Annotated in this window: 53 protein-coding genes (1 of these 53 running past the window's edge); 13 read left to right on the forward strand and 40 right to left on the reverse strand. The window is 50.5% G+C overall.

Annotated elements, in window-relative coordinates:
• Nucleotides 1-156 precede the first annotated feature (156 nt).
• Nucleotides 157-504, reverse strand: coding sequence for an IS66 family insertion sequence element accessory protein TnpB (gene tnpB, locus AABE20_RS11285; RefSeq protein WP_019092242.1), 348 nt, complete (start codon nt 502-504; stop codon nt 157-159).
• Nucleotides 501-989 carry an IS66-like element accessory protein TnpA gene (gene tnpA / locus AABE20_RS11290; protein ID WP_051672078.1) on the reverse strand — a complete coding sequence of 163 codons (489 nt, stop codon included), beginning with the start codon at nt 987-989 and terminating at the stop codon, nt 501-503. Before tnpA ends, tnpB begins: the two co-directional genes overlap by 4 nt.
• Nucleotides 990-1467: 478 nt before the next feature.
• On the opposite strand from tnpA, the gene AABE20_RS11295 reads away from it, so the two are divergent.
• Entirely contained in the window at nt 1468-1683 is a 216-nt protein-coding gene (locus AABE20_RS11295; RefSeq protein ID WP_338333155.1) for a hypothetical protein, read from the forward strand.
• A 608-nt stretch (nt 1684-2291) separates the two neighbouring features.
• On the opposite strand, the gene AABE20_RS11300 is transcribed toward AABE20_RS11295, so the two are convergent.
• From AABE20_RS11300 to AABE20_RS11310, 3 genes are all read right to left on the reverse strand, one after another.
• Nucleotides 2292-2828 carry a DUF3828 domain-containing protein gene (locus AABE20_RS11300; protein WP_338333156.1) on the reverse strand — a complete coding sequence of 179 codons (537 nt, stop codon included), beginning with the start codon at nt 2826-2828 and terminating at the stop codon, nt 2292-2294.
• A gap of 676 nt (nt 2829-3504) precedes the next feature.
• The gene (locus tag AABE20_RS11305; RefSeq protein ID WP_338333157.1) at nt 3505-3765 is read right to left on the reverse strand and encodes a hypothetical protein; all 261 of its coding nucleotides are present in this window, start codon (nt 3763-3765) and stop codon (nt 3505-3507) included.
• A gap of 326 nt (nt 3766-4091) precedes the next feature.
• The gene (locus AABE20_RS11310; protein WP_338333158.1) at nt 4092-4478 is read right to left on the reverse strand and encodes a hypothetical protein; all 387 of its coding nucleotides are present in this window, start codon (nt 4476-4478) and stop codon (nt 4092-4094) included.
• 129 nt (nt 4479-4607) lie between these two features.
• Here AABE20_RS11310 and AABE20_RS11315 point away from each other — a divergent pair, with 129 nt between their 5' ends.
• From AABE20_RS11315 to AABE20_RS11350, 8 genes are all read left to right on the forward strand, one after another.
• Nucleotides 4608-6155, forward strand: coding sequence for a recombinase family protein (locus AABE20_RS11315; protein ID WP_338333159.1), 1548 nt, complete (start codon nt 4608-4610; stop codon nt 6153-6155).
• Complete coding sequence (locus AABE20_RS11320; protein WP_338333160.1) at nt 6155-7030, forward strand: plasmid partitioning protein RepB C-terminal domain-containing protein; 876 nt, start codon at nt 6155-6157, stop codon at nt 7028-7030. The genes AABE20_RS11315 and AABE20_RS11320 overlap by 1 nt, the downstream gene beginning before the upstream one ends.
• On the forward strand, nt 7027-7911 hold the full coding sequence (locus tag AABE20_RS11325) for a plasmid partitioning protein RepB C-terminal domain-containing protein (protein WP_338333161.1): 885 nt from the start codon (nt 7027-7029) through the stop codon (nt 7909-7911). Before AABE20_RS11320 ends, AABE20_RS11325 begins: the two co-directional genes overlap by 4 nt.
• 216 nt (nt 7912-8127) lie before the next feature.
• Nucleotides 8128-9165 (forward strand): adenosine deaminase, encoded by a 1038-nt coding sequence (add, locus tag AABE20_RS11330; protein WP_338333162.1) that lies wholly within the window; start codon nt 8128-8130, stop codon nt 9163-9165.
• 695 nt (nt 9166-9860) lie between these two features.
• Complete coding sequence (locus AABE20_RS11335) at nt 9861-10358, forward strand: (2Fe-2S)-binding protein (protein ID WP_408740895.1); 498 nt, start codon at nt 9861-9863, stop codon at nt 10356-10358.
• A gap of 35 nt (nt 10359-10393) precedes the next feature.
• Nucleotides 10394-12616: a xanthine dehydrogenase family protein molybdopterin-binding subunit gene (locus AABE20_RS11340; protein WP_338333281.1), complete on the forward strand. Its 2223-nt coding sequence runs from the start codon at nt 10394-10396 to the stop codon at nt 12614-12616.
• Nucleotides 12617-12751: 135 nt separating this feature from the next.
• Complete coding sequence (locus tag AABE20_RS11345) at nt 12752-14035, forward strand: c-type cytochrome (protein WP_338333163.1); 1284 nt, start codon at nt 12752-12754, stop codon at nt 14033-14035.
• 224 nt (nt 14036-14259) lie between these two features.
• A complete protein-coding gene (locus AABE20_RS11350; protein ID WP_338333164.1) occupies nt 14260-15861 on the forward strand; it encodes a hypothetical protein in 1602 nt (533 codons plus the stop codon).
• Nucleotides 15862-16168: 307 nt separating this feature from the next.
• On the opposite strand, the gene AABE20_RS11355 is transcribed toward AABE20_RS11350, so the two are convergent.
• The 34 genes from AABE20_RS11355 to AABE20_RS11520 all read right to left on the reverse strand — a co-directional run bounded on the left by AABE20_RS11355 (nt 16169) and on the right by AABE20_RS11520 (nt 51834).
• Nucleotides 16169-17569, reverse strand: a complete 1401-nt coding sequence (locus AABE20_RS11355) for a nucleobase:cation symporter-2 family protein (RefSeq protein ID WP_338333165.1) — start codon at nt 17567-17569, stop codon at nt 16169-16171.
• Between the two features lie 193 nt (nt 17570-17762).
• Nucleotides 17763-19553 (reverse strand): 2-oxoglutarate and iron-dependent oxygenase domain-containing protein, encoded by a 1791-nt coding sequence (locus tag AABE20_RS11360; RefSeq protein WP_338333166.1) that lies wholly within the window; start codon nt 19551-19553, stop codon nt 17763-17765.
• Nucleotides 19554-19733: 180 nt separating this feature from the next.
• Entirely contained in the window at nt 19734-21155 is a 1422-nt protein-coding gene (locus AABE20_RS11365) for a carbohydrate porin (RefSeq protein WP_338333167.1), read from the reverse strand.
• Between the two features lie 612 nt (nt 21156-21767).
• Entirely contained in the window at nt 21768-23258 is a 1491-nt protein-coding gene (locus AABE20_RS11370) for a protoglobin domain-containing protein (protein ID WP_338333168.1), read from the reverse strand.
• A gap of 93 nt (nt 23259-23351) precedes the next feature.
• The gene (locus AABE20_RS11375; protein WP_338333169.1) at nt 23352-25562 is read right to left on the reverse strand and encodes an EAL domain-containing protein; all 2211 of its coding nucleotides are present in this window, start codon (nt 25560-25562) and stop codon (nt 23352-23354) included.
• 182 nt (nt 25563-25744) lie between these two features.
• Entirely contained in the window at nt 25745-26602 is an 858-nt protein-coding gene (gene modD / locus AABE20_RS11380; protein WP_338333170.1) for a ModD protein, read from the reverse strand.
• Between the two features lie 3 nt (nt 26603-26605).
• Nucleotides 26606-26890: a ferredoxin family protein gene (locus tag AABE20_RS11385; RefSeq protein ID WP_338333171.1), complete on the reverse strand. Its 285-nt coding sequence runs from the start codon at nt 26888-26890 to the stop codon at nt 26606-26608.
• A complete protein-coding gene (locus AABE20_RS11390; RefSeq protein ID WP_338333172.1) occupies nt 26887-28194 on the reverse strand; it encodes an FAD-dependent monooxygenase in 1308 nt (435 codons plus the stop codon). The genes AABE20_RS11385 and AABE20_RS11390 overlap by 4 nt, the downstream gene beginning before the upstream one ends.
• 16 nt (nt 28195-28210) lie before the next feature.
• A complete protein-coding gene (locus AABE20_RS11395; protein WP_338333173.1) occupies nt 28211-29311 on the reverse strand; it encodes an electron transfer flavoprotein subunit alpha/FixB family protein in 1101 nt (366 codons plus the stop codon).
• A gap of 34 nt (nt 29312-29345) precedes the next feature.
• Nucleotides 29346-30197: an electron transfer flavoprotein subunit beta/FixA family protein gene (locus tag AABE20_RS11400; protein WP_338333174.1), complete on the reverse strand. Its 852-nt coding sequence runs from the start codon at nt 30195-30197 to the stop codon at nt 29346-29348.
• A 173-nt stretch (nt 30198-30370) separates the two neighbouring features.
• The gene (gene nifW / locus AABE20_RS11405; protein ID WP_338333175.1) at nt 30371-30721 is read right to left on the reverse strand and encodes a nitrogenase stabilizing/protective protein NifW; all 351 of its coding nucleotides are present in this window, start codon (nt 30719-30721) and stop codon (nt 30371-30373) included.
• A 29-nt stretch (nt 30722-30750) separates the two neighbouring features.
• Nucleotides 30751-31905 carry a homocitrate synthase gene (gene nifV / locus AABE20_RS11410; protein ID WP_338333176.1) on the reverse strand — a complete coding sequence of 385 codons (1155 nt, stop codon included), beginning with the start codon at nt 31903-31905 and terminating at the stop codon, nt 30751-30753.
• A gap of 31 nt (nt 31906-31936) precedes the next feature.
• Nucleotides 31937-33139 (reverse strand): cysteine desulfurase NifS, encoded by a 1203-nt coding sequence (gene nifS, locus AABE20_RS11415; RefSeq protein ID WP_338333177.1) that lies wholly within the window; start codon nt 33137-33139, stop codon nt 31937-31939.
• 73 nt (nt 33140-33212) lie between these two features.
• A complete protein-coding gene (gene nifU, locus AABE20_RS11420; protein ID WP_338333178.1) occupies nt 33213-34148 on the reverse strand; it encodes a Fe-S cluster assembly protein NifU in 936 nt (311 codons plus the stop codon).
• A 37-nt stretch (nt 34149-34185) separates the two neighbouring features.
• Nucleotides 34186-34506, reverse strand: coding sequence for a HesB/IscA family protein (locus AABE20_RS11425; RefSeq protein WP_338333179.1), 321 nt, complete (start codon nt 34504-34506; stop codon nt 34186-34188).
• A gap of 284 nt (nt 34507-34790) precedes the next feature.
• Nucleotides 34791-35456: a nitrogen fixation protein NifQ gene (locus AABE20_RS11430; protein WP_338333180.1), complete on the reverse strand. Its 666-nt coding sequence runs from the start codon at nt 35454-35456 to the stop codon at nt 34791-34793.
• Complete coding sequence (gene fdxB / locus AABE20_RS11435; RefSeq protein ID WP_338333181.1) at nt 35420-35701, reverse strand: ferredoxin III, nif-specific; 282 nt, start codon at nt 35699-35701, stop codon at nt 35420-35422. Before fdxB ends, AABE20_RS11430 begins: the two co-directional genes overlap by 37 nt.
• Nucleotides 35698-35910 (reverse strand): CCE_0567 family metalloprotein, encoded by a 213-nt coding sequence (locus tag AABE20_RS11440; protein WP_338333182.1) that lies wholly within the window; start codon nt 35908-35910, stop codon nt 35698-35700. Before AABE20_RS11440 ends, fdxB begins: the two co-directional genes overlap by 4 nt.
• Nucleotides 35911-35924: 14 nt before the next feature.
• The gene (locus tag AABE20_RS11445; RefSeq protein ID WP_338333183.1) at nt 35925-36404 is read right to left on the reverse strand and encodes a NifX-associated nitrogen fixation protein; all 480 of its coding nucleotides are present in this window, start codon (nt 36402-36404) and stop codon (nt 35925-35927) included.
• A gap of 1 nt (nt 36405) precedes the next feature.
• Nucleotides 36406-36897 (reverse strand): nitrogen fixation protein NifX, encoded by a 492-nt coding sequence (nifX, locus tag AABE20_RS11450; protein ID WP_338333184.1) that lies wholly within the window; start codon nt 36895-36897, stop codon nt 36406-36408.
• Nucleotides 36869-38269 carry a nitrogenase iron-molybdenum cofactor biosynthesis protein NifN gene (gene nifN, locus AABE20_RS11455; RefSeq protein WP_338333185.1) on the reverse strand — a complete coding sequence of 467 codons (1401 nt, stop codon included), beginning with the start codon at nt 38267-38269 and terminating at the stop codon, nt 36869-36871. Before nifN ends, nifX begins: the two co-directional genes overlap by 29 nt.
• An 11-nt stretch (nt 38270-38280) precedes the next feature.
• Nucleotides 38281-39726, reverse strand: a complete 1446-nt coding sequence (gene nifE, locus AABE20_RS11460) for a nitrogenase iron-molybdenum cofactor biosynthesis protein NifE (RefSeq protein ID WP_338333186.1) — start codon at nt 39724-39726, stop codon at nt 38281-38283.
• A 62-nt stretch (nt 39727-39788) separates the two neighbouring features.
• Nucleotides 39789-41324, reverse strand: a complete 1536-nt coding sequence (nifK, locus tag AABE20_RS11465; RefSeq protein WP_338333187.1) for a nitrogenase molybdenum-iron protein subunit beta — start codon at nt 41322-41324, stop codon at nt 39789-39791.
• A 77-nt stretch (nt 41325-41401) separates the two neighbouring features.
• Nucleotides 41402-42892 (reverse strand): nitrogenase molybdenum-iron protein alpha chain, encoded by a 1491-nt coding sequence (gene nifD, locus AABE20_RS11470; RefSeq protein WP_338333188.1) that lies wholly within the window; start codon nt 42890-42892, stop codon nt 41402-41404.
• A 72-nt stretch (nt 42893-42964) separates the two neighbouring features.
• Nucleotides 42965-43864, reverse strand: coding sequence for a nitrogenase iron protein (gene nifH, locus AABE20_RS11475; protein WP_338333189.1), 900 nt, complete (start codon nt 43862-43864; stop codon nt 42965-42967).
• 226 nt (nt 43865-44090) lie between these two features.
• Nucleotides 44091-44966 carry an SIR2 family NAD-dependent protein deacylase gene (locus AABE20_RS11480; RefSeq protein ID WP_338333190.1) on the reverse strand — a complete coding sequence of 292 codons (876 nt, stop codon included), beginning with the start codon at nt 44964-44966 and terminating at the stop codon, nt 44091-44093.
• Entirely contained in the window at nt 44963-45181 is a 219-nt protein-coding gene (gene nifT, locus AABE20_RS11485; protein WP_338333191.1) for a putative nitrogen fixation protein NifT, read from the reverse strand. Before nifT ends, AABE20_RS11480 begins: the two co-directional genes overlap by 4 nt.
• Complete coding sequence (locus AABE20_RS11490; protein ID WP_338333192.1) at nt 45178-45462, reverse strand: nitrogen fixation protein NifZ; 285 nt, start codon at nt 45460-45462, stop codon at nt 45178-45180. Before AABE20_RS11490 ends, nifT begins: the two co-directional genes overlap by 4 nt.
• Nucleotides 45446-46279, reverse strand: a complete 834-nt coding sequence (locus tag AABE20_RS11495; RefSeq protein ID WP_338333193.1) for a 4Fe4S-binding leucine-rich repeat protein — start codon at nt 46277-46279, stop codon at nt 45446-45448. Before AABE20_RS11495 ends, AABE20_RS11490 begins: the two co-directional genes overlap by 17 nt.
• 14 nt (nt 46280-46293) lie before the next feature.
• Complete coding sequence (locus AABE20_RS11500) at nt 46294-46488, reverse strand: 4Fe-4S binding protein (protein ID WP_338333194.1); 195 nt, start codon at nt 46486-46488, stop codon at nt 46294-46296.
• A 32-nt stretch (nt 46489-46520) separates the two neighbouring features.
• The gene (nifB, locus tag AABE20_RS11505; protein ID WP_408740900.1) at nt 46521-47996 is read right to left on the reverse strand and encodes a nitrogenase cofactor biosynthesis protein NifB; all 1476 of its coding nucleotides are present in this window, start codon (nt 47994-47996) and stop codon (nt 46521-46523) included.
• A 164-nt stretch (nt 47997-48160) separates the two neighbouring features.
• A complete protein-coding gene (gene nifA / locus AABE20_RS11510) occupies nt 48161-49840 on the reverse strand; it encodes a nif-specific transcriptional activator NifA (RefSeq protein WP_338333195.1) in 1680 nt (559 codons plus the stop codon).
• 217 nt (nt 49841-50057) lie between these two features.
• On the reverse strand, nt 50058-51425 hold the full coding sequence (gene rpoN / locus AABE20_RS11515) for an RNA polymerase factor sigma-54 (RefSeq protein WP_338333196.1): 1368 nt from the start codon (nt 51423-51425) through the stop codon (nt 50058-50060).
• 199 nt (nt 51426-51624) lie between these two features.
• Nucleotides 51625-51834, reverse strand: a complete 210-nt coding sequence (locus AABE20_RS11520; protein WP_338333197.1) for a TOBE domain-containing protein — start codon at nt 51832-51834, stop codon at nt 51625-51627.
• 299 nt (nt 51835-52133) lie between these two features.
• Here AABE20_RS11520 and modA point away from each other — a divergent pair, with 299 nt between their 5' ends.
• From modA to AABE20_RS11540, 4 genes are all read left to right on the forward strand, one after another.
• Nucleotides 52134-52931, forward strand: a complete 798-nt coding sequence (gene modA, locus AABE20_RS11525; RefSeq protein WP_338333198.1) for a molybdate ABC transporter substrate-binding protein — start codon at nt 52134-52136, stop codon at nt 52929-52931.
• A complete protein-coding gene (modB, locus tag AABE20_RS11530) occupies nt 52928-53626 on the forward strand; it encodes a molybdate ABC transporter permease subunit (RefSeq protein WP_338333199.1) in 699 nt (232 codons plus the stop codon). The genes modA and modB overlap by 4 nt, the downstream gene beginning before the upstream one ends.
• A 68-nt stretch (nt 53627-53694) precedes the next feature.
• Nucleotides 53695-54285, forward strand: coding sequence for an ATP-binding cassette domain-containing protein (locus tag AABE20_RS11535; RefSeq protein ID WP_338333283.1), 591 nt, complete (start codon nt 53695-53697; stop codon nt 54283-54285).
• Nucleotides 54286-54568: 283 nt separating this feature from the next.
• Nucleotides 54569-55534 (forward strand): glycosyltransferase family 2 protein, encoded by a 966-nt coding sequence (locus tag AABE20_RS11540; protein WP_338333200.1) that lies wholly within the window; start codon nt 54569-54571, stop codon nt 55532-55534.
• A gap of 92 nt (nt 55535-55626) precedes the next feature.
• Here the strand turns inward: AABE20_RS11540 and AABE20_RS11545 are convergent, their stop codons facing one another.
• Nucleotides 55627-57671 carry the 3' portion of an EAL domain-containing protein gene (locus tag AABE20_RS11545; RefSeq protein WP_338333201.1) on the reverse strand. The gene runs 1108 nt beyond the window's last position, so only the last 2045 of its 3153 coding nucleotides appear in the window; the start codon falls outside the window, past its right edge; the stop codon is at nt 55627-55629.

Here is a 57671-nt window from a genome sequence, read left to right on the forward strand (position 1 = left end):
TGGCCGCACGGGCTTCCGCGACCTCGGCACGCGCCTCGGCAGCGGCAAGTGCCGCGCGCAAGGCGATGATGTCGTCCGTGTCTCCCGTCATGAAGGCAGTTGATCACATGGGCGCTCAAAAGGGTACCAGTATATGCTGACCTGGCGCGGTTTTTATTATCCCGCCAGTTCAGGTCTCCATGTTTTCTGCGGATTGCGCCAGTCCACACCCTCCAGCAGACAAGTCAATTGTGACGGGGAGAGATGGATCGCTCCGTCCTTTGCCGAAGGCCACAGGAAATGCCCGCGCTCGATCCGCTTCGCATATAAGGAAAGGCCGATCCCATCGTGCCAGATCAGTTTCACCAGGTCGCCGCGTCGGCCCCTGAAGGCATAGACGTCACCCGCGAAAGGGTCACGACCCAGTGCTTCCTGGACCTTCAACGCCAGCCCGGGCATCCCCAGGCGCATATCGGTTACACCGGCCGCCAGCCATATCCTCAGCGTGGAAGGAAGCGGGATCATGATCGTAGTGCACCCACAATTTCACGCAGACGATCAGCGGACAGCCCTGTGTCGAACTCCAGCCGCACACCGTCCGGAAAGACCAGGCTGACGGCTTGGCCGGACAGCGTTCCCTGTTCTCTCCGACGCTCCAATGGCTGCGGCTCGGGGGCCGGGGCCACCATGACAGGTATGAACGATGTCCCGCCTTTGGCCTGCGCTTTGGCCCGAGCCTCTCGCCGCCAGCGAAACACCAGACTTGGATGGATCCCATACTGTGCAGCCACCTCCCTTATTGGGCGTCGGCTCTCGTAGGACGCGATGACCACTCGCGCGCGAAATTCAGGGGCGTGCCAGCGGCGGCGATCCGAAACGATCTCGATCCGCGAGGCGTCCGCCAGCCTGTCCCGCTCGCCTGTCTCTCTACCGCTCCTTTGGAGCCTCTCTGCGGTACTACCTGCGACACTCGCAGGTAGTACCGCGTCCCTATCTCTTAAATCGCTCATGCTTCATAGCTGAACAAGACCAGAAGTATTCAGCAAGGCGTCAGTCGCCGGGAGCTTACAACCAAGCGGACAATCTTCCTTTATATCAGGGCTTTTGGGGATACTCCCGTCAGTGACCTCGGCGATAGTCAGGCGGGAGCTTTTCGTGACCTGCTTCTTGCCTTGCCCGCAACACTGGGCATTCCTTGCTCCAGTTCTAGTTTGGCTGAAGATAAAGGTGTTTTCGTCGACCAGTTCAGCGTAGACATGTCAACGACGAAGCCTCACGCTTGCTGTGAGGTTTAATGAATGATCCAAATATCAACACTTCATTCTCCCCCAAAATTGGTATTTTTTGGCTTATCATGGAAAATGGAGTGCCACGTTTTCTGACGGATATGATCTATGTTAATGAGGGAGAACAATATGGCGCCTCTGCTACATGAAGTGTACACTATGATTTTTGGAAAAAAATCCGAACAAAATAAAGATATCCTTAGTGTCTCGTGTGCCTCTTTGGTCCGAATATAAAGAATGGCCCCGTGAGCGGGTCATTTTCAACAAAAAACATAATAATTTTGTTGTATATGCCGATAAAAATATTTTGACTGAGACGGGAAAGCAAGAATTAACTTCAACTTTCTCCTTGCATGGTAATCCAAATATCTTCAAGCAAGATGGACATTATGTCAGCGCACGTCAAATTACAATCTGATATATCCTCACTCAACAATATTCATTATTTAATATCAATCAATATGTTTGAAATTATTCTTTCTATTTACTTATAATTTTATTTAGGCGTCACATTGATGCAATGTTGACCATTTATTTTATAAGGAGAATTTTATCATGCAATTTCGATTATTAGACAATAAAGCCAGACCCAAATGGGTAAGTCAGTCGTTGGACATACAGCCCTGAAAGGAAACGAGCCATCAAGGAAACCCTTGGCTCTTTTCCCTGCTATTACTCCATGGTCCGCCATTCCATTCTGGACAAATGCACCACGCAGGAAAAAGCAGAGGTGCTGGAATGGTGGCGTGTCACCAATGAAGCTACAAACCGAGAACGTGTCAGAAGTCAGGTCACAAAGCTTCCTGTTATTTTCAAAAAAGCCTTTCTACCTTACTGGATGTTATCCAGGATAGTCCTAAAGACCTCGTGAAACTCAAAAACCATGCCTATGCGTTGAAAAATGCTGTCAGCAGGGTTGTTCGTAGGAAATCACGCCAACAGAAAAATCAGGAAACCGCCACATTCCCAGAAGAGAAAATCACATCTTAATTACACAAAAAATAATCTATACTAGAGATAAATTACTCAGTTATCCTTGCAATCAGGCAGGTCCGTATCCAGAGACGAGTCTACCTGGTAAATCTTCCAAACACTACTTTCACGGTATAACCTGACACACACAGCAAGCGGCTCACCAGCCCCTTTTGGAAAATTCATGAGAAGTCGAATAACTGAATTATTTCTATCTGCCTTTATTTCTGTGACCGACATAAAAGAGGCCCATCGTGCATCGAAATCCTGAGTATGGGTGAAATAATTCCTATCTCCAGTCAAATTACTGTAAGTTCCATATTTATAAGCCAAAATTATTTTTTTATGCAATTCTTTTGTAATATATTTTTCAATATTCATGCTACAAAACAAACCATCACGTTTTTTTTCCGCACCATTACTAAAAATATAATCGCAAGTAATCATATATTTTTGATAAAATTTCAGAACTTCCTGCGCTGGCGTTGTACTCTGGGCATATGCCCAGTGTGGAAAAAAGGTAAAAACACAAAGAGTTAATATTTTATATCCGTTACGAATGTCGGTAAATTTTATAGATTGATTTCTCATTGCGATATGCTGGCCCAGGATATAAGATTCTCTGTTTGAAATCTGATATCTAAATATTACTATCGAACATGCACATATGTCCATCTGCGTGCCCTATGATAGGTTGGATAACAGCAACATTTTCTGCTCCGAATGGCCCTGTTGACATCCCACGGCATATTTTTCTCCATAATCGGTTATTTTTCTGTTCATGGATCATCAAATGATAAAAACCCGTCAGAAATTATTCTAGCGGGTGACATGCAAACAGCACACAATACATTCCGGTTTTTGTATTTTTGTGTTTTTGTCTCTGAAGATCAAAAATCTGATATAATCAGATCATCACTGGAACCAATGTAATTTACAAAAACACTCCCCGCTCTCACTGTCAAACTATCCTCGTTAGAGAATTCATAACGCTAATTATTTCACATTCATAATCAAAAAATTTTATGTTGTCTGAATTGTTATTTTTTTAAATCACATCAATAAAAATTATATTTAATTATTCTATTTTCCAGGATATTTTATGTAAATTTTATTTTCCTCTTATTGTATTTTTCTCATTTATTTTGTTGTATTTTGATTATATCCAAACGCAATAAGCATCAGCGTTGCTACCTCAGCAATCTAGTAAAGAGAAAATACTTTCTCTATTGAGATTATTTATTTAAGAAAAAACCTTATTTTATGATTAATGAAATAAAAATGAATCATTTTTTATTACGTTTTGATGATGACCTTTATGGCAGAATAACAGAGCAGACAGCGTTTTGACAGCATGCATCAGCAGTTTACCACCGGCGCTGCCCTGAACAGACAGTAAAAAATGCTCAAGACGGAAGCCGACTGCTTGTCCAGCATGATCGTTGACACCCAGAGTCACCAGCCTGCCCACGTTGCTCAGTTGGTGCCACCTCACAGGAAGAACGCAAACCTGCCCCGAAAATTTCATCGCCTCTTCTTTCAGCCATGGCTGAACGCTTCATCTATTCGGACAAAACAAAGAGTGCCGACACCATAAAAGCTATCCTGAAGACCGTCGGCCTGTTTACTGAAGTTTTTGGCAATATACTTGTAAGACAGATGACTGGTAACGTGGCGGGAGAGTTTTTTTGACCTGCTTTCTTCCCTACCCGCAACACATGGAAAGGCAAAACAGTTCTCCCGTTCCGTGGTGTCATTGCACAGGCGTAAGAACGAGGTCTGGAGATGGTAGGGGAGAAAACCGTTTTTTCCAAGTGAAAGAAACAGTTTTCCCATTCATAAAAATACTATTCTTTATTGCTTTGGAATATATTTCATAAATTCGCTTACAGCTCGGTAAAGTTCTTTTCTACTCTTTGTTTCCGACATCGCTCTCCACAAGCCCAAGCGTGCTGATAATTCCAAGACGGCTATAGTGACCTCATCAGAATGACGCATCAGAACAACAAGGCTTGCACCGCTAGGGCCGTTGCGAGCACTCACCCAGTTTCCAACTGTCCGTAAATTTGCTCCTGTTAATCGAGCAATATGTTTTACGTGCGCTGGTGTGTTCCCAAAATCGCGCCGGAGTGCATCCGCGATAATGGTTGCAAAGGCAGCCTCCGTATCAGCAGACGGATCCAGCGGAAAATTACTTCCTTTATTGACGCGAACATTTCGGTCTTTTTTTGTAAACGACATTCCACATTCCTTTGCATTACAAAAACGATCATCTGGGTACGATCGATTCAGATCGACCGCACTGCGATCGTGACGCAAAATGTGGGCGGGTGGCTTTTCCGTCTTTAACGCATAGGGCTGGGGATAAGAGTGGAAGCAGTAGGAGCAATAATTCCGGTACGCGCCGCCCAATATGTGCGGATGTCAACCGACCATCAGAAATACTCCACAGAAAATCAGGCAGAAATTATCGCGGTTTATGCCGGACGACGAAATTTTCAGATTGTTCGCAATTATGCCGACGAAGGACGTAGCGGCCTCAATATTGCTGGACGTGATTCTCTAAAACGCTTGATTGAAGACGTCCAAAGTGGAGCCGCTGATTTCGAGGCTATTCTCGTCTACGATATCAGTCGTTGGGGGCGTTTTCAGGATGCGGATGAAAGCGCTTATTATGAGTTTATATGCCGCGAACGTGGAATTAACATCCATTATTGTGCTGAACAATTTGATAACGATGGAAGTCTGCCATCGAATGTTATGAAAAGTATCAAGCGCGTGATGGCCGGAGAATATAGCCGCGAGCTGTCCGGCAAGGTTTTCACCGGACAATGTCGCCTGATTACGCTTGGTTATCGGCAGGGAGGTCCTGCTGGTTATGGTCTAAGGCGTTTTCTCGTAAACGAGAATAATGAACCCAAGGCTCTCCTCGCCCGAGGAGAACACAAAAGCCTTCAAACTGATCGCGTTATCCTTGTCCCCGGACCGAATGATGAAGTTGAGACAGTAAGCCGGATTTATAAGCTTTTTATTCTGGAGCACCGTTCAGAGCGTGAAATTGCTACAATTCTCAATAGAGAAGAGCGATTAACAGACCTTGGGAAATCCTGGACGTATGCTGTTATCCGTCAGATTTTGAGTAATGAGAAGTATATAGGAAATAATGTTTACAATCGTGTTTCTTTCAAACTGAAACAGAAACGCGTTGTGAATGATGCCGATATGTGGGTTCGTGGTGATGCCGTTTTCGAAGGAATTGTCGACCCTGCCCTATTCGAAGCAGCACAAACCATTTTCGCGCAAAGAGCTCGCCGCTTTTCCAATGAAGAGCTTTTGAAAATGCTGTCCGATCTTCTTGCCTGTCGTGGTGTTCTTTCAGGCATGATTATTAACGAAGTTGAGGAAATGCCGTCGAGTGCTGCTTATCGACATCGTTTTGGCAGTCTCCTCCGTGCCTATGAACTCATCGGTTACCAGCCTGCACGTGATTACCGTTACGTCGAAACCAACCGTCAGCTGCGATTGATGCACCCCGAGGTGGTCGCAAAGACCATTGCAGGAATTGAAGCCATTGGTGGCAGTGTGACTCCTAATGCGCGCAATGACCTGCTTTTGGTCAATTATGAAGTAACGCTTGCGTTCGTTATTGCTCGTTGTCAAAGCACTGCGGCTGGCTCTCTTCGGTGGAAGGTCCGTCTGGATACCAGTTTACAACCTGATCTGACTGTCGTTGTCAGGCTCGACCCAGACAATAAAACTGTGAAAGATTATTATCTTCTGCCATGGCTGGATATTGGTCACAAATCCAGACTGGGAATGGCGGAAAATAACGGAATCAATTTAGACTCTTTCAGAACAGATGATTTATCCCCTCTTTTTCACTTACTGCGTCGTCATACTTTGGAAGGACCGCTGTGATGTCCAAAATTGTCATGATTCCCACAAATTCTATTGAGATTTTGAACCCTCGGGTTCGAAACAAGAAAATATTCGAAGAGTTGATTGAGAGTATTCGCAAGGTTGGCTTGAAACGCCCCATTACTGTCCGACAAGCACCAAATAGTGAAAATTACGAACTCATCTGTGGTCAAGGGCGATTGGAAGCCTTTCAAAAGCTTGGTCAAATAGAAATACCGGCCATGGTCATCGAAGCTACGCGTGACGAATGCTTCGTGATGAGTCTGGTCGAAAATTTAGCGCGCAGAAACCTCTCCCCCCTCGAACTTATTCGTGAAGTTGGTTCGATGCGTGAGAGAGGATATAGCAACGCTGAGATAGCAGAAAAGGTCGGGTTCAGTTCTGATTATGTCTATTCTATTAATAGCCTTTTAGAAAAGGGAGAGGAACGATTACTTAATGCCGTAGAGCGCGGGATCATTCCTCACTCAATTGCAGCAGAAATCGCAAAAGCCACGGACGCAGATGTTCAGAGAGCGCTTACTGAAGCTTATGAATCTGGTGAGCTTCCTGGCAGCCAGGTTCTGGCTATTCGTCGGATTGTGGGAGAACGCAACACCATTGGTAAAAGTATGCGATCAGCACGATCTGGTAACAGAGCCGGACAGCCGGCAACTGCTACCGCCTTGGTTCGGGCTTACCAAAAAGAAGTAGATCGGCAGAAAATTATAGTGAAAAAAGCGCATCTTACCCAAGGTCGCCTTACTTTCGTTGTTGGTGCAATGGGAAAATTGCTGGCTGAAGATCATTTTGTGCAGTTACTGAGAGCTGAAGGATTGGCCACCCTACCCCAACCGATTGCAGACCGACTTGGTGTTGGGCAGGGTCGGGCATGAGTAAGGCAGTTCGCATTTCTTTTGAGCGAGAGGTGCGCGAAGTGCTTCTTGATTCAATTCTTCCTCTCCGTCCAATGAGCAAACGGATTACAGACTCAAAACGGTATCAACGGATTGCGACTTCCGTTGGCGCAGTTGGTGTGATCGAGCCTCTGGTCGTTGCCAGAGCTGCTCGAGATGGACGACATATGCTTCTTGATGGCCATTTACGGTTACATGCCCTGCAAGAACAAAAGATAGAAAGTACTCTTTGTATTATTTCCGACGACGATGAAACCTTCACCTACAATAAGCGGGTCAACCGCCTAGCAACGGTACAGGAACATTATATGATTTCGCGCGCCATTGATCGTGGCGTGCCGCCTGCCATGATTGCCAAAGCTTTGGGCATTGATGAAAAAGTTGTTTTGCATCGGCGGAATCTGCTTGATGGAATTGCTCCCGGTGCCGTTGAACTGCTGAAGGATCGACCTATTAACCCGCATGTTTTTAGTATTCTGCGGAAGATGAAGCCACTCAAACAAACCGAGACGGCCGAACTTATGGTGGCTATGAATAATTTTACAGCCACTTACGCCAAGGCCATTCTGGCGGCGTCGAAGCAAACAGATCTTGCCAAGCCAGACCGGCCTAAAACGGTTTCAGGTCTGACATCTGAGCAGATGGCTAGAATGGAACGTGAGATGGAAAGTCTGACCAAAGATTATCAAGCTCTTGAAGCAACCTTTGGAGAGGACGTTCTTCAGCTTGTTCTCGCCTCTCGTTATCTCGAACGTCTTATACAAAACACTAAAATTGTTGGGTATCTTGAAGCACGTTATCCAGAAATTATCTTTGAATTCAGGAATATTGTATCCGCGACATCTCTTGATCCGAATTAATTTTACAAGTTTATATTTACACAGAACAGCAGAGGCATCCCCTGCACTGGCAGCAGGTGTAACATTGGTCGCAACTTGAGCATGTCGTTGGCTACTTTATCTCGTGTTATGGGAATATTTTTCCAAAAGTGACAGATTGTCATTTGTACTATTTCATTACGGTTCCGATCGTGTATGGTAATGCTCTGCTTTGTGACCCAAAAAGGACTTCATGTCATGATGCCTGCCTCCGATTCCTTTATTGAAGCCTTACCCAAGGCAGAGCTTCATGTTCATCTGGAAGGCACGCTCGAACCTGCGCTGAAGATCATACTCGCCCGCCGCAATGGCCATGCGCTCCAGAGCATGACGGAAGATGAGATCCGCGCCGGTTATGTATTTGATGACCTGCCATCATTTCTCGCTCTTTATTACGAAGGCGTAGAACTGCTACAAACAGAGCAGGATTTTTATGATCTGTGCTACGCTTACCTGAAGAAGGTTGCGTCCCAGAATGTCCTGTATACCGAGATGTTCTTTGACCCCCAGCTTCATACCCGCCGGGGCATCGCGTTCGAGACCGTCATTAAGGGTATCAGCCGCGCCCGTGCGGATGCGGAGCGAGATTTTGGCATTCGTTCTCAGCTTATCATGTGTTTCATCCGCGAAATGAGCGCAGAATCAGCCGACGACACCTTTACCCAAGCACTTCCCTACCTGTCTGAATTGATCGGTGTGGGCCTTGATTCGGACGAGAAAGGCAATCCTCCCGCCAAATTCGCCCATGTCTTCCGCCGTGCACGTGAAGCTGGACTGCATGTGACAATGCATTGCGATATTGACCAGCAGAATACCCATGAGCATATCCGTCAGGCACTTGAGGACGTGGGAAGCGAGCGGCTGGACCACGGGCTGAATGTGCTGGAAAAACCTGAACTACTTCAGCAGGCGCAGGAGCGGCACATCCCCTTTACGGTATGCCCTTTTCCCAACATGGCAATTCGTCCCGGCAGCAATGAAAAAGATATTCGCGCCCTGCTGGATGCCGGTCTGACAATTACCATCAATTCCGACGATCCGGGTTATATGCAGAGTGTGTATATGAACGAAGCCATGAAAATGGCACGGGATGGCGCGGCTCTGACGCCAGAAGAACTAGTTACCATCAGCCGCAATGCATTTAATGCCGCATGGATTGGCGCTGAAGAACGGCGCGTATATCTTGACCAGCTTGATACATTCGCCCGGCAGGAAGGTATTGCTGCGATCGTTTGATTCGCAGTAAGCCCCCTACGGCACACCGTTAATTAGATTGAAATGAATACCACGGCTGCACGGAAAAGGGATTTGCGCTGATAGTAACAGGTTGCGATAACACGACGCTGTTTGCATTTATTGCAATAACCGATCGGTAAAGTTCTGCGTTCTGTAAAGGACGAAATTTGTCTTGTGTTCTATCGTTCTGTTATTTTTGTATGGAATGACCATGCAATTTCGCGTTCGGTCAGCCAGTTGAGCCGCCTGTCCACGTTACGGATCTGATCCGCGCCTCTTTTTTACGGCAACCAGATACAGGAAAATCCGTTCAATCACACTGCTTTTGCAGCAACGGCGCAGTCGTCGGTGCAGGCGCACGTTTTCCTGCTATCAAAACGGACAGGCAGATCACGCCAGACGGCGCCTACGGGATAAACGATACAACATAGCCTTCCACGCTGCGATGTGGATTGGCCAGAATGTAGTCAAAACGCTGGTCTTTCAATTTGTCACGCAGGAAGCGGACCAAACAGCAGATTCACAAAGAAAATGTGTGATTTTAAGCTTTTTTTGCGGGTTACTCTAGGGGCCTGAAAGGTCTAACCTGAAGGAAGCCGGCCCATGGTCCGGCTTTGGCACTTTTGTTGCGATAAGCGCCATCTATCAGGCAATACTGCGTTCCTGCGCACAGATATTTATAAAATTACGGCGATATGGATCGGTCTGTCATTGTGAACGAGGGTTTGATGGAACTGACAATAAACGGTGTGCAACACCAGCTTGAAGTCGAACCGGATACGCCTTTGCTCTGGGTCCTACGTGACGACCTCGGTATGACAGGCACCAAGTATGGCTGCGGTCTGGCCCAATGTGGCGCCTGCACCGTGCTGGTTGATGGCCAGGCCGTGCGCTCCTGCGTAACACCTGTTGAAAACTTGTCCGGGGCATCTGTTACCACGATTGAAGCAATCGAGCAGGATGACCTTGGAAAGCGGGTTGTCGCCGCATGGGTGAAATATCAGGTTCCGCAATGTGGGTATTGCCAGTCCGGGCAGGTTATGGCCGCCACATCTCTGCTCAGGCAGCACCCACACCCCACGGATCAGGAAATTGATGCGGTCATGGTCAACCTTTGCCGCTGTGGAACCTACAACGCCATTCGTGCCGCCATTCATGATGTATGTTCCGACCCAACGCATGGGAGCACATAAAAGTGGCACGAGGCCCTTTTGAGGATGCCCCCATTATGGAGGCGGCACCCGTCAATCTTTCCAGACGTTTCTTCATACTCTCATCAACTGGTGCTGCTGCTGGCGCATTTGTGCTGGGGATTGGTTTGCCAACCCGACAAGCACGCGCTCAGAGCGCGCAGGCTCCCACATTCCGCGGCACGCAGGTTCCTGCCTTTCTGGAAATCCGACCAGATAACAGCATACGTTTGCAAAGCCCTTTTATTGAAGGAGGGCAAGGAACGTTTACTGCCATGGCGCAGATTGTTGGCGAGGAACTAGACGCGGATCCTGCGACCTTCATTGTTGAAAACGCGCCCGCAGGCGAAGAATACGTTGTGATGGACAACGGCAGGCGCGTTACGGGGGGCAGTGGGTCGGTTCGCAGGGGCTATCTGGTCATGCGGCGCCTGGGCGCATTGGGGCGTGAGATGCTGCTGCAGGCCGGAGCGCAGCATCTGGGCGTTCCGGTCTCTGAACTCACCACGCAACCGGGGCAGGTCATCCACGCGGCTTCTGGTCGTGCGGTGCCTTACGGCGCACTGGCGCATGCGGCCATGGACCTCCCTGTACCGGATCCGGCTAACGTAAAACTAAGGGACCCATCGCAATTCCGCTGGATTGGCAAGCCGGTCAAGCGCTTGGATATATATGAAAAATCCACCGGCAAGGTCGAATATACAGTCGATGTGCGAGTGGAAGGCATGCTCCATGCCGCCGTCCAGCATGCGCCACGTCTTGGCATGACTGTCGGCCCCATACAGAACGAAGATCAGGTGCGCCAAATGCGCGGCGTTCATTCCATTCATCGCCTACCGGGAGCTGTGGCGGTGGTGGCCGAGCGCTGGTGGCATGCCAAACGCGCCGTTGAGGCCTTGCTAGTGGACTGGGAAGAGGCAAAGCCGGGTAGTGCCGATGCCATTCGTATAATGCCAGCAGAGTTCTCGAGTGAAGAGTTCAGGCAACATCTGGCGCGTGCCACCGGACAAGAAGACGATGCAGAAACCAAAGGCGATGTAAACCGCGCACTCAAAAACGCCCATACGGTTATCGATGCAACATATTTCAGCCAGTATGTGAACCATGCCCAGCTTGAACCCCCTTCAGCGCTGGCACGTTATAATCCTGACGGAACACTGGAGGTCTGGCTTCCCACCCAAGCGCCGGATATGTTCCGTGCCGATATGGCCAAGCGGACCGGGCTGGACGAGGCAAAAATTACAATCCATTCGCCCCTTCTGGGTGGATTTTTCGGGCGTCATTTTCTTTACAACCATGCCACCGCGTATCCGCAGGCTATTCTGCTGGCCAAAGCCACCGGGCGACCGGTCAAACTAATCTGGACACGTGAGGAAGAATTCCTGCGCGATGTTCTGCGCCCCATGGCGGTTGTACGCTTCCGTGCGGGCCTTGATGCACAGGGACGCCCGGTTGCACTGGAGGTCGTCAGCGCAACAGAAGGGCCAACGGAAGGAGGGGGAACAAAGCGTGGGAAAAGTCTCGATCCATCCGCTCTGGAAGGGTTGACCAACAAATCCTACGATATTCCTGACCGGCGGATTGCCCAACTTTTTGTTAGAAGCCCGGTGGCCTTGGGGTACTGGCGCTCTGTTGGCAACTCCATGAATGACTTTTTGTATGAATCCTTTCTGGATGAACTGGCCGACAAGGGCGGACAGGACCCTTACGAACTCAGGCTGCATCTTTTACGTCACAACAAACGTCTGACCACGTTGCTAAAGGCGGTTGAGGAACTGTCTGGTGGCTGGAAGCGCGGTCCGTTTACGGCACCCGATGGATCACGCCGGGCACGTGGCGTTGCCATGGCCTCTCCATTCGGGTCTGAAGCTGCCGCCATTGCGGAAGTTTCGGTCGAAAACGGACGGGTGCGGGTCCACGATATCTGGGAGGCGATTGATCCGGGGAGCATCGTCAACCCGGCGATTGTTGAAGCGCAGGTCAACGGGGCCGTGGCGCTGGGCCTGTCACAGATTTTACTGGAAGAAACCGTCTATGAAAACGGTATGCCGCGCGCCCGGAACTACGATGGTTACCCCATTCTGACGTTGGACCGGATGGCCCGTGTCCATGTAAAAATCGTTGAGAGTGGCGAGAAGATGGGAGGCATTGGTGAGCCTCCGCTCCCGGCCATCCCACCTGCGGTTGCCAATGCGGTTTCCACCCTGACCGGGCGGCGCATCCGGAGCATGCCGCTGTCACGCCATGAGTTTGCGCGCTGAGACTTTATTCCTTGTGTGCTGGCCCCTTACGTGCAGCAAAAAATTGCGGAATAGACAATGAATGACCGCCTGAAAATAATTTTCGCAATCATAATGCCCATATCGGCTGTTCTGGCGGTAGGAACAACATGGTTCGTGAACCGTATCCCTGCATCACGCTTTGAAATGGCAGGCTCTGCGGCAGATGAACCGAGCGAACTGGTGGCACGCGGGGGCTATGTTGCGCGTCTGAGCGATTGCGTGGCTTGCCACAGTGTGCCGGGCGGAGCGGCCTACGCAGGGGGCCTGAAGATGGCAACACCGATGGGGGCAGTGTACACCACCAACATCACTCCTGACCGGAATACGGGCATTGGTTCCTATACGCTGGCAGACTTCGACAGGGCACTACGCTCAGGCGTGGCCAAGGACGGGCATCGCCTTTATCCGGCCATGCCGTATCCGTCTTATGCCAAACTTTCTGACGATGATGTCAAAGCCCTTTATGCCTATTTTATGCGAGGCATTCCGGCCGTTCATCAGCAAAACCGGCAAAGCACGATCCCTTGGCCTTTGAACATGCGTTGGCCCTTGGCATTCTGGAATGTGGTTTTTGCCCCATCTGGCGTTTATCACCCTGATGCCACAAAGGATACCCAATGGAACCGGGGGGCCTATATTGTTGAAGGAGCGGGGCATTGCGGGGCCTGCCATACACCCAGAGGACTGGCGTTTAACGAAAAAGGGACGGACAGCCATAGTGCCGCATTTGTCTCCGGCGCGCTGATTGACGGATGGTATGCTCCCAGCCTGCGCAACACCCCGAACACGGGACTTGGGCGATGGAGTGAGGACGACCTCTTCCGTTTCCTCAAGACAGGCCGGAACGAACATGCCGTTGTATTCGGCTCCATGGCGGAGGCTTTCAACAACTCCACCCAGTTTTTCTCGGACGATGATCTACGGGCTGTTGCACATTATCTCAAGTCCCTGCCCGGCGATGGAACGCGGGAGGGTGCGTCGTGGCATTACGAACCAACACAAGCTGCGGCACGCGAACCCGCCAAACGGCAGGAGCTACCAGGTGCGCAGACCTATATGGCAAAATGTAGTTTCTGCCATGGAGCAGACGGCCGCGGGCAGGGCCAATGGGTGCCGCCGCTGGCAGGGGCGGCCTCCTCCATGATGCAGGACAGTTCATCCTCCATCAACATCACACTTAATGGCTCGGGCCGAGTTGTGGCGGCGGGAGTGCCGGATGCCTACCGGATGCCCTCGTATCGTGAGCAGCTCTCCGACACAGACATTGCTGATGTTCTGACATTCATCCGTTTATCGTGGGGAAACCGGCAATCTGTCGTATTCGCCGATGATGTCAAAAAACTCCGGGACCAAACCACCCCGGCTAACAGTAGCCCGGTCATTCTGAAAACCCATTGAACCGGAACAACAGTGTGACACCCCATGTTGTCACACTGTTCTGAAATATAATTGTAATATGTCAGGTCTCTTTTCACGGCAATTATAGTCTTGATTTGTGACAATGATAAAAATGGACAGAGATTCACCCTTTGTCATCAAGGCTCTTGCTAAAAAATTTCCCTTGAAGAAGAACTACTTATGCAGTATGTGATCAAAGATGCGGCATTGTATGGAAATAAATAATGAATATAAATATTATTTTTAAAGATAAAAATAAAATTTTAATTCTTATTTTTATTTTGTGGTCAGTAATCACTGCATATCTAGTCTGCCATCATGCATTGTGGCGCGACGAAGTGCGAAATTTTATGATTGGTATTGGGGCGACCCCCCACATTCATCTTATTGGGAATCCTCATCCATTCCTAACGTATAAAATAGAGCAGATATTCTATTGGATCATGGATTCCTATTATGCACTTCCATTATCCTCACTTTTGATATCTTTTTGTACTGTCATAATGCTTCTGTTTTTTTCACCATTTGACGTTAAAACAAAAATATTGATGCTATTTGGCTATCCATTGCTCTACGAATACACTGTAATGGACAGGAATTATGGCATAAGCGCACTCCTGTTAATGCTATTTGCCTATTTCTTTTCCAATAAGAATTACAGGTATATATGTTCTGGTCCGATATTGTTTTTATTGGCCAACACCAATGTTCACTCAGCACTTATTGTCGGTGTATTGTCCGGTTTATGGCCACTCAATGTTTGGTATGAAAACGGTAGAAAATGGAATGATGAAACCAAGAAAGCTGTCATCAATGGTTTAATGGGTCTTTCTGGTTTTGTCGTCTGCCTCTTAACAATTTATCCAATACGCTACGACCTTGCTCCTGCACACCCGCTGGAGATCGTTCCTAAGCACCACCTCCATTTCCTAAAAAATCTAACATTTGTGGAGTGTAAAGATTATATTTCTAATTTTATAGGTGATAAAACTCTTGGAAAAATAATATTTATTATTTTTCAGTCAGCGGCATATGCATTTATTCTTCTATCTGTTTTTGCCTTATGGGGCGATACATTCCTATTTTCTGTTGTAGCTATAGTCCTTATCGGTTTCACTGTATTTTTCTCTATTATTTATCCGGGACGATACAGGCATGAAGCCTTGTGGATTATGCTTGTTTTTGCACTGCTCTGGATAAAGAAAAATACAAACCGGGAACCGGCCTCTAATACATTAACCAAAATTGGATTAGTTTCTTTTTATGGCATGCTTTCTGTACAATGCCTTCTTTCTATCATGCTGGGATTTCATGAAGTAAAAATACCTAACAGCAGGTCTAAAGAATTTTCAAATTTTGTCAGTCAGAATGAAACTTTGAAAGATTCTCCAGTCCTTTCATCCTTGGATTATATTTTGGAATCAATACCGTATTATACAAAAAAACCTGTGTTCATGCTAACACTGAAAGATTTTGATTTTGTAGTACCTTACAAAAATGTTCGTAATTATAATTTAGATGATTTACTTCATACAGCACAAAAGCTGGCGGCCTGTTCCAAATCACCTCCATTGATTTTAATTGTGAATGATAGAAGCAAAACCAAAGGCTCCACAGCCAATATTATGGATAGCATAGAAGAAAATTCCATTAGAAAATACATGTACGATTATTGGACGTTCACAGCAACATCTGAGCAGAAAAAGCGATTTTTGGAAAAAACCCACAAAATAGCACAATATCCTAATGGGTATCTGGAGGAAGGGTTTATAGTTTACGAATTAAACGTAGATGAAAATATGAAGAGTTCCTGTTCAAGGCCATAACATTATTTTCTTATCAGCGTTGGACATTTCAACGTCCAACGCATGATATTGAAAACATTATACGATCTATTTTTCAGAATCGAATAAACCCGCGTAATGCATGTTTGCCCGTACGAACTGGACAGAGCCTTCTTCGTATCTGGACCGAACATCTCAAGGCTCGCATAGAGGGCGCTTCGTCCATTCAGGTGAGCCAGATATTTGGGAAAACGGCGACTGCATACCCTGCCCCACTAACTCGCCCTCATGGATGGAAGCATAGAAACATGCTTCTCGCTTGCATTCTTTCAAGAGAACTAGCGACATCTCATAAATTTTTCCCGACTTTTATGGCAGGGAAAACATGATTAAAAAGAACACTAAGCAAAATGGCGGTCAGGGCACCAACAGTGATTCCACTCCCAAATACAATCTGAATCCATGATGGAAGGCTTTCCGTAATATGCGGCTGTGCCGTTATAAGCATACTTAAAGCAACACTGGACCCTGCAATAATCATATTATTATGGTCATCAAAATCCACCTCACTTAAGATCTGGACCCCTATCATTGCAACCGTTGCAAACATGGCAAGTGCTGCTCCCCCCAATACAGGGTCAGGAATGCTGGCAACCAGTGCTGCTGCCACTGGAAAACTGCTCAGAATGATCATAATAAGAGCTGCCGCAACAATAACCCAACGGCTACGCACACCTGTCATACGAACAAGTCCAACATTTTCCGCATAACACGTATAAGGAAACGAGTTGAGCAAACTCCCCAGAACGGTCGCCAAACCATCCGCTTGTATGGCTGAGGCAATATCATCCGCGTTGATCTTACGTTTTACAATTGAACCAACAGCATAAACACCAGCGGATGTTTCGATCATTGCGATGATCATAACAACGGTCATCGACAGGATCGGGGCAATATGAAAAACCGGCAGACCAAAATAGAGCGGTTGTGTGTAGGCCAACCATGGCAGGGTATTATAGTCATGAATTGTCATATCACCGAGCAGCATGGCTATAGCCGAACTCAGCACCAGACCCAGCAAAACCGCAATGGTGGCAAGAAACCCACGAAGCATTCTTTGCATGATGATAATGATAAAGAATGTTCCCAGAGCATAGTAAATATTTTTGATATCGACCGAACTTTGTATCACACTCGGGCTTTGGCCACCGACAATACCATTGGCCGCTATGGGCAGTAAGGCAAGCCCAACAATAAGAATGGTGGACCCCATAACCACTGGCGGAAAAAACCGGACAATAGCAGAAAAATACCGCCCCATGATAAATGCAAAAAGTCCGGCAATCAGGATGGCGCCATAAATTTCACGCAGCCCTTCAGTACCACCACCTGCTGCCACACCAATGGTCACCATTGGTACCATGGCGGTGAATGTGACCCCCTGCAATAGCGGCAGTCGAACACCAATCTTCCCTATTCCTACGGATTGTATTAACGATGCAAGGCCACATGTAAAAAGATCAGCATTGATCAGATGAAGAAGGTCACTCCTGGATAGATGAAGTGCATTGGCCAGAATGATAGGAACAATAACGGCAGCGGCATAAAACGTGCAAACATGCTGAAAACCATAGATGACAAGTTTTTTTAAGGGAAGAACTTCATCAACAGGATTATCAGATGCTATTGCAGATTCCTTTATTTCCAAACCGGAATGATATGCTTCCACATGCTTTCCCCTCGGTTTCATTCATTCCATTCCCTTCCGGTCCGGCTTGCCTGATCCATAATGTACAAAAGGTGTTCTGGCATGACCATAATACCATTCACGCCCTGTCAATGCACAGAATATTGCTCTACTAACACAGCAAAGAACAAGACATATCTGTAAATTATGTTTTTTGCGTATGTTACCCCGCGCCACCAAAACATTCTGATATTATTTAAGCCTTGTGTCCATATGTTGCTAACAACCTCTCCTGCAAATAATCATAACCTGTTACTGGTGGGTAGTGCGCACTTTCACCTGGTTGAGTAACAATGGGTTCGACCAGTGCATCGGCATCCGGGTCCAGAAAAAATGCAATGGAATATCGCTCTCCATCCGGGCGCAAAACACGGTGAGGGGTGGAGACGTACACATCATTACTCCATCGCATCAGGCAATCACCGATATTGCAAATAAACGTCCCAGGAATAAGGGGGGCATCTATCCAGTCACTACCACGCGGGCGCACCTGCAGGCCGGACACACCATTAACTGCCAGAATGGTCACATTCCCATAATCTGTATGAGCACCTGCGCCCGGAGCCTGATCCGTGCGGGCAGACAGGGAACTCAGGTTGGCAGGGACAGCAGGCGGGTAGCGTAAAAGGCGCAATGTTGCCATTGGGTTTTTAAATTTATCGGCAAAAAAATTTTCATCAACGCCAAGATCACGGGCAAAACCACGGTGCAAAGCTGCGCCAATATCCAGGCATGTTGTAAAATAGGCCATCATCAGGTCACGCCATCCCGGCAGGGCTGGCCATACTTCAGCATCATCACCATTATTGGGGCAGATATTAAAAGCCTCCTTATTGTCCGGCAGGGATGTCGTATCGAGACGTTCCACACCCAGACCCACATAGCCTCGGTTTTTTCCAACCCGACTCATAGCGACCATATCCTTGATCGCAGTTGGTTGGCTGAAAAATACCCTTGAGGCCTCAAAGAGCTGCGCCATGACCTCGGGCGTAACCCCATGGCCAGTAATATAGAAAAACCCTGCTCCACGGCATGCTTCGCCCATAGCTGCAGCGACAACCTCACGCTCTGCACTGGTACCATGTCGCAAAGCGGCAATATCAATAACGGGAATATGGGAGAACGGCATTGGACATATCCTTTCAACCGAAGAACGTTGGGTCTGTTGTTGTTGATCTGGCAGGCGAAAAGCCTCTCCCATGGTAACGGACGTTCGACCATGAATGCCGCGTTGCCGGATACTGCGCGGGCTAAGGCCACTGGTCTGCCGAATCTCACGCGAGAGATGGAAAGCCGACCCATAACCAGTAATGTCCGCAATACTGGCAAGCGCCATGTCTGTATGCCGTATGAGACGTAAAGCAGCCTGTGCCCTGACTGTCCGTAAGTACCGCATGGGTGTTGTGCCCTGATGGCGGCGGAACAGGTCTATCAGATAGGGGGGTGTCACGTTGGCAACTGCCGCCAGTGCCTCAAGGTCGGGTTTGTCTGCATAATGCTGGTCAATATAAACCTTTGCTGCAAGCAGGGGCTTGGGCATATGACCAATGGCGTCCTGCCCGGCCTCTATGCGCCATGCCGCAAACAATGCCTCCCCCAAAGCGTTACGCAGTGTATCGAGCGTAGGAGATGTGTGCAGGCCACAGCTAATCCCTTCCCGAAACAGCGTAAGAATACGCTGGGAGGCCCGGACCCTATCCCCCAGAAAATCGCACTCGGGCGATAATGAGGATTTTAGCAATGGCGTTTCGCACCACATAACACGGCTGCCCGGTGCATAAATCGAACGGCGGCCTGTTCTGTTGATAAAAATGCCGCACTCCCCCATGTGCAACTCCCGCTTGTTGCCATCGATCACAGTGCTCATCGTGCCTGTTTCCAACAGGATGAGTGCAGCATACGCGCCATTAGTGACACGAAACTCTCCCCCTTCGGGGTAAGCGGTCTGACCAAATGCAAAGTTGGAGCCACGCCTGATGAATGCCATGTCCTGAACCTCTGACAGATCGAGCCTCCCTACATAATCCACACCCTGAATTATAGTTTGGATTCCGAAATGATAGAATGGCTGGAATGGTAAAAAACATATCCAGAATTAAGATACGAGAACAGTCGGCATAGGTTGTGGGCAGGCTGATACCCCGCCCGACTGAACCGCACAAACGTATTACAGGGCGCTAATGACTTTAAGCCCAGCCAGAACCGCATTGGGAATAACTGACGTTTCCCCCGGTCGCATCATGTATTCAAACTCTGGTGTGATCACCAGACCGGGCATGATGGGAATACCATAATATGCCTCCAGAATAGCCGAATGAGTTTGCGGGGCATTCACATATGCCCCCATGGACATACCCGCCATCTGGCGTAACTGCTGGCCATACGTTGTTCGCGGGCTGAGTTGATAGTAGGAGTACATAACACCAAACCGATCAAACGGACGCCCCGGAATAATACCCAGCAGGGAAGCCCCAGCATAAAACTCGTTGGCAAATGTGGAATTGCTTGGCGTATTATGCACAAACCCAGCCAACACATAGCCACCCGCCATCTGGTGCTGACCATGACTGCGGTACACCATCTGGTCTGTTTCTATATAAAATGTATCTCTCGGTTTTTCTTTGTGTTTTTGCACAACCCCAGCCAACGCGGGCGGAATAACCCCGATCATATCCGCATAAGGGGAGGTGTCATGGGCGTATCCAATTTTATAATGGCCGGGCAATTTACGCTCGCCCAAAAAGGGTTCCCATGTGAGTTCAACAGGTGTCTGCAGCCCCGTGTACGGCTCACTCCCCCACGCCCACCCGGTATTATCAACCGCTTTTGGGCCAATACGATAGACCCCTGTCCGTAAGATCAGATCCCGCGTTGGCCGTATTCTGAATGTCCCCCCCCATGACGTTTTAGGATACACGCTCCAGCCTGCAGGTTCACGAATGGCCATGGGCGCGGAACACATGGTCATGAATGTGCAGAGCAGTACGGAAGTGGAATAGGTATGCGTAAGCGCAATGCGACCAAGGTTAATGTTGATCCGATTGTTCAGGAAAGATTTTTCAACATACAGATCAGCCAGACGCGCTGCTGCTGGCCCATGAATACTCCAGACCTCCGTGAGCAGAACGTTGCGTTCCCCCACATGGTCCCAACCCACCTGACGTCCTTCTCGGTTCATAACAATGCCATGAAGGAACCAGCCGTTCAGCGGTTCCCATTTAGTCAGCTTTCCCAGATCAAACAGCATGGCTATGCGCACTTCATGTGTGTAGTCCATACCTTTTGATAAACCGCCACTCATATTTCCCATGCCCTCCCCTTTATAGGTCAACTCAAAGCTGAAGCCATGGTTCGCCAGACGATCCCGGAACGGTTTGAGGGCTGGCACAAGATTGCCAAAAGCCTGTTCGGACACATAATAACCAGCGGTAATATCTCCACGCCGCAATGCATCCTCATTATTATTGAGTAATGAGGAAATACTCTCCGTGTTAAACAAAGCCTCCAGACGGTCTTCGGCAATAGGTCGTTTATGTTTGACTGGAATGGATGAATCGCCACCCCCGTGCCCTATAGACTGCCCAACCACTAGAGATGGTGCGTTGACAGCCTGCGCATCCGCTCTGCCGGTGAACGCCAACATTATAAAAACAGAACAGATTGTTAATAAAACGACACAATTTTTGTGCCAACAAGGGCACAATTCCCGGTTATATTTAGGAAATTTGGACATGGTTTTATCCAGAACTATGCACGTCCATTCCAACTTGCACTGGAATAGAGGGACAGAATTTCTGCTTTGAATAATAGGGCGAACTTACTGCCTGCGTACAACAGGCAGTCGTAGCTTGACCCTACTTCGTTTTTTCAGGCCCGAAGGTGCACGGAGCGGTAATTTGTCAGACATATTTTTCTTTTTCTTATGACTGTTTTTTTCAAGCTAAGCCTGATTTGAAATATTTTCAATTCACGTTCTTGTAGCAAATTTGTAATAACAAACAGAGATCCGTTAATGTTCCAATATCTTCCGATCATATAAAATATAACCAGAGCAGCACCCTATATTTCCAATGCACCTAACATGGTTATAAATAGAATAGATATTAACGCGATTTGCGTATAAATCTTACTCTCGCGGAATACTCCGTCGTCCTGCGCCATGTGACCATCTTATTAGCATTTCTCATCATGCCTTCTGGCATTAACCAAGATGAAATCCATCCAGCAATAGGCGCAACTGGTTTGCCTCCTGCACCATACCCTCACTTGCCGTAGATGTCCGCTCCGCCATGGCTGCATTCTGCCGTGTCCCTTCATCAATAGTGGCCACAGCACCATTAACACTTTGCAGCGCCGCAGCCTGCTCCCGCGCAGCTTCCTCGATCGCCTTAAGATGTGACCGAATTTCAACAATTCCGGCAATAATAATTTTCATATCATGCCCGGCCTCTTTCATAATGGAAACACCTTGCCCCACCTGTGTCCGAGACGTACCCGCTAACCCACGCACATCTTTTGACGCCACTCCGGCACGGTTTGCCAATTCACGAATTTGCTGCGCCAAAACCTTAAACCCATTCCCGGCATCTGCCGCCCGTGCGGCCTCCACTGCTGTATTCAATGCCAGAATATTGGTTTGAATAGCGACCGCATCCATAATATCCGTAATTTTGTTTATTGCTTCGGTCGAGCGTTCAATTTCGACCATCGCATCATTAGCCCGGTCGATCATGCCGCCAAAATGTTGGATACTATTCAAACAGTCTTCGACAAAATGATTAGCTTCGGAAACACGGCTCGCAGTTGAGCTGACCGTTGCTGTAATCTGCTCAATAGCAGCCGCCGTTTTTTCCACCGATGCAGCCTGCCGCTCGGTACGCTGAGCCAACTCTCCCGATGCATCGCTAATTTCCTGTGTGACCACATCAATATTATGGGCCGTATCACTTGCTGCCATCAAGGTATTACGCAAGGCGTGTATGGCAGCATTCAAATTATCACGCAGTGGCAGATAAGCTTCGGGAACATCGCTCCCCATATTCTGGGCAAGGTTCTGCTCTGCAATATCCTGAATAACTGAACCAAAGCTCTCAGTAACAAAAAACTGTTCCTTGGCTATGGCCTCATTCCGTGCGGATGTGCGGGACTTTTCAGCTTCTGCCAAGTAAACCGAGATTGTAAGATCCATCTCGAACAAGACAGCCTTACATAAACTGCTGATCTGGTCAGACAGATTTTTAGCAACCGCGTTTTTTTTACCAAACAGTCCACCTTTGGGAAAAGCATTCATCACAATAGCATGAATAAGATGGTCCATTACAATAGCATAACCACCAATATACCATCTGGGCTCAAGCCCTATTTGTGCATGAATGCTGCCAATTCTACTGACATTTTGGGCGTATTCCCGACCAAAATTGGCGGATGAAATATTTTTCCAGTGTTCCTTCTGTGCTCCCTTGGCATGTTCAATATGCGTCTCGGACGTAAAAAATCCTCTTGTTTCTGGTGTTTGGCGCACCTGAGCATAAAATGCATCCAATGCTTGCGGAAGTTCATTATCTATAATAGTCTTTATGGAACGAAGAGTTTCACAATCCGTTTCCTTTAATCCCATAAAATGTCGACGACTATCCAGATCAGAAAGGTTTTGTCCGTCCCTGACCCGTGTGGCTGGAGTAATGATGGTCATGCTGTGTCCCCTATCCAGAAAGAGGGTGGCCATTAACTCTCCACAAGGAGATAAAATTTTTGTTTTAATGTCTTATAAAATCAGTGATTAACTCTATGGATTGCCCATTTGCATATTCTTTCCTGGCGAATGTTCTATAATCCATGTGTTCAGTGCCGCAGGAGGCATGGGTCTGCCAAATAGGTAACCCTGCATGACATCACACCCCATTGAACGTAACATTTGTTCTTGTGAATCATCTTCTACGCCTTCGGTCACAATCCTGACCCCAAGCCTTTTCCCAATGGTAATAGCCGCTTCCGTTACGATAAGAGAACTAATATTTTCTTCAAAATTCATCACAAAGCTCCGATCAATCTTAAGCTCTGTCAAAGGCAGAGTACTCAGCCGTGATAGAGAGGAAAAACCTGTACCAAAATCATCCAACGAAAGCCCAACGCCAATACCACGTATAGCCGACAATGTTGCCAGTGCTTCCGAGCTCTGCCGCATCATCACGCTTTCAGTAATCTCTATTGTCAGCCGGTCAGGCGTCAGATTATAGGCTTCCAACACATCAACAATCTGTTGGAGTAATTCCGAACTGGCAAAATGCCCTGCCGAAATATTAACGCTGACCACTGGCACCACAATCCCCTGCTGGTCCCACAATGCGAGTTGCTGGCAGGCCTCTGCAATGGACCACCGGCCAATGGCTTCGATCTGCCCGGTCTCTTCAGCTATGGGAATAAAGCGCGATGGAGGCACTGCCCCCAAAACCGGGTGCTGCCAACGCGCAAGAGCCTCAACACCATGTAATCTGCCGGTTGTGACGCATATCTGAGGTTGGTAGAATAGACGCAGTTCCGAATTCTGAATGGCTTTACGGAGAGCTGAACCAACAATCAATCGTGATTGTACCTCACTATCAGAGGCATTATCCAGAATACGAAAACTACCTCGCGCCATTTTTTTGGCTTCGAGCATTGCCACTTCCGCACGGTTGAGCACCTGCTCCACATCCTTGCTCTCGTCTGGATACAGGCTGATTCCCGTGCTGATCGATACAATTAATTCATGTCCGTTTATAATAATCGGCTCATGCATGACTTCAATCAGTGTTTCGGCAAAATTTCTGGCGGTATTTCTGTCTCCACCGGGTATGATGATAACAAAATCATCCCCCCCCAACCGTCCGGTTACAAAATTACTACGGCATTGTGCGCTCAGTCTCTGCGCTACAATCTGGAGCAGAAGATCACCCTGATCATACCCCAAGAGATTGTTAATATCCTGAAAAAGATCAATATCCAGAACAAGCAGGGCAAATGGCCAGCCATTTGGTTGCTGCGCCATCATATTTTTAAGAATTATTGTTACTGCATTACGATTTAACAAACCAGTTAACGAATCATACCGATCCAGACGATTCAGTTTCTGTCGGGTTTTGCCACGTTCAATAATAGCGGCACAGGACGGTACACACCCAGAGACAATTTTTTGCGGCCAGTTGGTAATTTTGTCTCTATTGCGCGAATAAAGCGCAAATATCCCGATTGGTGTTCCTGTTCCATCACAAACAGTCGAAGCCCAGCAGTCCAGCAACCCAACTTCCTGCTCAACGGCTCCTGCATTCTGCCAGACAACTGTACGGGCTTCCTCCGGATGGTTACGCAATGCCACCATATCTGCTTCAGGCAGCGTCATGCGTGTTAGCATCCGCCCTTTACGGCGTGGAAGACTTTCGCCTGAAAGAATTTCAAGGCCACGTTCTGGTGTAATCTGCAACAGCACTGCCACGCTGTTTAGCACCAGCTTTTCGGCCTCAGCACAAAGCATGTCTGCAATATCCTGCTCTGTTGCTTTTCCTGCAAGCTCCGTAAAAACTTTATTTTGTAAGGTAATAAGCTTTTTACGGTGACTTTCCTCAGTGACCCCTTTTACAAGAGCCATGTAATAACGCTTATTGAGCGGGGCAAGAGTAATAGCCGAAACAGACATTTCCGCTACGGCATAATCACCCGCACTGCGGGTAAAAGTAATCTCGCGCGATGTGCCAACAATACGGTCAATACCTGTGGCGCGGTTATGGGCAATATAGTCATCATGCTTGGCCCGATGTTCAAGTGGCACAAGACATTTGACATTCTGTCCCATAACTTCTGATGCAGAATAACCCCATAGGCGCTCTGCGGCAGTATTAAAAAAAATAATTTTATTCTCTTCGTTAATTATAATAACGCCGTCAGCAGCCTGCTTGAGTATTTCGTAATATATGTTTCCACAATGTTCGGGGAGCAGGATATCGTGTTCGGTTTCACTCATGAAAAACATCCACCCTCAGCACTTGCAGAATAATAAACGCCACGCCGCATTGATCACTTACAAAACAGGATCCCCCGAGAAAAAATTATCCGAAAAATTCAAAATTGGTATCAATGAATAACTCACTGTCTTACAGACAATTTTTTCATAACCTAATAATACGCAAAAATTGTACCAAAACATCAGGAAGAAGACATTGGGTCTATCCGCACCTGAATATCCCGTGGTTTTGCAAAATAGGGATATGATGTTACCAAAATATGTGCCCCAGCCTGCACATAATCTGCTGCGTTATCAGGATTTACGGAACCAGCAACAGCTAAGAGCGGCGTATGTTCGTGCGGTTCCAAACCATCCAACCTGCTCTTAAGAGCAGCCACATCTTGAAGAGGAAATTTTTCAAGCTGAAGAATGTCTGGTTTAGCCTCTAAAAAAGACAGCGCTTCATCAATGGATGTCACTTCTACAACAATTTTACGTTCTGGCAGATCCTGTTTCAGGCGCGCCACTGCCGCATACCCACCCGCCGGTAGAAACATCCGGTGCTCGGGAAAGACCAAAACAGTTTCTGACAAACCCGTGCGGTGCATGACCGCCCCACCTGCCATAATAGCCCGCATGGCTAAACCCCGCATGCCCGGTGGAGCTTTACGGGTGCAAGCAACAGCCACGTCCGGGCGCACACGTCTGGCAGCCTGCACAACTGCATGGGCATCGCTTGCAATACCACCAGCCCATTCCATAAGAGTCTGGGCTTGCTTCCATGCTAGAAACAGAGCTTCTGCAGGGCCTTCCACCTGCAAAATGCTCTCCCCTGCCGCCGCCCACTGCCCTGCGGGTGCGCTAAAGCAGACACGCCCCCCGACATGCCTGAACAATGCAGCCGCCACCTCGCTACAAGCCACGACCTGCGGCATACGTGCGGTAAAACTGATCCGCGCGCCTTGACCACAAAGGCCTAAAGAATGGGTTGTCAGGTCACCGCACGGTGCATCTTCAGCCAGGAGCGCTTCAAGAAGGCCTGTTGGAACATGCAACATGGTTCAGCCAAACTTGAAAAGGACGCCGAACCCGCCGCGCGGATAATTCCATTCAATCTCACCAGTATTCTGGCACACGACCCGGCATGTTCCACATTCCATGCAGCCATCGGCCACAATTTCCACCTGCCCATGCTCGTTCTGGCTGTAACAGCCAGCCGGACAGACATGCACCATGGACTTTAACTCTTCCGATGGCGCCTCATGCGGGGTTACATGGATATGCGGTTTACCTGTGTCCACCACATAGCGGTTTTGGAACAGTCTGTTTTCAACATCGTCGCTCATCGCCATGCCCTCGCCAGTTTAACCGCATCACCCAAAAGCCCAAGACCGCGCACATGCCATGCAGCTTTTACGATCTCGTTTTCCTTGGTCTTCTTGTCTCGTCCATCAACACGGAACCATGTCTGGGCGGCTCCGTTCATCAGGCGTGGATACGTATCCATGATCGTGCTCCCCTGCTTTTCAAGCATTCTGGGAACATCTTTGTATTTTTTCATATCTTTCATAACAAATGAGTCATCCAGACGCTGCCGGTATGCCCCAAGGGCTTTTTTGGTGCAGGCCTGTCCACGCTGGTTGAGAGTAATAATGGTCTCTGCCGCAAGGCGCCCTGTGGTCATGGCAAGGTTTGAACCTTCCCTATGCACGGCATTGACAAAATGGCCTGCATCTCCAACGCAAATCCAGCCATCGCCCACCAGTTCGGGAATAGCCCTGTACCCACCTTCGGGAATCAGATGCGCTGCATATTCCTTCATTTCCGAACCTTCCAGAAGGCCACGGATGGAAGGATGCGCCTTGAACCGATCCAGAAGCTGGTAAGGCGAGCCTTTGCCAACGCGGCTTAACTCACTCACCAAACAGCCAATACCAATGGAGATGGACTCCCTGTTGGTATACAAAAACGCCGTGCCGATCATGCCTTCGGTTATGGTGCCCATGGCCTCGACAACAACGCCTTCATCCCCCGTGATGTTGAACCGACTTTCAATCGTTTCCTGGGGTAAAAAGTGCATTTCCTTAACGGCCAGCGCCACATCTTCTGGGCGAAGTTCGGAACGTAGCCCAGACCTCTGCCCGGCCAGACCATTCACGCCTTCGGCCAGAACAACCACATTGGCGTAGAATCCCTCGCCCTCACGGTCAGTCTGCACACCAATCACCTGCCCTCGCGGGTCACGTAGCAGGCTTGTTACAGTGGTTTCGTACAGCACCGTGGCCCCTGCGTCACGCACCTGACGATTGAACCACTTATCGAACTGCGCACGGATAATGGTATAACGGTTTGGAAGATCCTCGTTATAATCATCACTCCGATGGTGCATGCCCGTATGGCCCCGGTCATCCATCATCCATATCCGCTGTTCAACAATGTGCCGCTCCAGTGGCGCTTCCTCCCGGAAGTCGGGGATCATCTGTTCCAGCGCATCCGAATACAGAATGGCACCCTGCACATTTTTGGACCCGGAATATTCCCCGCGCTCGATCTGGAGCACGTTCAGCCCAGCATTCGCCATTGTATAAGCTGCAGAATTGCCCGCAGGACCCGCACCAACCACAATGGCATCAAATACAATTTTAGTCATGACTGTATTCTCTCCCTCAACCTGCAAGTCGGTTAACAAGCAGACGCTGGCGAAAAGCCTCGGTCAACAATGGCAAAAGAGCAACTGCATCCGCGACAACTCCAAGATGGGCAAAGTCAAAAATCGGGGCATTGGGGTCTGTGTTAATGGCGACAATCAGGTCCGCCCCTTCCACACCCACCCGATGCTGAATGGCCCCCGAAATACCTGCCGCTATGTACAGCTTGGGCCGAATGGTCTTGCCTGTCTGCCCGATCTGACGATCAGCCCCGATCCAGCCCTTTTGCACCAGAGGGCGCGAACCACCCCAGTCTCCCCCCAGAACATGCGCCAGTTTACGCACAAGCTGTATGTTCTCTTCCGAACGTAGCCCCATGCCACCGGCCACCACAATGTCCGCAAAAGCCAGACCAGATGCCTCGGAGGCATCATCGGGTAGAAAGCTGAGCACTTTGGTCACAATATCGTCTTCGTCCAGATCTGGCGTGTAAGCCACAACACGCCCTTCTCGCCCCTCTTCAGGTTTGGGCATGGCCATTACACGTGGACGGATAGTTGCCATTTGCGGCCGGTAGTTGAGTGTATGAATGGTGCACAGCAACGACCCACCAAACGTTGGCCGCGTGGCGGCCAATGAGCGTTCATCATCAATAGCCAGTTCCGTGCAATCCGCTGTCAGCCCGGTTTTGAGTGTGGTTGCCACGGACCCGGCAAGGTCACGCCCCAAAACCGTTGCGCCCAGCAGCATGATCTCGGGCTGGTACTTCAGGACCAGTTCGGTCATAACTTTTGTATAGGGCTGGTTACGGTACTGTGCGAGCACGGGATGATCGACCAAGTAAATAAGGTCTGCGCCATAGGCAAAGCAGCTTTTTGTGGCTTCATCCAGCCCATGGTCTCCACTCCCAAGCAGTACGCCTGCCAGTTCCACACCTAGCTGGTCAGCCAGTTTGCGGCCTTCACCCAGAAGTTCGAGGGAAACAGGGTGAATCCGCCCATGCTCGAACTCAATAAAAACCCAAACATGCTTGTAAGACCGAAAATGTTCGGGCAATTCTTTTTTCATGCCAGCGCGTGAGCCAGAAGCGCCAGCGACCGGGGTTTGTGAAGTGTTCATGGTCGCCCTTTTCCTTTCACGGCGTCAGCGCCGATCAATACCCACCAGCTGCGCTGATCAGGTCTTCCTCCAGTGCTGGCTGGCGCGCAAAAATGGCGTCAATTAACGCCGTGGCCGTAGCACTGCCGCCACCACCTGCTGGGATCATTTCTGCTTTTTCGGATCGGGCCGAAGGCGCGAACACCCGTTTGACCACCGTGGGTGAACCACGCAGACCACACAAAGATAAATCCGTAATCCCAACGGCCGCAGCATTCCACTGCGTGACCTTTGCCTGCGCAGCACGCAACACATCGGACTGGGTGCCGCGGCGGATCTGGTTGCTCCCCTCCAGCATGGTGATCATGGCTGGCAAGCGGGAAGTCAGCACCTGCACGCCATGGTCAGCACGGCGGCGCACCGTAATGGTGCCTTTATCAGGATCAATCTCGTCAATGGCAGACACATAGGTTAACTGGGAAAGCCCCAGACGTTGCGCTATGCCGGGACCAACCTGAGCAGTATCACCATCAATTGTCTGCTTTCCGCAAAACACGATGTGGGGCATGCCCTGCTCTTCAGCCGCTTTTTCAATCAGTCTGGACAGGGCATAGCTTGTCGCCAGCGTATCGGACCCAGCGAAGAACCGATCTGTAAGAAGCAGGCCACGGTCAGCACCATAACCCAGCGCCTTGCGCAAACTCTCCGACGCCATGGGTGGCCCCATGGTCAGCACCGTAACCGTGCCACCAAAACTGTCGCGCAGGCGCAGCGCCTCTTCCAGCCCGAACAGGTCATAGGGGTTAATAATTGTCGGCACGCCTTGCCGCATGATGGTGTTTGTAACCGGATGCACGCGAATTTGCGCGCTGTCCGGAACCTGTTTAATGCAGACAAAGATACGCATCGCCCTACTTCCTTTTATCTGTCCTTCCCTGTTATCCCCGCAAGCTGTGTGCCATTTTGGATATTTTCAGGAAAAACAGCCCCTTGAGACCAGAGTGGCAGAGAGGGAACACTTATTTTTCCACTCCTGTTGGAAAAATGACAAATTGGAGAAGACCTTTCCCCGCTTTCGTCTTATTTTGCGCCACCTTCGATCAGTTCTGCCACAACAGTCAGGTCGTCCAACCCGACTATTGTCTGCCGGACCGGGCGCACGGCATCGCGGTGCACCTTGAACGAACGTTCGGCAATGGGCGTGGATACGACAAAATCCTGATAGGCACGTGACAAAAGCATACGACACTGTTCACGCACCATGGCTTCGTCCAGTTCCCCTTCCAGCCCCTGCTCATCAAGGTAGGAACGCATACGCCGCAAAATGTGCAGCCGCGCAACATTCAACACAGTGGGGTCATACGGCACGCCGAGTTGCTCAAAAAATTCCTCGGCAGCGGAAAGACGACGAAGTTCTTGTAAAACATGCATGGATCACGGCTCCTTTTAGCATCGGCCCTTCAGGCCGCGCGGCATTGCAATTCTGAGAACAAGAGTGCGATTTCATCCAAAGTGATGGTTCTTTTGTGCTGTTCAGCCATATGCCGCACAGCCTCCAGCAATTGCGTGGCAACACCTTCCGTTGCGTTCACGCCCAGCCGCTCCAGCGCATGATTGATCGCGGCCCGTCCAGAGTGTTTGCCAAAAACAATCTCACGTTCACGGCCTAAATGCGTGGGATTTATGGCTTCATAAGTATTTGCGTCCCGCAGCAGACCGGACACATGAATCCCTGATTCATGACGGAACACAGCAGACCCGACCACAGCCTTGCCTTCGGGAATAAAACGGCCAGATGCCAGCGCCACAGCGCGGGCCAAAGGCGCCAGCCGCCGCAGATCAACACCACTTTCGCAGCCTAAAAAACGAGGGGCTGCCAGAGCCAGTTCTTCCAACGGGGCATTCCCCGCGCGCTCACCCAGCCCCAGTACAGTGACACTGGCAACATCCGCCCCTGCCCGCAAAGCAGCCAGCGTGTTGGCAGTTGCCAGGCCGTAATCATCATGGCCATGAAACTCTATTTCCAGTTCCGTCTGCCCTCGCAGCCAGCTTATGGTCTCAAACGCTGCAAACGGGTCCAAAACGCCCAGCGTATCCGCGTAACGAAAACGCTGGACACCAGCCTGCCCGAGCATACCCACAAAATCAGCCAGAAAACCGGATTCAGCCCGACTGGAATCTTCTCCCCCAACAGAAACCACCAGCCCCATATCCACCGCACGCGCAACAACATCACGCGTCATGTCCAGTACCTGTGCTGGGGGTTTGCGGTATTTCGCCGCAATCTGCATTGGGGAGATGGACGCGGAAAGATGCACACTGCCAAGCCCCGTAGCCTGCGCCAGAGCAAGATCTTCCGGTATCATCCGGCACCACGGAATAACTCTTGCGCGGGTAACAGAGCGCCCAATCTGGGTGATAACAGCCATCTCATCCGGCCCCATGGCGGGGGTGCCGGCCTCAATCTCATCCACCCCTGCTTCATCCAGCAAACAGGCAATCGCCAGTTTTTCAGCCGGGGTAAAAGCAACTCCCGGCGCCTGTTCGCCATCACGCAGGGTGCTGTCATTCAGTTTCAGGCGGCGTGGAGACCGCATGAGCGGCTTGGCTGTCATGTCTCGCGCCCTTTATCTCATTGCTGAAAAATCAAGCGTAGGTGGGCGTAAACGCACTCCGGGTTGCAGACGTACCATCCCAGAATGGAGACATGCCCCGTAGGGTCTCAACAATACCGGGCATGACCTCAAGCACATGATCGACATCTTCTTCCGTATTCTCCCGCGAGAGGGAAAAACGGATCGCGCCATGCGCGGCCGTATACGGCACCTTCATCGCCCGCAGAACGTGCGACGGCTCCAAAGACCCAGATGTGCAGGCCGAACCGGAGGAGGCGGCAATACCCGCTTTATTGAGCAACAGCAGAATTCCCTCACCCTCAATATATTCAAATGCAATATTGCTTGTATTTGGCAGGCGATAATCGGAGTCACCTGTGACCATTGCGTGGGATATCCGCTGGAGCAACCCGTTTTCCAACTTGTCGCGCAGGGCGCGCACACGGGTGTTCTCGTCCTCCAGATGCGTGCGGGCCAGTTCGGCTGCAACACCCAGACCAATAATGGAGGGAGCATTTTCCGTGCCCGCACGCCGCCCCCGCTCCTGATGACCGCCACGGATCATGGGGCGCAGGCGCACACCACGGCGGACATAAAGCGCACCAATACCCTTGGGAGCATGAAACTTGTGCCCAGAGAGCGAGAGCATATCAATTTCAGACGTTTTCAGGTCCATCGGGACCTTGCCTACGGCCTGCACGGCATCTGTATGGAACAGTGCGCCAGCCTCATGTGCAAGTTCGGCCAGTGTTTCCACCTCGAACAGATTACCCGTTTCGTTATTAGCCCACATAATGGAGGCAATGGCCGTGCGCGGACCCAGCGCCTTGCGGTACGCATCCATATCCAGCCGACCACGGGAATCCACCCCAATATAATGGACTTTTACACCCCGCGTTTTTTCCAACCATGCGCAAAGTGCCAAAATAGCCGGGTGTTCCACAGCGGACGTTACAATTTCGTCGCGCCCGCCCTGCGTTTCCAGCGCGGAGAGAAGGGCTGTATTATCCGCCTCCGTTCCACAGCCGGTATAGACAATTTCGTGGTCAAACTCCGTGCCCAGCAGCGCCTGAAGCTGACGCCGCGCATGCCTGATGGCTGTTCCAACATCGGCACCAAAAGCGTGGATAGATGAGGCATTGCCAAACTGCTCGGTAAAATAGGGCAGCATGGCGTCCACCACACGCGGGTCAACCCGCGTGGTCGCATTATTGTCGAGATAGACCGGCTTCATCTGCTTTCTCCCACTCGTGGCCGGTGACCCTCCGGCGCATTTGTTGTGATCACCCCATGAACGCTTGCAAAAATCAGTGACCGGCAGGAACCGGAATAACCCGAACCGGCTCACCCAGACGCTCGGCCAGACGTTGCTGAATGCCCTGCACCGTGACCGATGCAAGCTGGCAGTTCACGCACGCACCGCTCAGCTTGACCATCACCTTGTTGCCGTCCACATCCACCAATTCACAATCCCCACCATCGCCTTGAAGAACTGGCCGCAATTCCGTCAGAACTTCCTCCACAGCGCGAATACGCTGCACGGTGGTCAGCTTGGCGGGCGTTGCAGGAGCGCTCAGCTCAACCAGTGGCGATGTTTTGCGGGCAGCACGCCGTGTGGGGGGGAGTGCTCCGGCCACAAAAGCATCACGCGCATCCAATACGCCCTCGCTCACCATAGCAGCGTTAATGCGCTCCAATGCTTCCTCAACCGTTTCGGCACAGGTGGAGCAGCTTGCCGTGGCCTTGGTGTACTGGGCAACCTGTTCCATACTTGTCAGATTGTTGTTGCGTACCGCACGTTCGAGCATTCCTTCGTCAACACCAAAACATTTACAGAGAAGAGCACCTTCTTCGTGGTCATCTTCCCATGTTTCGCCCCGATAATTGGCAACGGCCGCCCGCAGGGCTTCATACCCCATGACCGAACAATGCATTTTTTCCGGCGGCAGACCGCCCAAAAAATCCGCAATGTCCTGATTGGTAATTTTCAGCGCTTCATCAACCGTTTTGCCAACAATGATTTCAGTCAGGGCTGATGAAGACGCAATAGCAGACCCACATCCGAATGTTTGGAACCGTGCACTGGTGATCCGGTCTGTGGTGGGGTCAACCTGCAACATCAGCTTAAGCGCATCCCCGCAGGCAATAGCCCCGACCTCGCCCACACCATTGGCGTCTTCAATGACACCAACATTTTTCGGGTTAAAAAAATATTCTTTAACCTTATCGGAATATTCCCACATGGCCCCTCACTCCCGTTCCACCGCCCAGCAGGGGGTTTTAATTAAAAGACTTCCCACAGGAGCATTTTGATACCGAATTCGGGTTATCGAATGAAAATCCGGACTGTTCGAGGGAGACCACAAAGTCGACCGTTGTACCCTCAAGGTGCGGGCTGCTTTCACGATCCACAAAAACTTTGACATCATCACAAAGAACAACAATGTCGTCCTTCTCTGGAGCAGAGACCAGACCCATCATATATTTAAAGCCCGAGCATCCACCGGCCTCAACCATAATACGGATGCCTTCGGCCGGGTTGCTTGAACCGGCAATTGCTGTGCGCACTGCATCGCGCGCCGCATTGGTCAACTGGATCATTTTCCCCTCCGCGTTAAGTCTTCTCTCAAAGAAGTATGTCGCAAGGAGCGTGCCAGAAATGTTTTCTGTTTTATAAAAATGAACACATGCCTGACGCCCCGTCAGAACAAGCCGTTTTTACAGCCAAGACGGACCATGCCTGTTGCTGACAGACGAACAAAAACGGATAACATTTTGGGGGGACAACACGACTGTTATATTTGTAACGTTAGCGTACCTGTTATGCGCGCAATGTTACACAAAACATCACGAGAACAGAGTGTTCACAGGAGCACGGTGCCATATCAGTCCGCGCTCTTGCGAATGCGCGCCATACGGCTTTCACCGCTTTCATCACCAAAACAATCATCAAAATCGTCACATTCGGAACAGACGGGAACACTACACAGCCGAAACCCTTCATCACGACAGATCATACGGAAAAGAAATTTTTTCCACTTCATATCGCCCGTGTTCCGGCTGGCCAGCGGTTCAAAGTGGCGTTCCATAACCCAGGACAGTTCCCGCCGTGAGCGTAATCCCAAGTCCTGCCACAGATGGTTGGGGGCCATGGCGCGGCGTGCGACCATGTCAGCTAGCAACAGTTCGCGCGCATCCCCTGTGGTCGCTCTGCGCAAGAGGTCACGCAAGCAGTTTTCATCCTCATCCAATACAGGCTCGGCCTGACTTTCAAATGATTCAAACAATGCCAGCACGGAAGGGAACACCTGCGCCACAAGCTCGCTCAGTCGCGCGCCCCCTACACCAAGTGTTTCCGATGGTAAACAGTTGCGCTCCTTGGCGTCCGCCAGACCAACGGCCAGTATGGAAGCCAGAACATGCGCATCAAAGCCTTCACACATATCCCCATGAACAGCCGCCATCAGCCAGGCATGAATATCCGCTGCTCCCATAACCAGTTCCTCCGGGTTGATCAGGCTGCTATGTGGGTCTGGCAGTTGGTCGGGCACACGCGGGCGCAAGCACCACACCCCACGCAGGCCCCTGCATCGTCCATGGCCATGACGCGACGATCAATATCGTCTTCATCTTCCTCGTCATCCACAATTTTGCCTTCGTCATTCACCCCCCGTAGTGTCATGACACCGCGACCGCACACCTTGTAGCAGCGGCCACAACCAATACACACACCGGGGTCTATGGCGTTCAGGTAAGACGGGGTCCAACTACGGCCATCTCGGGTTGTCGCGCTCATGCTTTAACCTCTTTTTCTTCCAGCGCACGCAGGGCCGTGCGACGTGCTTCCAGAGTGGCGTATGCATCATGCGCACGGGCCGCCACTTCGGGAATGTTGGTCCAGCCAATAGGGAGATCTTCGGACAGGTCATGCAGGTCCATTTTGGCCTTGACCGCCCGCGACGAAAGTTTTTTGATTTCGGCGCGCAGATCCTCAATGTCAGACATTGTTTTCTGTCCTTTCACACATTGGCAACATCTGGATATTCCCCGATAACATCAAGGGCCATACGGACTGCCTTCATGCCTTCGTTCGACAGTGCTTCCAGATTTTCAAATCCGAAACGGTGCACGTCACGCAGGGTTTTTGAGAATATGACAAGCCTGCCCGTTGTCAGGATCACCCGGCCAAAACCCTCATGGCTCATTTTCATCATGGGGGATGCCATCAGGCCGCAATCCTGCTCCACCGCCAGACCAACAGCTTGATAAAAATGCTCCACCCGCGAGATAACATCCGGGTCTGGGTCACTAATAATCGGCATGGCGCGTTTTTCTTCCCGGCTGACAATATAATCACGCAACAGCCATTCGTCCGGTTTGTTCTCCCACGCGCCAAAGGAGTCTTCCGCACGGATACGCCCGATTAACGCCTTGAGAAAAGGGCTTTTCATCGGGTCTTCTTCCTGCACCAGAGTTTCTGGCAACACTTCGTGAGACATATCAATCGTCCTCATCCAGAAAATCCATGGAGCGTTTGACGCCCATGGCCTTGCGCAGCCACGGCGGGGGGTTGCCCACCATCATGGTCTGCACGCGTTCAATGACCGAGGGGATGCTCTCAGGGTTAAGCAGTTTGACCGGATGAATATGCGCCCGCACGACCTTGGCCGCCGCAGGACCGCCAATAGCGAGCACAAAAAGAAGGTTACACCCCGCAAGGGCCTCCACTTTGGGGCCGATCCGGTCATCCCCCTCGGTCTGGTGCGCGCCACTTTCATCCGAGACATCATCAAAAGCCACGGCCTCCACAAAACGCGCGTTCTGTGGTGTGACATCCCAGATTGCAAAACGCTGGGCCGAACCAAAATGCGCGTTAAGGGACTTCATATCCCGCGTGGCAATGGCAATCCTCAGCCGCGGTACGTCCTGCCGCAGTTCGTCCTGCGTGTCGTTCTGTGCTGTTTCAATGAGTTGCAAATGTACCGCTGGCATGACGCCCCTCCTCAGTTGTAATGACTGGTGCTGGAATGGCACTTCCAAAATCTTCCGGCCTGTGCTCATGACTCTCGCCGAGGAACTGGTTGGCCACACGGAAGATAAGCGAACGTGTGCCGCGATAGCCCACCGTTTCCTCATGCGCGACGCCAAGCCGGTCAAAGATTGGAAAGCCCACACGCATTAACGGCACACCAAGCCGTGCCGCCGCCTGCCGCCCGTGGCTGTGCGTAACAAGCAGGTCTGCTCCAGCCTGCGCCGCGCCATCCTCCAGATCTGTCAGGTCACCCACAATCACATTCTCAACCGGAATACGCTGAAGGTTACGGTTACCCCCGGTCGAGGCAATGGCGGTTACGACCGAGGCCCCCATACCCGCAAAAAACTGCGACAGGCTGAACAGTAGGTCCGGGTCAGCAGCAATAGCCACCTTTTTGCCGCCAAAATAAAAATGTCCGTCCAACATGGCGTCTACCAGTTGCGCACGATGCCTACGCAGGCGCCCCGGCACTGGTCTGAGCGAGAGCCGTGCGAGTAAAGAGACAAGCCTGTCCGATGGTTCCAGACCCGTTAGTGTAGGAAACACTGTTGCGGGTACGCCGGTCATGGCGGTCAGGGTATCTGCGGGCGTCCGCATATGCTCACCAATGGCAATGGTGTGTACTGCACGCGCCATATTCGCAATTTCCGACAGCGATGTACCACCAAGGGAGGTCGGCACCCAGCTCTCCGCAATATGCCCATCAAGCGAGTAAGAAATATCGGGGAGAATAACTGGATAAAATCCAAAGCTTTCAATAATTTCACGCAATACTTCAATGTCCGCCGGGGTCTGGTGTACACCGGGCAACACATTGATCTGCTGAAATGAACGAATTGATGGAGACCACGGCTCAACAAGGCTGTTGATGATTGCAGTGGTCGCACTTGCCCAGCCCTCTTCCAGTGCTCCGGCATAATCTGGGGTGGAGGCCAGAACGACCTTTGTCTCCGCAAGTTCCGGGTTACGCTCCATAATCAAGCGTAAATCGCCCTCGCTATCCTCTCCCCGTGTTTCCACCAGAGCTGTGGTCGCAACACCAATAAAACCCGGCTTCATGCGCCGTGCGAGCGTTAAAAGTGCTTCTTCCAGATTGGAAGCGCCCCCCAGAACGGTAGCAACTTCATCCATGGCGGTTGTCTGGAGAGGAATAGCCTCCTTGAAGTGCCTTACAGACAATACAAGCGCAAAGGAGGTACACCCCTGCGCACCATGAAAAAGCGGAATCCCCTTTTCAATCCCCAAATAGGCAAGGGCAGCACCCAATGGTGCGGAGGATTTGAGTGGATTAAGAGAAGCCGCCTTGCGGCGCTGGATAACGGTCGCCATTATATTGTCCCTTATCCGATTGGCACGAGGGCCGGTACGCCTTCATCATCAAACTCTGCCTCGCCATCTTCCTGCTCCCACGGGGCAAGTCGCCTGACATCCTCCCACACCGGGTTAGACAGAGAGGCATCCAACTCCCGAACAAGTGTGACCATGCCATCGTACCCGGCAAAGGCGTGGTGGCGCTCCTGATTAATATCCAACCACGGCGTGCGGGCCTTAAGGGCGACAAACTGCGTGCGTCCGCCTGACAGCAGAATGTCCGCATCTCCCCGCCGCAATTGGGCGTACATCTCCCGCGGGGGAATGGAACTGACCATATGGGCATCCCCACCCATAAGATCTTTAATTTTCTGCTTGTCGTTATCTGTCGACTTCCGAACAGATGTGCTGACAATCACCATCCCCATTTCCTGCAAGGCGGAAACGATTGACCAGGATTTGACCCCACCAGTGTAAAGCAGAACCCGCTTGCCTGCCAGCCGCTCGCGGTAAGGCTCCAGCCTGTTCCAAGCCCTTTGCTCTTCCGCACTAATCAGGTCTTCGGTGCGGTCGATCAGATCAGCTTCTGCTCCGCGTGCAACCAGCATCCGCGCCAAAGTGCGCAGGGCATCCGATGTGTCACCAATCCCGTAAAAAGAACCTTCAAAATAGGGAATGCCCCACCGCTCCTCCATTTTACGGGCTACGTTGATCAAGGCCGTGGAGCAGACCATCATGTTCACCCGTGCACGATGCGCGGTCGCAACTTCGTGGTAGCGCGCATCCCCGGTAATGCAGGCATTAAGGCGTATGCCCAGTTGTGCCAGCAGGGGTTTGACCTGCCACAACTCCCCGGAGAGATTATATTCCCCTAAAATATTGATATCCGTGGGCGTACTGCATTCCGGCTCCATGGTCCCGATCACATGATCAAGCAGAGCCTCCCCCGCCAGTTTGTTCCCCAGATTTTTGGACCCGACAAAACCCGGCGCGTTAATGGGAATGCAGGGTGTGCCGAATTTTTCGGTAGCATGGTGGCAAACGGCATGAATGTCGTCGCCAATCAGGGCGGGCACACAGGTAGAGTAAACAAAAATAGCAGGTGGCGTGTACCGTTCAATCACTTCACGTATGGCGCGGTAAAGGCGTTTTTCGCCATTACCCATAATAATATCGGTTTCGGTAAGATCGGTTGTGGCCCCAATACGGTACAATTCAGGCCCGGACGTTGCAGCGTGCCGATTGTCCCAGCCATTTCCCTCACAGGCCAGTGGGCCATGCACCAGATGCACAACATCCGTTATGGGCTGGAGCGCGATCTTGGCACCATCAAAAGCACACCCCCCAGCCGCTGCACCGGGCTGGAGCGGCTTGGAGCATCCCTTTTTACGTGCCTTTTCACCTTTGGCCACGTTTGTATCGCAACCTGGCTCATCAAAGAGCGCGGTTATTTTCGCGTTCAGGGACTCCGCCATGCCCATTCTCCTATGAGAGGTGCCCCGTTCAAACCTGAACGGGGCAGGGTAAAAAGACGTTTTTAGCGCGTCAGATCAAAGGAGTAGTCCGTAACACCCGGATCCATTGTATCCTGATCCAAACAATCAAAGATTTTATCAAGGATTGTCACCAGAACACGCAGACCACCCTGATAACCCCATACAGGGAAACGGTGATGATGATGACGATCAAAGATCGGGAACATCAGCCGGATCAGAGGCGTTTTGGTATCGCGCTCCAAATACTTGCCGTAGGAGTTGCCAATCAGCAGATCAACCTCTTCCGTGGCCAGCAACGAACGCATATGCCACAGATCACGCCCCCCCCAAGCTTTGCAGCCCGCACCGAATGGCGAACTGTCAAACAGTTCCTGCATCTGGGCTTCCCAAGCCTTGGAGCCATTTGTTGCAAGGCAATGCTTAGGCTCGCCACCTGTTTCAAGCACAAAGCGCGCCATGCCATAAACAAAGTCTGGATCACCATAAATGGCGTAGGTTTTGCCATGCAGCCAGGACTGGCTATCCGCCATGGCGTCCACCAGACGGCCACGTTCAAGCTCCAGAGCTTCCGGCACGGGTTTACCCGTCAACTCGGAAATGCTGCTCAACAGATCATCAGTCCCGCCAACCCCAATCGGATAGTGCAGAAACTTTGTTTTCTGGCCAAAACTGGCTGCGTAGTCGAGCGTTTTGGGTGTGCAATATTCCTGCAAGGACAACGTGGCCGAAGCATTGACCGCATTTTTGGTCGCTTCAATCGGCGTGCCGCCATCATACATACGGAACTCACCATCCGAGGGTGTGTCAAACTGGTCAGACACATCCGAAAGGATCGTGTAATCCACGCCCATCAGGTCCAGAATACGCTTGAGTTCGCGGTTGTTACCAACAGCAAAACCATCAAAACCCGGAATAATGTTCAGGGAACCATTGGGCTTGGCTTCCTTGCCTTTCCAAAAATGTTCCAGAATACCCTTGAGCATATTGTCGTAGCCAGTCACATGGCTGCCAACAAATGCCGGTGTGTGGGCAAAAGGCACATCAAAGTCCGCCGGAACCGACTCTTTTTCTTTTGCTGTGGCAATAAAGGCATTCAGGTCATCGCCGATCACTTCCGCCATGCAGGTGGTGGAAACGGCAATCATTTTTGGTGAATAAAGCTTGTAGGTGTTTGCCAGCCCGTCAACCATGTTGTTCAGGCCGCCAAAAACAGCGGCATCTTCCGTCATGGAAGACGATACAGCCGAAGATGGCTCCTTAAAATGGCGTGACAGATGCGAGCGATAATACGCCACGCAACCTTGCGAACCATGCACAAAGCTCATCGTGCGTTCAAAACCGGACGCCACGAACACAGCACCCAGAGGCTGACACGCCTTGGCCGGGTTAACACTGAGTGACTCACGGGCAAAATTCTTTTCCCGATAGTCCCAGCTTTTGGTCCAGTCAGCAATCTGCGTGACCTGTTCAACCGGGGGCATGTTCTCGAACTCGGCCTTGCGAGCGAGCATGTCTTTATATTCAGGTTCCCGAAACAGCGGCGCGTGGTCGAGAATCTTGTCAGCGGACTGTGGCATTGTCCTTGCTCCTCTTCAGGTCGTGGGTGCGCCAGACGGCACCACACGCCTGTTCAGTTCATTTTTAAGAAACAGCGTTAGGCTGCTTCTTTTTTCCAGGGCGCCTTGAACAGCCCCCAGACCGGGTTGTTGATGGCCAGATCCATGTCACGCGCGAAAATCGCAAAGCCGTCGTAACCATGGTAGGGGCCGGAATAATCCCATGAGTGCATCTGACGGAACGGAATACCCATTTTCTGGACAGGGTATTTTTCCTTAATGCCAGATCCGACAAGATCAGGACGCATGCCTTCAATGAAGCGCTCAAGCTCGTAGCCGGTTACGTCATCATAGATCAGCGTGCCTTCACGCACATAATGGCCAGTGCGCTGGTAGTCATCGCTATGTGCGAACTCGTAGCCCGTGCCGGTAATGACCATACCCAGATCATCATAGGCATTCACCACGTGGCGCGGACGCAGACCGCCAACATAGAGCATGACCGTCTTGCCTTCGAGGCGCGGCTTGTATTTTGCCAAAATAGCGTCAACCAGAGGCTGATACTTGGCAATAACCCGCTCCGCATTTGCCTGAATCGTCTCATCAAACAAAGCTGCGATCTTGCGCAGGGATGCGGCAATCTGGGACGGACCAAAGAAGTTATATTCCACCCAAGGAATATTGTACTTCTCTTCCATGTAACGGCAAATATAGTTCATGGAGCGGTAACAATGGATAAGATTGAGCTTGGCTTTGGGCGCACGCTCCATCTCGGCCAGCGTTGCATCGCCCGACCAGTTACCAACCACCCGCAGACCAATTTCTTCAAGCAGAATACGGGAAGACCACGCATCGCCACCAATATTGTAATCACCAATGACATTAACATCATAAGGTGTGGTCTCAAATGTGTCTTCCGCACCATCCTGATTGAACACCCAGTCACGAATGGCGTCATTCGCAATATGGTGACCAAGAGACTGAGAAACACCACGGAAACCTTCGCACCGTACAGGAACAATGGTTTTTCCGGTTTCCTTCTTCTTCTTGCGCGAGACAGCTTCAATATCGTCCCCAATCAGGCCGATTGGACATTCGGACTGAATGGAAATACCTTTGGCGAGCGGGAAAAGTTCATCGATTTCATCAATGATTTTTTCAAGCTTCTTATCGCCACCAAAAACAATGTCGCGTTCTTGAAAATCGGACGTAAACTGCATGGTCACAAATGAATCCACGCCAGTATTACCAATGTAGTAATTCCGACGCTGTGACCAAGAATACTGCCCACAACCTACAGGTCCATGGCTGATATGCACCATGTCCTTGACCGGCCCCCAGACCACGCCCTTCGACCCGGCATAAGCACAGCCACGAATGGTCATGACACCGGGAATGGACTTGACGTTCGACTTGACGTCACATTCGCTCAGGGCACCTTCTGCCTTTTCTTCGGCATCAGGGGTCGTGGATACGCTCAGATGCTTCTGACGGCGCTTGCGGGATTTGTCCGGATACGCTTCCAGAACCTCTGCAATCAGGCGTGCAGGCAGCGTGGGGTCGTTGATGGTCCCTTCATCGAGGCTCATCGTCTTTACTCCTGGGTTTCGAGAGCGAGAAGCCTGACGGGCACGGAACTACCCGACCCGCCCGGCTCAAGATCACGCTGTTGCAGCGGCGGTTTTTGTGGCTTCCTTGGCGGCCAGTTCGGCCAACTGCTGTTCCTCGGTTTTCATGATACCGAATTCCAGCAGCATTTCTTCCAGCTCTTCCATAGTGATCGGGGTAGGAATGGTGCCCTGGCCCGAGTTTTCATGGATTTTGCGCGCCAGTTCGCGGTATTCCGCAGCCTGCTGGCTTTCGGGTGCATATTCGATCACTGTCTGGCGGCGCAGTTCAGCATGCTGCACAATGTTGGCGCGCGGCACAAAATGAATGAGCTTGGAGTTCAGGCGCTTGGCCAGCGCATCGGCCAGATCATACTCACGGTCCGTCTGACGTTCGTTGCAGATCAGCCCGCCCAGACGCACACCGCCTGAATGGGCGTATTTCAGAATACCCTTGGCAATGTTGTTGGCGGCATACAGCGCCATCATTTCGCCGGACATGACAATGTAAATTTCTTGCGCCTTGTTTTCACGGATTGGCATAGCAAACCCGCCGCATACCACGTCACCCAGCACGTCGTAGGACACGTAGTCTACATCATCATAAGCGCCATTTTCTTCGAGGAAGTTGATGGACGTAATAACCCCACGCCCAGCACAACCCACACCTGGTTCTGGACCACCAGATTCAACACATTTGATGCCGTTGTAACCAATTTTGAGAACGTCTTCGAGTTCAAGGTCTTCCACGGAACCCGCTTCAGCAGCAAGGCTGAGAACCGTATCCTGTGCCTTGGCGTTCAGAATCAGACGCGTGGAGTCAGCCTTGGGATCACACCCAACGATCAGGATCTTCTGCCCCATCTCAACGAGAGCGGCGAGCGTATTCTGGGAAGTGGTCGATTTACCGATCCCTCCCTTGCCATAAAAGGCGATCTGGCGAAGCTTACCCATGATTTCGGTCCTGTATTGATGGAACTGCCTGTTTCGGACAACGCGTCCGACACACCCTGTTATCTCGCAAATACTGTGCCAAACGCTCCTCGGCACGGACCAGATAATATGAAATAATTCAAAATTAAGGGTAGATACCTCTCAAGAGGTTTGAAAATACAGAAGGCCAAAACTATAATTTTTATAGGAAGAACAAAAATCCCATAAAATCTGACACTTTTACACTTTATGCAGGGTTGCTCACATAATCATGCCCCACAAGTGGCAGATCAAGACGGGCAATCTGCATTTCGTCCAGAAAACGCAGTTCATTACGGGTCAGCTCAACATCTGGCAGAATAGCATAATGCGGCCCGGCAGAACGTTTCATAATCTGTCGCGCGTAGGAACGCAGCATTTGGTCATCAAACCTGCACCCTAAAAACAAAAACCCAACGGGTATGCGGCGCTGCTGCACAATGTCAGGAATCGGCGTCTGGATGTCGAGTTCTGTCAGCACTTCGACATAGTCTGAATCAGCAACCAGATAATGGTGGGCGGGAGAGACAGAGCCATGCGGTTTGTAAAGAAGGGTTTTCCAGTCTAATGCATTTTGCATAGCAACTGAATCTCCTTGCGCGTCATACGCACAAAACCAGGTAAAATCGCGCACACCTGTCCGTGGTGTGCCCTGCACCTCGCCCCAACGGTTGCCCGCTACGCAACTCAGGGCCACACGCATGATCCCATCGTACCATGTATCAACAATCATGGAAGGCGCACTCGCTGCTAAACTAAAATGCAACGGAGAGGGTGCAATAGGCTGCGCAAACGCACGGTCCATCAAGGCATCCAGTGTCTGACGGTGGCGTTTACTTTCAATATACTGGGCAGCAGCCCATGGATTACCCCGTGCACGTTTTGGCAAAGCCACATGCCGACCAAAAAAATCTGCAAGCTCCTTTGTATTGGACGGAACAAGACTGTCTGCTTCCTTACTCTGCCCGGTAGCCTGCGCGGACTGTTTTTGCAGATCAAGGGCTATAGCGGTCATACCCGGTCCAAGATAAGGCACCAGATGCCCGGCACTCATACGCGCGAAAAGATGATCCCAGCCGATCATACGCCTTCCTCCTCGCCAATACGGCGCGCATTGACTGTTATCGGCAGTTTTGTGTCGGTTTCCATAGAAGGAAGTTCAAGCACCCAACCGTTTTTAAGCCGGACCCAGCCGCCCCATAATGTTTCTTTTTCCTGTGCAATCACCTGTTGCTCAAGATCCTTTTTGGGCACATAAACCGACAAACCCCTGTCATTACGGCGCAACATCACCTTCATGGCACATTCCTATTCTCAATTTCTTCATGCAGTTCACGCGCTCGCATGCCAACAATTGTGCCGCGTTCCACAAACTCAACCGCGTAAATATAGTATCGCTGCAAGAACACACCGATGTCCCGCACGTACCCAATATCACCCTTGTGAACGAGCATTTCTCCAATCTCACGGCCTGCAAAAGTCCCGTCATTTTTGACGTACCGTGTTGCCCGGACCTTGGTACCGGGCATAAAAACAGGCTTACCGCGCGTTTCTACTTCTTCCTCACGCCCCAATCCCATGATCTTCCCCTCCTGAATTGCTCTCCTGCCTTTCCTCGGCAAGACGCCGCACTACCAGATCACGAATGATTTTTTCTTCGTCGTGTTCCAATGTTGCGAGCATCGGATATGGCAATCTTTCAATTGACGTAAACCGGACCCGAATATCGTGATCATGTGCGAGTTGTAGCAACAGCCCCTCCTGTGCGCGGGTTGCTACAATCTGACGTACCGTTGGTTCGGGATCAGCCGCTAATGCGGGCAGATATTTAAGATCAATACCCCGTGCCACCCAGCGGCGCACATCTGGTTCTGGATCATGCACGGCATTCACAAGGCTTGTTGCCGAAAGACGCCTTACAACAACAAGGCGAACAAACCAGTCTTCATCAGTAAGCATTTTCAGCAATGCCGGTCCTGTCAGCCGACTTGCCACGGCAATACGGACCCGCCGGTCCGGGTCTGTCATCAACGCCTCAACCCGCACAACTGGCAGGCGCAGGGCAACACCTGCACGCACTTCAGCATCTGGATCGTCTATGAGTGCTGGTAGCCGAAAGACCGACGCAAACCGCACAGCCAACGTCCGCACTTCAAAATAAGGGTGATCAAGATAGTCGTTGGCACCTGATGGATTTTCACGAAAAAATCGTTCTATCCGGCGTGCACGGGCATCGCGCACACACACGCGCCCACGCCTACACCGACCATCGCGGTGTAGTTCTTCATGCCGACAACCCTGGCACTGGAGCTTATGACCGAGCCAGTCATGCGGTTCGGCCGTCTCCCAGGCGGATATATCCCTGGTCTGATCGTCTCCGTTGGCATGATCTGGCACGGCTTTTGGGGTCCTCAGGCCGGAATGCAGGTCTTGGGCACCGGGCAGACCGCAGCACATTGCGGAACATCAAACTGCCCTTCGCACTCGGTGCATTTTTTGGCATTGATCACATACAGATCATTCTTGAGAGAAATTGCCGCATTGGGGCATTCGAATTCACAAGCGCCGCAAACAGTGCACTGAGAGGTAACAATTTTGTAAGCCATAACTTCAACCTTTCAAAAAAATCAATATCGGATCAAGCGCTCTGGCGCTGTTCCTGTTTTCCATTCACCTGTTCGTACCAATGGCCTATGCCCTCTTCAATCCATTCGAGGGCATAGGCATCGGTTGCAACAATGCCTGCCGCAGCCAGAGACTCCTTGGGGCAGTCACCAATTTTTCCGCACAGTACAGCACTCACGCCTTCAAGGGCTGCAATGACCCCATCCAGAGTGGCATCCTCACCCCAACCACCTTCGCAGTACTGGTCGGTTTTGCGGTGCCCAACAAATTTGATACCCTGAGCCGAAATCTCATAGATCTGGAACTCCGTGGCGTGACCGAAATGCTGGTTAATACGCCCACCACCTTTTGTCGCAATCGCGACCAGAGCAGACGGCGCTTGTTGAACATCAACCAAAGACTCACTGGCTGCACGTTTGGCGGCTTCGTGCTCGCCGCGCATTTCAGAGACAAGTGCCCGGTAGTTCACCCGGCGGGATGGATCATAGGCAACACTCTCCGCCAGTTGGTCCAGCGTGAACTCCTGACCACGATCTTCGCCCAGAAGTCCCACCGCATCAGCCCGGCACTGCCTACAGTGCCGCATGAGTTTTGCGCCATCCTCCAACTGGTCCTGTAGTGCCTTGAGTTCGGCAGCCGTTGGACCGCGCTGGCCGGTCAACCCATAATGGGTGCCATGTGCGGGATCGGAAATAAGAGGCATAATATTATGTAAAAATGCGCCTTTTTCCTTCACAACCCGATTAACTTCCAACAGGTGTGTATCGTTCACACCGGGGATCATAACCGAGTTTATTTTTGTAAGAATGCCCCGTTCGGTCAGCATTTCCAAACCCAGCATCTGACGTTCATGCAGGATTTTTGAAGCATCCAGACCGGTCCAACGCCGATTTTTGTAAAAAATCCATGGGTAGATCTGCACACCAATCTCTGGATCAACCATGTTAATGGTAATGGTCACATGATCGATATTCATGTTCGCAATTTCATCCACATGATCGGGCAGAGCCAGACCATTGGTCGACAAACACAATTTGATATCCGATATATCGGCCGAGATCAGTCCAAATGTCTCGCGCGTTTTTTTCCAGTCGTAACACGCATCCCCCGGGCCAGCGATCCCAAGAACGGAAAGCTGAGGAACCTCGTTGGCAACGGTAATAACCTTGCGTTGCGCCTGATCTGGAGTCAGTTTTTCTGAAACGACACCCGGCCGACTTTCGTTCGCACAATCATATTTGCGATTGCAGTAGTTGCACTGAATATTACATGCTGGAGCAACGGCAACATGCATCCGCGCAAAATAATGATGCGCCTCTTCCGAATAACACGGATGATCCTTGATTTTTGCCCAGACTTCCTCGGGCATGGAATCCGGTTTATCAGAACTCCCGCACTGAGACGACGAGCACCCGCCTGAGAGCGCTTCTCGCATGGTTTCCGCACCATTGCCTGCAAAATCTTGCAGGCCGATCAACTGCCCGGCCATCTGCCCTTCTCCCCTTCATTGGTAAGAAGAGAAGACGCAAAATTCATGCCAAGCTGCGCTGCCTGCATCCAAAATGTAATGAAAAGCGTTAGAAAAACAGCAACTCAGAAAAACCTCCCCCCAAATGCAACTATGGAGGAGGCTTTAACTCATGCTATCCTGTTTTAGAATTTTTTGATTGAAATTCCATTTTTACGCAAAGCGTATCCTACCTGACGCGGCGTCAACCCCAGAATACGCGCAGCCTTAGCCTGAACCCAGCCAGCTTTTTCCATGGCATCTTCAAGAACCTCCTTCTCCGAACGCACCGAAACTGGTGTATCGATTGAGGGAGACGGTGGAACTGGCGCTTCTCGCAAAGAAAGCAGGAGCGGTTCCTTGGCTGGAGGCGGAACAGCATTGTTCGCCCCCCCCACCTGCCACAGAACAGAAGAAAGACATCCTTCACTATGGCAGGCAAAATCATCCTCACCAATAACAATCCCACGTGAGAGAGTTGCTGTCCGCCGGATGCAGTTCTCCAACTCACGCACATTGCCCGGAAAATAGCAGCCGCTCAGGACCGAAAGTCCATTGGAATCAATCTGTAATTCTGTCCCATTTTCCTGATTAAAACGATCAAGAAACTCCTTTGCCAGCAAAGGAATATCACTTGGACGCTCCCGCAGGGATGGAAGAAAAACTGGAATAACACTCAGCCGATAATAAAGATCTGCACGGAATTTGCCTTTGGTCACAGCATCTTCCAGATCACGGTTTGTGGCGGCCACAATACGGACATTCACTTTTAATGTCCGCGTTCCCCCCACCCGTTCAAATTCACCTTCCTGAAGAACCCGCAGGAGCTTTGCCTGAAAAGAGGCAGAAATTTCTCCAATTTCATCAAGGAATAACGTGCCACTATCCGCAAGTTCAAAGCGCCCCTTACGGGCTGTCACTGCTCCGGTAAACGCCCCTTTTTCATGCCCGAACAGTTCAGATTCAAGAACTGTTTCCGGCAGTGCCGCGCAATTGAGTTTGACAAAAGGCGCTTTAGCCCGAGGGGAGGACTGGTGCAGGGCACGTGCAAACACTTCCTTCCCCGTACCGGATTCCCCACGCAAGAGAACGGTGGCATTACTACGCGCCACAATGCGAATTTTTTCCATAACCGCCGTAATGGCAGGGCTTTCCCCCACAATGCGAACATCTGTCGTATCGGCCGAAGCTGTTACCCCCAACTTGGCGACTTCAGTCCGGCGGTCCAGATCGCCCATAAGTCTTTCACGGTCACGCTCTACAAGTCTGTGCAGGCGAACGGTCTGCCCAATGAGGTGACCCACCATGGCCAGCAGGCGCGTATTTAAGGCAATAACCGGAGAATCTGGCGAAAACGCCTTACAATCCACAACCAGAATGCCAATAATTCCATCCCGCCCAGGAATGGGAACACCAATAAGCCCTACCTGCCGTGGATTAACCGCCCATGCAGGTTTTGCACGAAAACCAATTATCTGGTCATTGGCAATATCTGGAACAATTAAAGGCGCTTTGTGCGTTACAATGTGGCCCAGAACACGTTCGGGCATAGACATAAAATAATCGCGGGAAATAACGGGGTCTCCGTGCGAGCCCACAATCCGCTCTACCCTGTCCCCCTCACCGAGCAGCACACATACACACGCATTCATATCAAGAAAATTCTCAAGTGTTGCAAACACCTGAACAAGCATAACGCCAAGCTCTATAGGAGAGCACAGAATGCGGGAAATTTCATACAGTCCGGACAGAGCTACCTCGGCACTCGTTTCCGTTATACCCGCTGTAACAGACATAATGCTCTGATTTTCTTTTCGTAGCGTCATGTCATATTTCCCGCAACCGTATGACCACCCAGCCGGTTATGTGAGCTTCCGACATCGCCCCCACAGTATACTATGAAACGATTTCGAAATGAATAGAGGTATTAATATACCCTTTATGGAGTCGATGGTTGAAAAAACATGATTTAATTTCATAAATTTTTATAATGATTCTCAAGTATTTTTGAATGGTTACAGTGAAATACACTCACGCTTCACCTTAACCACCCCTGCCGCGGAGCAAATTTTTCCGCTTCCTGACAAAAGATGGGGAAATATTCAGGATATCCCTATATTTGGCAACAGTTCTTCGAGCAATAACAATACCCTTCTCCCGCAAAAGACGTACAAGATCATCATCTGATAAAACAGACTTGGGTTTTTCTTCCGCCACCAGACGCCGAATAATTTCGCGCACAGCTTCAGCACTATGTGCCTGCTGGGTATTACCCGCAAGAACCGAAGAAAAGAAGAAGCGTAAAGCAAATAATCCTTGTGGTGTGGTCACAGCCTTGCCCATAACAGCCCTGCTGACTGTGCTTTCATGCACACCAACTCCCTCTGCCACATCCTTGAGCGTGAGAGGCACAAGCCCTGAAGCACCATGCACAAGAAAAGCTTCCTGCCGCCGAAAAATCTCCCGCGCTACCCGTAACAACGTATTGCAACGCAGTTCCATACCACGGACAAGCCAGTTGGCCTGTGTGTGCCACTGGTCCAAAAACCATGAGACCTGACGATCTTGTTTACGCACCTCCTGCCCCCGCAGGCTAACCCGTGTTTGAAGGTCATGCACCAGCATAACACGTGGCAGGGTTTGGGCATTCAACTCTACCACCCAGTCCCCATGTCCGTCGGCGCTGACAATAAGGTCTGACATGCGCACAGGCAGCATTTCAGACCCTGCATCAAACCCGGGTTTGGGATTAAGCCTTTTTAGTTCGGCAACCATGCTATCCAGCGTTGCCTTATCCACCTGACATTGCCTACTCAGACGCGACATTTCACCTCGCGCCAGAATGTCCATATGGTCCAGCAGTTTTTCCATGGGCGCATCCAGACAGCCGCGTTCCTGCAACTGCACAGCCAGACATTCACGCAAGGACCGCGCAAATATTCCCACGGGTTCAAAGCGCATCATATTCTGGCGCACACGTTCGATTTCCGCAGCTGGTCGTCCCGTGCGCTGTGCAAGCACGTCCACACTTTCCGAGAGGCGACCTGCGGCATCCAATGCCTCGATCAGATAGGCGCCAATCACCATATCCTGCTGGCTGGCCGTGGAAAGACGTAGTTGTTCGTAGAGTTGATCCGTAAGGGAGAGTGGCACATCAGGCAGGCGCGCCGTGCCATCATCTTCCCGCAGGCTACCTTGGGAGAAGATATCCATGCGTCCACGCTCAAAACGTGGAGGGGGAGGGGCCGCAGGATCAACTGAAGGAAGCTCAAGAAAAGGATTGGAGGCTGCCTGCTCCTCCAGATAAGCCTGCAAGTCCGCGTTTGTAAGGTGAAGCAAATGGAGCGCCTGACGCATCTGTCCATTCATGAACAGACCCTGGCTTTGCCGCATTTCCTGACCTTGCAACATCAGCCTTCATCCCGCTTTGCCATACGCATGTGGCAGAGAAGAGTACGTCCCATCAACATTGACACGAGCAGTCCCTCCCGTTGTTTCATGAAACGTTGTTAGAAAAAACGTTTCATGAAAACCACGCAAAAACCGTGCCAGTTTTTATGAAATTATGAAAAATCTCCCTGTTCCGGAACGGTTCCGCCTGTAGCGTTGTTCAGTCAACGCCGACCATTACGTCGGATGCCTTGATAACGGCGTATACAGATTCACCGTTTTTGAGGCCGAGTTCTGCCACGGCTTCGTTGGTAATGGCGGCCATAACAATGGCTCCACCGTCAATTTCGATGCTAACATGAGATGTTGTCGCACCTTTTTCAATCTTGCTGACTTTGCCTTTGATCTGGTTACGTGCGCTAATTTTCATGGTCTTCTCTCCAAATTTTTATCAGATATCTATTCCCATTCGGATATAGATATAGTATTCAAGGAACTTTCTTGCCCCCTGCACATATAATGCCATTTCTTGGCCGTAATGGCCTACAAAATTTTCTGGATATCAAGAAGAATTTTTTTAGCTTATCAGCCAACAACATCACAATCTGGCAGAATAGAATGATCCACCACTCTGGTCAGCCTGAACACCCCAAAAAGCACTCGACACTTCACCCTTCTGGCACGTTTTTTGCGTTATTACGGACACATGCCGTTACTGGAGACTTGCTTATGAACGCATTTCGTTCCGATTTGGACACGGATGGCATGAACCTGACATTCCGCCCAATCCGCCTTCCGCTCCTCTGCTTCATTCTGGTGGAGCTTCTTCTCCCCACAATGGCTCGGGCTGAACAGGCCCGCTTTGCCATTGCCGCAAACTTTATTGGTCCGGCCAAGGAACTGATCGCGGACTTCATGCAAAAAACTGGTGATGTTGTTATTCCCAGCTTTGGTTCCAGCGGCCAGTTCGTCATCCAGATTGAACAGGGCGCGGACTATGCCGGTTTTTTGTCCGCGGACGAAGCCAAACCCGCAAAACTGCTCAAAGACGGGTTTGGCGTGGACAAAAGCCAGTTCACCTACGCCATTGGCAAATTAGTGTTGTGGAGCAATACCCCGGCTTACCCGGCGAGTGAGAGCACATTACGGGCTGCCCGCTTCAACCACCTAGCCCTTTGCAAGCCCGATGTTGCCCCATATGGCGCAGCAGCCATGGCTACCCTTAAACAGTTACGTCTGGAACAAACCCTCCAGCCCCGTATTGTCATGGGTATGGACATTGCTCAGGCTTATCAGTTCGTCCAGAGCGGCAATGCGGAGTTAGGGTTTGTCGCGCTCTCCCAGTTGCACAACACATCTGCTGGCACGGTCTGGGTTGTGCCCTCCAACCTTTACCCCCCTATCCGCCAGAATGCCCTTTTGCTCCAGCAAGGCGCGCAAAACCATGTTGCGCGCGCTTTTCTGAGTTACCTGCAAAGCAAACGCGCGCAGGCCATTATCGCCACATATGGATATGACATGCCATGATGGGGGCAAACGCCATGTTTGACCCCAACAGCATTTTTACCGCCCTGCGTCTTAGCGTAACACTGGCTTTTGTAACAACGGTAATAGCCGTTAGCATTGGCATTCCTCTGGCATGGTGGCTGGCTTACAGCCGCAACTGGTGGCGCGATGTGTGTTCGAGCATTATCACTCTGCCCTTGGTGCTACCTCCAACGGTCTTGGGGTTTTACCTTCTTCTTGCTCTGGGGCCATCGGGGCTTGGCGCACTGGCGGCCCACATAACCGGCAGATCAACCTTTGCATTCAGTTTTGCCGGTTTGACCCTTGGTTCCGTCATTGCCGCACTGCCCTATATTGTACAATCCACGCAAGCTGCGTTTGAAACCATCGGACGCAAACCACTTGAGATCGCCTACACGCTCCGCACGCCCCCATTGCAGGCATTCCTGAGTGTAGCGCTCCCTTTGGCCGCTCCGGGCATTATAGCAGGGGCCGTTATTGCCTTTGCCCATACCATTGGTGAATTCGGGCTGGTGCTTATGATCGGGGGGGATATTCCCGGCCAGACCCGCCTTTTATCCATAATGCTTTTTGATAGTGTGGAAACAGGAGACTGGGCCTCCGCCCATACCATAGCGGGAGGCATGGTGGCCTTCGCCTTCATGATTATTCTGATCCTGCGCTTAACACAAAAACGCCTGACTCCCCGGACCTGATGATGCCTGCCCAATTTGTGCCTCCTGCCTTGTCTGTCCATTTTCAAGGCTCCATTGATCAGCTTGATATGAACATCAGCTTTGACATAACCACCCCGGGGATAACCGGGCTTAGAGGCCCTTCGGGCTGTGGCAAGACCAGTCTGCTCCGTGGGATTGCTGGCCTGCACCATTTTCCACAGGGCTACTGCCGACTGGGCGATGAGATATGGCAGGATGATACGAGTTTTCTTCCCCCATGGAAGCGGCCCATTGGCTATGTACCCCAAGATGGAGGGCTTTTTGTTCATCTGAATGTCAAAAAAAATCTGCTCTTTGGCATGCGTTTTATCGACCAAAAAGAGCGATTTTTGCACGAAATTGTGGATGCCCTGCACCTAGGACCATTGCTGGAGCGCAGGACTCACGCCCTTTCTGGTGGCGAGCGCCAGCGCGTAGCCATAGGTCGCGCACTGTTGACGCACCCCAAACTCCTGCTGATGGATGAACCTCTCTCCGCTTTGGACTTTGATATAAAGTCCGATATTATATTTTATATCAAAGAGTTTTTAGAAAAATATAAAATACTTACACTTTATGTATCTCATGATGCGGAAGAATTACGCATGGTCGCTACGCAAGTTCTTGACTGGCACGCAATACAGAAAAACTCCACCTGAACCCCTACCGCACCCAATATGCAGCAGCCACTTGCAGCCACCCGTATCTTGCATTCTCAGACAACTCTTAATTTATTCGCAGACAAAGTGATATTTTGATCTTGGACATATAATTAGTACAAACACTAAAATTCAGCGTCCGTACATCAGTCTTATCCACGCATGTCTCTAGCCCAAAATAGGAATCTGCTTTTTTTGGGGTGGATACAAAAAGCAGAGAAGTTGATATATACACCTTCAACAATGATCTTCAGTCGCTATTTTAAGAAGTTGGTTCTCATCAATGCAAACGATCTCCCCACAACAGAGAGGAAATATCCCATCTCTTACGATCGTTGTTCCTTGCTATAACGAGGAGGAGGTTTTTTCCTTCTGCTTATCCGAGCTTAAATCTCTTTTAGAAAACAACATTCAGGCACAAAAAATTAGCGCGCAAAGCCATATTCTGTTTGTGGATGATGGCAGCCGTGACAAAACCTGGTCGCTGATTGAACAGGCCACTCAGGCGGACAATCTGGTGCATGGAATCAAGCTATCCCGTAATCGTGGGCACCAGATTGCCCTGATGGCGGGCCTATCCTGTGTAGATACAGACATCTGCGTTAGCATTGATGCGGACTTGCAGGATGATATTGGCTGTATTCCCCAAATGGTTGAAAAATACATGGACGGGAATGACATTGTTTATGGCGTTCGTTCTGACCGCTCCAGTGACAGTTTTTTCAAAAGATGGACCGCCAACGGCTTTTATAAAGTGATGGAAACCATGGGTATCCAGCAGGTCGCCAACCATGCGGATTTCCGACTACTCAGCCGCCGCGCCTTGCATAGTCTGCTGCAATTTGAAGAACAGAATATATACCTCCGTGGCATGGTACCGTTATTGGGATATAAAACGGCACAGGTTTTTTATGCACGCAAGGAACGTCTGGCTGGCGAATCAAAATACCCATTTTACAAAATGCTCTCTCTGGCTATTGAGGGCATTACGTCCCTGACCATAAAACCATTACGTTTTATATCCATACTTGGTGCTATTACCTGTATTTTTTCTATTTTTATTAGCATTCTCGTTGTTATACAAAGGTTCAATGGCTATGCTTTTCCCGGATGGGCCTCCGTGGAAATTTCGATCTTTTTCCTGGGCGGCGTGCAGTTGCTCTGCCTTGGCGTAATCGGTGAATATATTGGAAAAATTTATATGGAAACCAAGCACCGACCCAAATTCTTTATTCAGGAAAAAATATAATTCCTGATATTACAATCCTATGGCAAGCAGGCAGAACATACCCAAAAATGCCTGCCTATTCGCGCATATCGTGTTGAAGTAAAAAACGTAACCTACTTAGTTTTTATTTCACTCAACTCATCAGTCAAAGCCAAGCGTTCTTTATTCGCGCTGACTATTCTTTTAACCAGCCAGTCTATAAATTTACGAGAGGCTTCTACCGGATCGTCCCCATAATGGCATTGCTCGTGCCACTGGGCGGCCTCAGACCCCTCCAGCCCCTGTGCAGCCAACCAATGTGTAATCAGGCAATGCCGTAAAGAATGTTTACTCGCACTCTGCCCACCGCGTGTGGACATCCAGTGGTAAGCTAACACACCCAAATCACTGACCAACTCCTTGGTGTGCCTACAGGCATTCGCCTTTGCTCTATAAGCCTCATACCATTTGGCAAAATGCTCTGGTGGCATAGGGGCCGAAATACCGTAGCCCTGACCATACCGGCACCCCAGATGGAAGATGGCTTCAATCACATCATCATCTTCCAGCCCTTCCACAATCACCAGTTCATGGAAGTCTGTTCCCATATCCAACACAGACTTGACCATGCTGAACGTCTGGATTGGCGCTGTACGAATATTGCGCAAAAGACCCTGATCAACCTTGATAATATCAAACGGCAGGGAGGAAAGGCGCAGCAGGTTACTATACCCCGACCCCAGATCATCAATAGCGATCTTGACCCCCACAGCCTTGAATTTCTGAATGGCTATGTCCTGTATGGTTGGGTCGATCATCTGGGTTTCCAGCAACTCAACCGTGAGCTGCTCGGGCCGGATGTTATAACGCTTTAACGCACTTTCAACCCACGCAGGGCCATCCTCATTCAAAAGGTAGGTTGGGGGCATGTTCACGGCAAGGTTGATGACCAGCCCATTATTCTGCCACTGCTCCAGAAGGGTCAGACATTCCTCCAGCCCCATATGGAAGAGCCTGTCCAGTTCGTTCTGCCCTAGCAGGGACAAAAAGCTTCCCGGTTCAATAATTGTGCCGTTTGTATCCTGAATGCGGACAAGTGCTTCAACTTCCAGCAGTTCTCCGGTGCGCAGATTAACAATGGGCTGAACGTACATCCGCAGTCCGTCACTGAACAACCTGTCTCTCAGGTAACAGGATTGCTCTTCCGTAACCGCAGAACCACGCGGAAAGCAGCAGCGCATCCACATCTGCTCCCAGCGGTGTTGCAGGCTGCGGGCAAACTGCTGCATCCGCTGGGTTTCAAACTGGTTGGGGCACGCCCCAAACAGAGCCAACACAACCGCAACCTGCTCCTCTTCCATGGAAACCGGAATACTAATGGATGAGCATATGCCCAATGTGTCCATCATACTGCGCCAAGGCGCTGCATTTGGGTCCGTGGAGTAAGAGGCACAGGTCTGCTGCTGTCGTGTGCGCCACGCAAGCCCGGTAACGGAATTGCCAAATACCGACTGGGCACTCACAACAGGCTGGCTGATTTTCTGTTTCAATTTTTCAGTCAGTTGGGCACCAGCACGCCCACCACTATGCTCAACAACCAGTTCACCAGCCGGATTCATACGAAAAAGCAGAACAGCCTGAATACCCGGCAGGCTGCCCAGAGCCTCTACCCCCTGCCCACTGACATCCGGCCAGACACACCCCGCAACAGGCAAACGATTGGATAACAAGGAGAAATATTTTTCCTCAATACCCTGCCCTGCCTCCAACTGTGCGCCTTTATCATCTTGCAAGCGCATTTCTGTCGTAAGAAGAATATGGTAGCGATCGTACGCGCGCAGTAAGGCTTTATCCAAGCTATCAATCAACAAACGCCGGTAAATACTATAGGCTTCTCCCAACAGGGCGGGAGAAATACCGCACAGCATATGGATAGTGCCCAGCTTTTTGGCCTGCTGCAAAATATCCTGCCGCTGCGTTTGTGCACCTAGCAGAAAATCCAGATGAGCAGCCTGTTTTTGCTTGAGATGTTCAAGCTGGTCTGGTGTCAGCACAGACAAAATGCTCTGAGCTTCGCTCATTTTTGCAAGACTGTCGTAAAAACATTCAATAAAATTCTGCCGGATCCGCGTCAGAAAAGTTTTGGCGCGTGTCAGCAATTCCGCAGCTTCTGGTCCAT

This window comes from Acetobacter zythi (genome assembly GCF_963921165.1).
Classification (GTDB): domain Bacteria; phylum Pseudomonadota; class Alphaproteobacteria; order Acetobacterales; family Acetobacteraceae; genus Acetobacter.

Bases quoted from the DNA above. Each gene is read 5' to 3' on its own strand.
- tnpB (WP_019092242.1), bottom strand. From the start codon at position 504: ATGATCCCGCTTCCTTCCACGCTGAGGATATGGCTGGCGGCCGGTGTA.
- tnpA (WP_051672078.1), bottom strand. From the start codon at position 989: ATGAGCGATTTAAGAGATAGGGACGCGGTACTACCTGCGAGTGTCGCA.
- AABE20_RS11300 (WP_338333156.1), bottom strand. From the start codon at position 2,828: ATGAGAAATCAATCTATAAAATTTACCGACATTCGTAACGGATATAAA.
- AABE20_RS11305 (WP_338333157.1), bottom strand. From the start codon at position 3,765: ATGAAATTTTCGGGGCAGGTTTGCGTTCTTCCTGTGAGGTGGCACCAA.
- AABE20_RS11310 (WP_338333158.1), bottom strand. From the start codon at position 4,478: ATGTCGTTTACAAAAAAAGACCGAAATGTTCGCGTCAATAAAGGAAGT.
- AABE20_RS11320 (WP_338333160.1), top strand. From the start codon at position 6,155: ATGTCCAAAATTGTCATGATTCCCACAAATTCTATTGAGATTTTGAAC.
- AABE20_RS11325 (WP_338333161.1), top strand. From the start codon at position 7,027: ATGAGTAAGGCAGTTCGCATTTCTTTTGAGCGAGAGGTGCGCGAAGTG.
- add (WP_338333162.1), top strand. From the start codon at position 8,128: ATGATGCCTGCCTCCGATTCCTTTATTGAAGCCTTACCCAAGGCAGAG.
- AABE20_RS11335 (WP_408740895.1), top strand. From the start codon at position 9,861: ATGGATCGGTCTGTCATTGTGAACGAGGGTTTGATGGAACTGACAATA.
- AABE20_RS11340 (WP_338333281.1), top strand. From the start codon at position 10,394: ATGGAGGCGGCACCCGTCAATCTTTCCAGACGTTTCTTCATACTCTCA.
- AABE20_RS11350 (WP_338333164.1), top strand. From the start codon at position 14,260: ATGAATATAAATATTATTTTTAAAGATAAAAATAAAATTTTAATTCTT.
- AABE20_RS11355 (WP_338333165.1), bottom strand. From the start codon at position 17,569: ATGAAACCGAGGGGAAAGCATGTGGAAGCATATCATTCCGGTTTGGAA.
- AABE20_RS11360 (WP_338333166.1), bottom strand. From the start codon at position 19,553: ATGGCATTCATCAGGCGTGGCTCCAACTTTGCATTTGGTCAGACCGCT.
- AABE20_RS11370 (WP_338333168.1), bottom strand. From the start codon at position 23,258: ATGACCATCATTACTCCAGCCACACGGGTCAGGGACGGACAAAACCTT.
- AABE20_RS11375 (WP_338333169.1), bottom strand. From the start codon at position 25,562: ATGAGTGAAACCGAACACGATATCCTGCTCCCCGAACATTGTGGAAAC.
- modD (WP_338333170.1), bottom strand. From the start codon at position 26,602: ATGTTGCATGTTCCAACAGGCCTTCTTGAAGCGCTCCTGGCTGAAGAT.
- AABE20_RS11385 (WP_338333171.1), bottom strand. From the start codon at position 26,890: ATGAGCGACGATGTTGAAAACAGACTGTTCCAAAACCGCTATGTGGTG.
- AABE20_RS11390 (WP_338333172.1), bottom strand. From the start codon at position 28,194: ATGACTAAAATTGTATTTGATGCCATTGTGGTTGGTGCGGGTCCTGCG.
- AABE20_RS11395 (WP_338333173.1), bottom strand. From the start codon at position 29,311: ATGAACACTTCACAAACCCCGGTCGCTGGCGCTTCTGGCTCACGCGCT.
- AABE20_RS11400 (WP_338333174.1), bottom strand. From the start codon at position 30,197: ATGCGTATCTTTGTCTGCATTAAACAGGTTCCGGACAGCGCGCAAATT.
- nifW (WP_338333175.1), bottom strand. From the start codon at position 30,721: ATGCATGTTTTACAAGAACTTCGTCGTCTTTCCGCTGCCGAGGAATTT.
- nifV (WP_338333176.1), bottom strand. From the start codon at position 31,905: ATGACAGCCAAGCCGCTCATGCGGTCTCCACGCCGCCTGAAACTGAAT.
- nifS (WP_338333177.1), bottom strand. From the start codon at position 33,139: ATGAAGCCGGTCTATCTCGACAATAATGCGACCACGCGGGTTGACCCG.
- nifU (WP_338333178.1), bottom strand. From the start codon at position 34,148: ATGTGGGAATATTCCGATAAGGTTAAAGAATATTTTTTTAACCCGAAA.
- AABE20_RS11425 (WP_338333179.1), bottom strand. From the start codon at position 34,506: ATGATCCAGTTGACCAATGCGGCGCGCGATGCAGTGCGCACAGCAATT.
- fdxB (WP_338333181.1), bottom strand. From the start codon at position 35,701: ATGAGCGCGACAACCCGAGATGGCCGTAGTTGGACCCCGTCTTACCTG.
- AABE20_RS11440 (WP_338333182.1), bottom strand. From the start codon at position 35,910: ATGTCTGACATTGAGGATCTGCGCGCCGAAATCAAAAAACTTTCGTCG.
- AABE20_RS11445 (WP_338333183.1), bottom strand. From the start codon at position 36,404: ATGTCTCACGAAGTGTTGCCAGAAACTCTGGTGCAGGAAGAAGACCCG.
- nifX (WP_338333184.1), bottom strand. From the start codon at position 36,897: ATGCCAGCGGTACATTTGCAACTCATTGAAACAGCACAGAACGACACG.
- nifN (WP_338333185.1), bottom strand. From the start codon at position 38,269: ATGGCGACCGTTATCCAGCGCCGCAAGGCGGCTTCTCTTAATCCACTC.
- nifE (WP_338333186.1), bottom strand. From the start codon at position 39,726: ATGGCGGAGTCCCTGAACGCGAAAATAACCGCGCTCTTTGATGAGCCA.
- nifK (WP_338333187.1), bottom strand. From the start codon at position 41,324: ATGCCACAGTCCGCTGACAAGATTCTCGACCACGCGCCGCTGTTTCGG.
- nifD (WP_338333188.1), bottom strand. From the start codon at position 42,892: ATGAGCCTCGATGAAGGGACCATCAACGACCCCACGCTGCCTGCACGC.
- nifH (WP_338333189.1), bottom strand. From the start codon at position 43,864: ATGGGTAAGCTTCGCCAGATCGCCTTTTATGGCAAGGGAGGGATCGGT.
- AABE20_RS11480 (WP_338333190.1), bottom strand. From the start codon at position 44,966: ATGATCGGCTGGGATCATCTTTTCGCGCGTATGAGTGCCGGGCATCTG.
- nifT (WP_338333191.1), bottom strand. From the start codon at position 45,181: ATGAAGGTGATGTTGCGCCGTAATGACAGGGGTTTGTCGGTTTATGTG.
- AABE20_RS11490 (WP_338333192.1), bottom strand. From the start codon at position 45,462: ATGGGATTGGGGCGTGAGGAAGAAGTAGAAACGCGCGGTAAGCCTGTT.
- AABE20_RS11500 (WP_338333194.1), bottom strand. From the start codon at position 46,488: ATGGCTTACAAAATTGTTACCTCTCAGTGCACTGTTTGCGGCGCTTGT.
- nifB (WP_408740900.1), bottom strand. From the start codon at position 47,996: ATGGCCGGGCAGTTGATCGGCCTGCAAGATTTTGCAGGCAATGGTGCG.
- nifA (WP_338333195.1), bottom strand. From the start codon at position 49,840: ATGACGCTACGAAAAGAAAATCAGAGCATTATGTCTGTTACAGCGGGT.
- rpoN (WP_338333196.1), bottom strand. From the start codon at position 51,425: ATGTTGCAAGGTCAGGAAATGCGGCAAAGCCAGGGTCTGTTCATGAAT.
- AABE20_RS11520 (WP_338333197.1), bottom strand. From the start codon at position 51,834: ATGAAAATTAGCGCACGTAACCAGATCAAAGGCAAAGTCAGCAAGATT.
- modA (WP_338333198.1), top strand. From the start codon at position 52,134: ATGAACGCATTTCGTTCCGATTTGGACACGGATGGCATGAACCTGACA.
- modB (WP_338333199.1), top strand. From the start codon at position 52,928: ATGATGGGGGCAAACGCCATGTTTGACCCCAACAGCATTTTTACCGCC.
- AABE20_RS11535 (WP_338333283.1), top strand. From the start codon at position 53,695: ATGAACATCAGCTTTGACATAACCACCCCGGGGATAACCGGGCTTAGA.
- AABE20_RS11540 (WP_338333200.1), top strand. From the start codon at position 54,569: ATGCAAACGATCTCCCCACAACAGAGAGGAAATATCCCATCTCTTACG.